We start from the raw sequence: 51,989 nt of genomic DNA on the forward strand, positions 1-51,989 counted from the left end.
AAGGCCGCAGAGTTTCCCCCACGGCCCGGTTCGGGCGCATATTGCCATTGCGGCGACACATGACGCCCACTTCAGGTTAGATATTGCAGAAATGACAGACTAACGCGACCACAATAGGTCCGATAATCGACGTCACAACCGCAATCACCAACGCTTCCCTGAACGTCATATAACCGCCTGTGTTGCAATGGCAACCGTACGCGGCTATTCTTGAACTGCTTAGGGTCAAGTTAGCCCCCGTTATGTTGCCAGATTTACTGAGCAACGTGCGGGGGTTTTCTCTTTCCTGCAGCCGATGCCGCCGGGGATAAAGCCCCCGCAACATTGCGCCTCTCCCGAGATTCGGGATTACCGCAATCCTATAGCAGCCCGTAAGGGCTCGCAATCAAGGAGTACTGTTTGCCTATCCAGTTATCCTGTTTTAGGAATTCTGCTCGATCTCGCGATAGACAGCTTCGGTAAGTCACAATTCGCCATAAATCCTTCATCCTCTATCCTTTCTTTTTTGCTTAACTGTCTATTCCTTACCTACGTATTGAGACGCGCCTATGCATCGTCGTCATTTTCTGTTGGGTTTTGCCGCCACGCTGTTCTCGGCGCGATATGGTTCAACGCTTGCCTACGCCACGTCATATCAACAGCAGACGATCCCGCTATGGCCCGCGATTCCCCCTGGCGGCGGCGGTCCCGTGGGGAAAATGCACGTGAGTGCGAAAGGGGCGCAAAGCCAGATAGCGGTTCCGTCGCTCACCGTACTGACGCCGTCATCGCCTAACGGCTGTGGCGTGCTGATTGCGCCAGGAGGCGGTTATCAGCGAATTGAGATGGCGATGGAAGGCTGGCCCGCCGCTCTGTGGCTGGTAAACCGCGGTTATACCGCGTACCTGCTGAGCTATCGCTTGCCCGGTGAAGGCTGGAATGATGGCAATCTGGTCGCGCTGCAGGACGCGCAACGGGCGCTGCGGATCGTGGCACAGCGCGAAAGGCGGGTAAGCGCTCTGGGCTTTTCAGCCGGTGGGCATCTGCTTGGCATGGCGGCGACGCGACCAGACTACCAAAGCTATCCCGCGGTAGACGCACTGGATAAGCATCCCGCAACCATGGACGGTGCGGCGCTCATTTACCCCATCATCACGCTTGAAAAACCGTACACTCATACTGCGACGCATAAAATTCTGCTCGGAAGAGAGGCTTCACAGGCGGCCAACGCTGCGTGGTCAGTTCAGCGCTATGTTACGCCAGAAACACCGCCGATGTTCCTGGTGCAGGCTGAAGACGATCCGGTGTCTGACCCTCACAATACGCTAATCATGCAAGCGGCCTGCCTGCACGATCAGGTGCCGGTCACTATGTTCCGTTATCCAACCGGTGGACATGGTTTTGCGATGGGGAAGCCGGGAACCGCAACCGTTGAATGGCCTGGGCACTATGCATCCTGGTTACGAGCCCTGAGCTAAAGATGTTCGTAGACGATGTCTTCTTCCGACATCCGCTCTTCAATTTGTCGCGTGACGCGCAGTAGCGCGGCCAGGTGTTTTTCCGCTGCCTGTTCTATGGTCATGGCTTTCGCAATATAAACCAGATTCAGGCAACCAATCACTCTCTCCTGGCTGCGCACGGGAACGGCGATAGAGGCAATTTTTTGCTCCATTTGCCAGCCCTGGAAATTTTCGCCATAGCCGTTCTTGCGCGTCCGCTCAAGAATGGCATGCAGCTTTTCTGGTTCACGCGCCAGTTGGTATTCCGCTTCGGGACGTGCCGCCAGCATCTCAATAATCGGCTGCCGCTCCTGTTCGGGAGAGAACGCCAGCCAGGTCAGACCCGAAGCCGTCAAGAGTAGCGGTAAACGGCGGCCGACCATGGCACGGTGAAAAGAGAGGCGGCTAAAACGGTGGGTTGTTTCGCGAACGACCATAGCATCAACGTCGAGAGTGGTTAAATCCGTCGGCCAAATAACCTCGCGCAATAATTCTCCAAGCAGCGGTGTTGCCAGCGCAGAAATCCAATGTTCGTCACGAAATCCCTCACTTAACTGCCTGACGTTGATGGTCAGGCGGAAACTATCATCTGACAGACTTCGCCTGACATAACCTTCTTCCTGAAGCGTCTCCAGCAGCCTTCTGACGGTGGTGCGATGCAGGCCGCTAAACTCAGCGAGCGCCGCGATTGACGCGCCTCCGTCGAATTTATTTAACAAATTTAGTAACAATAGCCCGCGCGTTAACCCCCGCACCGTTTTGTAATCAGTTGCATCGCTATTTTTCATTTTATCCGCTTTTTCTATATCTAAAACAACGGTGTGCACCAGGTGCACATTTCGGCTTGTTTTGATTGTAGCCCAGTTTTCCGGACATATACTCCGCTCATTACAAAAAATAATTTCACATTAAATTAACAAGCAACGCGGAGTGAGATCGTTCTGCATTGCCTGGTTCGAGCCGTGAGGTATTTAAGATGACAACGTCAAATCCGGATATTCAACCTGCTGTTCAGCACCGTGTTCAGGTCGCTATCGCTGGTGCGGGCCCAGTGGGACTGATGCTGGCGAACTATCTGGGGCAGATGGGCATTGACGTGCTGGTGGTCGAAAAGCTGGATAAATTAATAGATTATCCGCGTGCCATTGGTATCGATGATGAAGCGCTGCGCACCATGCAGTCGGTTGGCCTGGTCGACAAAGTGCTGCCACACACAACCCCCTGGCACGCGATGCGTTTCCTGACCCCGAAAGGCCGCTGCTTTGCGGATATTCAACCGATGACCGACGAGTTCGGATGGTCTCGCCGCAACGCCTTTATCCAGCCGCAGGTGGATGAGGTGATGTACCAGGGGTTAAGCCGTTTCCCGAACGTCCGCTGTCTGTTTTCCCGTGAGCTAGAGGCCTTCAATCAAAATAGTGACACTGTCACGATTAATCTGAAAGGGCCGGACGGGGAACGTGAAACGGTACAGGCTGACTGGCTGGTGGCATGTGACGGCGGGGCGAGCGTTATTCGCCGTACCCTGAATGTGCCGTTCGAAGGCAAAACCGCGCCTAATCAGTGGATTGTTATTGATATTGCCAACGATCCGCTGGCAACCCCGCACATCTATTTATGCTGCGACCCGGTGCGTCCGTATGTCTCAGCGGCATTGCCGCACGGCGTTCGTCGCTTTGAATTTATGGTGATGCCAGGCGAAACCGAAGCTCAACTGAGCGAGCCGGACAATATGCGTCGTCTACTGAGCCAGGTGCTGCCAGACCCTGACAACGTTGAACTTATCCGCCAGCGTGTTTATACCCACAACGCGCGCATTGCCGAACGTTTCCGCATTGACCGTGTACTGCTGGCGGGCGATGCCGCGCATATCATGCCGGTCTGGCAAGGCCAGGGCTACAACAGCGGCATGCGCGACGCCTTCAACCTGGCATGGAAGCTGGCGATGGTCGTGAAGGGCAAAGCCGGTGATTCATTACTCGATACCTATCAGCAGGAACGCCGCGACCATGCCAAAGCGATGATCGATCTCTCCGTCACCGCCGGTAACGTGCTGGCTCCCGCCAAACGCTGGCATGGCACGGTCCGTGATGGTCTCTCCTGGTTACTCAACTATATCCCGCCGGTGAAACGCTACTTCCTGGAAATGCGCTTTAAACCGATGCCGCAGTACCGCGAAGGCGTGCTGTTGATGAACGGTACGGCGAAACGGTCCCCGGTCGGCAAAATGTTTATACAGCCCAAAGTGACCCGTGAAAACGGCGAAGTAGTGCTGCTGGATGATGTGATTGGCGCGAAGTTTGCTGTGATTGCCTGGGGCTGTAACCCGCTGTGGGGCATGAGCGAGAGTCAAATTGCGCAGTGGCGCGCGCTGGGCACCTGCTTTATTCAGGTCGTGCCGGACGTCCAGATTCGTACGCCGCAGGACAATGTTGACGGCGTCATCCGCCTTGGCGATACCCAGAACCGCCTCAAAACCTGGTTTGCCGCCGAGGATGCCTCGATTGCTGTGGTGCGCCCGGACCGTTTCGTCGCCGCTCTCGCTATCCCGCAAACCTTGAGCAAAACCCTGAACAAGCTTGCTGACGTGATGGCGTTAACGAGTGCAGCTTCCGATCTTAACGTTGAAAAGGTGGCCTGAGATGAATGCTTATCTCCACTGTCTCTCCCACACGCCGCTGGTGGGCTATGTCGACCCGGCGCAGGAGGTGCTGGATGAAGTGAACGGCGTCATCGCCGAGGCCCGCGCGCGCATTGCCGCGTTTGCCCCTGAACTGGTGGTGTTGTACGCCCCTGACCACTACAACGGCTTTTTCTACGACGTGATGCCACCGTTCTGTTTAGGCATTGGTGCGACGTCCATCGGGGATTTCTCCAGCGCTGCTGGGGTACTACCGGTACCGACTGAACTCGCGGAAGCCTGCGCGCACTCGGTCATGAAAAGCGGCATCGATCTGGCCGTTTCCTACTGCATGCAGGTGGATCACGGCTTTGCTCAACCGCTGGAGCTGCTGTTGGGTGGGCTCGATAACGTCCCGGTATTACCGGTGTTTATCAACGGCGTCGCGACGCCGCTGCCGGGGTTCCAGCGCACCCGCACGCTGGGTGAAGCTATGGGCCGCTTCCTGTCCACCCTCAACAAACGCGTGCTGATTTTAGGCTCCGGCGGTTTATCGCATCAGCCGCCGGTGCCGGAACTGGCGAAAGTGGACGCGCATATGCGCGATCGCCTGCTGGGCAGCGGTAAGCAACTCCCGCCTGAGGAACGCGAACTGCGTCAGCGTCGGGTGATTGAAGCAGCCGAACGCTTTGTCGAAGACCAGAAAACGCTGCACCCGCTGAACCCTATCTGGGACAACCAGTTTATGACGTTACTGGAACAGGGCCGCCTGGCCGAGCTGGACGCTATCAGCAACGAAGAACTTTCCGCCATCGCCGGGAAATCGACCCACGAAGTCAAAACCTGGGCCGCCGCGTTCGCCACGCTTTCCGCGATGGGTGAATACCGTAGCGAAGGCCGCTATTACCGCCCGATCCCTGAGTGGATCGCCGGCTTTGGCTCCCTGAGCGCCACGACAACGAATTGATTAAGCAGGAGAGAATAATGACCTATCAACCACAAACCGAAGCGGCAACCAGCCGTTATCTCAACGTTGAAGAAGCCGGGCAGACGCTGCGTATCCACTATAACGACTGTGGGCAGGGCGATGAAACGGTTGTGCTGCTGCACGGCTCCGGCCCAGGTGCGACCGGCTGGGCGAACTTCAGCCGCAATATCGACCCGTTAGTGGAGGCGGGCTACCGCGTACTGCTGCTTGACTGCCCGGGCTGGGGGAAAAGCGATTCGATCGTCAATACCGGTTCTCGCTCTGATTTGAACGCCCGCATTCTGAAAAGCGTAGTCGATCAGTTAGATATTCAGAAAGTCCACCTGTTGGGTAACTCAATGGGCGGCCACTCGGCGGTGGCGTTCACCCTGACCTGGCCTGAACGGGTGGGCAAACTGGTGCTGATGGGCGGCGGTACCGGCGGTATGAGCCTGTTTACCCCAATGCCAACCGAAGGGATCAAACTGCTGAATGGCCTGTACCGCGAGCCCAATATCGACAATCTCAAAAAGATGATGAGCATTTTCGTTTATGACACCAGCGACCTGACCGAAGCGCTGTTTGAAGCACGCCTCAACAATATGCTGTCGCGCCGCGATCACCTTGAGAACTTTGTTAAAAGCCTGGAAGCGAATCCGAAGCAGTTCCCTGATTTTGGTCCACGTCTGGGCGAAATTAAAGCGCAGACGCTGGTGGTCTGGGGCCGTAACGACCGTTTTGTGCCGATGGATGCAGGTCTGCGCCTGCTCTCGGGCATTAACGGCTCTGAGCTGCATATCTACCGTGACTGCGGCCATTGGGCGCAGTGGGAACATGCCGACGCGTTCAACCAACTGGTGCTGAATTTCCTCGACCGCGCGTAAGGAGCCGAAATGTCGAATTACTCTCTGGAAACGCTGGCGCAGACTCTGCGCGAGGCGGAGAAAAATGGTCAGGCGATTGAGCCGTTGCGCGAGGTTATCGGCCTTGATAACGCCGAGGCGGCGTATGCCATCCAGCGCATTAACGTTGAGCACGCTGTGGCTCAGGGGCGCCGCGTTGTCGGTCGCAAAGTGGGGTTAACCCACCCAAAAGTGCAGCAGCAGTTGGGCGTCGACCAGCCGGACTTCGGCACGCTGTTTGCCGACATGTGCTATGGCGATAACGAAACCATTCCGTTCTCCCGCGTCCTGCAGCCGAAAATTGAGGCCGAGATTGCGCTGGTACTGAACCGCGACTTACCGCATGCCGACACCACGTTTAATGAACTGTACAACGCGATTGAGTGGGTGGTTCCGGCGCTGGAAGTGGTGGGAAGTCGCGTACGCGATTGGTCGATTAAGTTTGTTGATACCGTGGCCGACAACGCCTCCTGCGGCGTGTACGTGGTCGGCGGCCCGGCGCAGCGCCCGGCGGCGTTGGATCTCAAGAACTGCGCCATGAAAATGACCCGTAACCATGAAGAGGTCTCCAGCGGCCGTGGCAGTGAATGCTTGGGTCATCCGCTGAACGCCGCCGTCTGGCTGGCACGCAAAATGGCGAGCCTGGGCGAGCCCTTACGGGCGGGCGATATTGTGTTAACCGGTGCGCTGGGGCCGATGGTTGTCATCAATCCTGGCGACCGTTTTGACGCGGTTATCGAAGGTATCGGTTCAGTATCTGCGACGTTTTCAGCGCTAGAAGGAAGTCAGTCATGAGTAAATGTAAAGTCGCCATCATCGGTTCAGGCAATATCGGCACCGACCTGATGATAAAAATTCTTCGTCACGGTAAACATCTGGAAATGTCGGTGATGGTGGGGATTGACCCGAATTCCGATGGTCTGGCCCGCGCCAAACGCCTCGGCGTTGCCACTACTCACGAAGGGGTGAAAGGGCTGATGGCGATGCAAGAGTTTGCCGATATCGACATCGTCTTTGATGCCACCAGTGCGAGCGCGCATGTGAAAAATGACGCGGCGCTGCGTGCGGCGAAGCCCAACATCCGTCTGATTGACCTGACGCCAGCGGCCATTGGCCCGTACTGTGTGCCGGTGGTAAACCTCGACAAAAACCTGACCCAGGGCAACGTCAACATGGTGACCTGCGGCGGGCAGGCCACGATTCCGATGGTGGCCGCCGTTTCTCGCGTGGCAAAAGTGCACTACGCGGAGATTATCGCCTCTATCTCCAGTAAATCTGCTGGCCCCGGCACGCGCGCCAACATTGATGAATTCACCGAAACCACCTCGCAGGCGATTGAAGTAGTGGGCGGTGCGGCGAAAGGCAAAGCCATTATTATTCTGAACCCGGCCGAGCCACCGGTGATGATGCGCGACACGGTATACGTACTGAGCGAAGCGGCTTCACAAACCGAGATTGAAGTATCAATTGAAGAGATGGCCGCAGCGGTACAGGCGTATGTGCCGGGCTATCGCCTGAAGCAAAAAGTCCAGTTTGAAGTCATTCCGCAGGATAAACCGGTCAATATTCCGGGCGTCGGTCAGTTCTCCGGCCTGAAAACGGCCGTTTATCTGGAAGTGGAGGGGGCGGCGCACTACCTGCCAGCCTATGCTGGCAACCTCGACATTATGACCTCCGCGGCGATGTCGACCGCAGAAAAAATGGCCCAAACGCGGGTGAACGTGGCAGGAGAAGTCGCATGAACGGTAAAAAACTCTATATCTCTGATGTGACTTTACGTGACGGAATGCACGCGATCCGCCATCAGTATTCCCTTGATAACGTCCGCCAGATTGCCAAAGCGCTGGACGACGCCCGGGTGGATTCCATTGAAGTGGCGCACGGCGACGGCCTGCAAGGCTCCAGCTTTAACTACGGTTTTGGCGCGCACAGCGACGTGGAATGGATTGCGGCAGCGGCGGAAGTTGTGCAGCACGCCAAAATCGCCACGCTGTTGATTCCGGGTATCGGCACGCTGCATGACCTGAAAAACGCCTACCAGGCCGGTGCGCGCGTCGTGCGCGTGGCCACACATTGTACGGAAGCGGATGTTTCCGCACAGCACATTGCCTATGCCCGTGAGCTGGGGATGGACACCGTTGGCTTTCTGATGATGAGCCACATGACCACGCCGGAAAACCTCGCGAAGCAGGCGAAGCTGATGGAAGGCTACGGCGCAACTTGCATCTATGTGGTGGACTCGGGTGGTGCGATGAACATGAATGATATCCGTGACCGCTTCCGCGCACTGAAAGCGGTGCTGAACCCAGACACCCAGACCGGGATGCACGCGCACCACAACCTGAGTCTGGGCGTTGCCAACTCACTGGTGGCGGTGGAAGAGGGCTGCGATCGCATCGATGCCAGTCTGGCCGGAATGGGGGCGGGTGCCGGTAACGCCCCGCTGGAGGTCTTTATCGCCGCCGCAGATAAACAGGGCTGGAACCACGGCACCGACCTGTACTCGCTGATGGCGGCGGCAGACGAACTGGTGCGTCCGCTACAGGACCGCCCGGTACGCGTCGATCGTGAAACGCTGGCGCTGGGCTATGCGGGCGTCTACTCCAGCTTCCTGCGCCACAGTGAAGTTGCCGCCGCGCGTTATGGTCTCAGCGCGGTCGATATTCTGGTTGAACTCGGCAAGCGCCGCATGGTGGGCGGTCAGGAAGATATGATCGTTGACGTGGCGCTGGATCTGAAAGCCAAAGCATAAGCCTGATAACGATCCGGTCGGCAATGTACCGCCCGGACAACTGGTAAAGGAAAATAATGCGGCCGACCAGGTATCGGCCGCCTTTTCATCTGCACTCTACAAGAAGGTCGCACTATGTTGAATGTCACCAACGTGTCCTCCGTACCGAAAAACTCCCGCCTGATGTTAACCGTCGGGCTTTGCTTTTTAGTTGCCCTGATGGAAGGGCTGGATTTACAGGCCGCGGGCATTGCGGCAGTGGGTATCGCCCAGGCGTTTGGCCTGGATAAAATGCAGATGGGCTGGATTTTCAGCGCCGGAATCCTTGGGCTCTTGCCTGGCGCGCTTGGCGGTGGAATGCTGGCCGACCGTTATGGTCGCAAAAAAGTCCTGCTTGGTTCGATGGTGCTGTTTGGCCTGTTTTCAATTGTGACCGCGCTGGCATGGGATTTTCACTCGCTGGTATTTGCTCGTTTGATGACGGGTGCAGGGCTTGGTGCGGCGCTGCCAAACCTGATTGCCCTAACGTCTGAAGCCGCTGGCCCCCGTTTTCGCGGTACGGCGGTGAGCCTGATGTACTGCGGCGTACCGATTGGTGCGGCAATGGCCGCGGCGATGGGGTTTAGCGGCCTGACGCAAGCCTGGCAGACCATTTTTTGGGTCGGCGGCGTGGTGCCTTTGCTGTTGGTTCCGCTATTAATGTCCCGTTTGCCGGAGTCGCAGGCGTTCAGCAGCCAGCAGCAGAAATCACCCGCACCGCTGCGGGCTATCTTTGCTACCGGTACCTCTTCCGCCACGCTGCTCTTATGGCTGTGCTATTTCTTTACGCTGTTGGTGGTCTACATGTTGATCAACTGGTTGCCCATGCTATTGGTCGATCAGGGCTTTAGCCGTCCACAGGCTTCTGGCGTCATGTTTGCGCTGCAAATCGGCGCCGCTTTGGGCACCCTGATGTTGGGGGCGCTGATGGACAAACTCAGCCCTCTCAAAATGTCATTGCTGATTTATTGCGGCATGCTGGCGTCGTTGATTTCATTGGGGGCCGCGAGCTCTTTCGGTGCCATGATTGCCGCCGGATTCGTTGCAGGAATGTTCGCGACCGGCGGGCAGTGCGTGCTGTATGCGCTGGCACCATTGTTCTATCGCACCGAAATCCGTGCCACCGGCGTCGGTACTGCCGTCGCGGTAGGGCGTCTGGGGGCGATGAGCGGACCGCTGCTGGCGGGTAAAATGCTGGCGCTGGGTACGGGCACCGTCGGTGTTATGGCCGCTTCCGCACCGGGCATTGTGCTGGCGGGCGTGGCGGTGTTCTGGCTGATGAACCGGCATCAGCGCCGAGAGTCGGTAGCGCGGTAAACGGCATTTTTTTGTGTTTATGGCATAAAAAGCACAGTCATACCGGGAAAACCGTTCCTATACTGTCGGTCACATTCATCATGATGATACAGGCAGGACGTTATGACCCGTTACACTACGTTTTCCCTTGGTTCTCAATTTGTGAATCGCCTCGGTTACGGGGCGATGCAGCTGGCGGGGCCAGGCGTATTTGGTCCACCGAAAGACCGACATGCCGCCATCTCCGTGTTACGCGAAGCGCTGGCGCTCGGCGTCAACCATATCGACACCAGCGACTTCTACGGTCCACACGTTACTAACCAGATTATTCGTGAAGCGCTGCATCCTTATGCCGACGATCTGGTGATCGTGACCAAAATTGGTGCCCGTCGTGATGATAAAGGGGGCTGGCTGCCGGCGTTTTCCGCCGAGGAATTAAAGCAGGCGGTGCACGATAACCTGCGCAACCTCGGGCTTGATGCGCTGGATGTGGTGAATATGCGTGTGATGATTGGCGACGGTCATGCTCCGTGTGAAGGCTCTATTGAAGCCAGCGTTAGCGTACTCGCCGAGCTGCAACAGCAGGGGCTTATCAAGCATATTGGGGTCAGTAACGTTACGCCAACGCAGGTGGCCGAGGCACGCAAAATCGCCAATATTGTCTGCGTGCAAAATGAGTACAACATTGCCCACCGCCGCGATGATGAACTGATTGATACGCTGGCGCGCGACGGTATCGCCTATGTGCCTTACTTCCCGCTGGGCGGTTTCTCACCGCTACAATCCTCCGCGCTGAACGAGGTCGCTAGTTCGCTGAACGCCACGCCGATGCAGGTGGCGCTGGCCTGGCTGCTGCACCGTTCGCCCAATATTCTGCTGATCCCCGGTACTTCTTCAGTCACGCATCTGCAGGAGAATATGGCTGCGGGTCAGTTGACCTTACCTGAGGATGCGCTGGCGACGCTCGACGGCATTGCGGCTCGCGCATAACGGGAGGCTTAATGAGCGACAAACGTTCCGCCCAGTGCCACTGCGGTGCGGTGGCTTTCACCGTCGTGCTTAGCGATGGACTCAATACCGCCCGCCGCTGCAACTGCTCCTACTGCCGTATGCGCGGTGCGGTTGCGGTTTCTGCGCCGTTGTCCGGCATCGAGATTCTACGCGGGCAGGATAAATTGACGGAGTATCGCTTTAATACTGGCGAAGCCGTTCATTTTTTCTGTTCGGTGTGCGGGATTTATACCTTCCATCAGCGGCGCTCGAATCCTCAGCAATACGGGATTAACGTTGCCTGTCTCGAGGGCGTTTCGCCGTTTGACTTTGCCTGCGTGGAAGTTCATGACGGTATTCACCATCCGAAAGATGGCGGCGGTGGCATAGCGGGATATTTACGCTTCGACAAAAAGTAGCCCAGACGAGGCGGTACGGCGACTCTGGGGGGCTCGGAGCCAGTCCCGGCGGCGCTGCGCTTGGCCGGGCTACAAAAAAGAAAACCCTGCTTATGAGCAGGGTTTTTGTATTGCTGGGGGCGATTACGCTACCAGGCTGTCGATCGCGGCTTTTGCATCAGAGGTCGCTTTGGTGGCCACTTCTGGACCGTAAGCGATACCTTCGGCGAAGACCACGTTCACGTCGGTGATCCCGATGAAGCCCAGGAACACGTTCAGGTATGGGGTGATAAGGTCAGTTGGGCTATCTTTATGGATGCCGCCGCGGCTGCTCAGAACGATAGCGCGTTTGCCGGTGACCAGACCTTCTGGACCTTTTTCGGTGTAACGGAAGGTTACGCCAGCGCGGGCAATCAGGTCGAAGTAGTTTTTCAGCTGCGTTGGGATGTTGAAGTTATACATCGGCGCGGCGATAACAATGACGTCGTGGGCTTGCAGTTCAGCAATCAGCTCGTCAGAGAGCTTCAGCGCTTCCTGCTGACGTGGGGTCAGTGGGGAATCGCTTGGGCGCAGCGCGCCGACCAGTTCGCCATCCAGCACCGGGATTGGATTGGCAGCCAGATCGCGGACGGTGATTTCGTCAGCGGAGTGCTTTTCACGCCACTGTTCAACAAAATAGTCGGACAGCTGACCTGATTGAGAGTAGCCTGCCAGGATGCTGGATTTCAGAACTAATACTTTGCTCATAGGTAATTCCTTATATTTGATTGACGGGCGATGCCCTGTTGCTTGCTGACACTTTATTCACAATCCTGCCACAGAGATAGCGCAATATATCGAATCCTATATTCAGTTTTTTTGAACAAGGCTCGAAATGCGCAAGTGTGGTATGCTATGACGATTCTTTATGAGAGCTTTTCCCGGCAGTGCGCTGCCCAATAAGACTATGACAGAACAACAAAAAATCACCTTTGCGATGCTCAGTCAGCGCCTTGACGCGCTGACTCTGCGGGATAAACAGCGCTTTGCCCGCCGATTACACGGCGTTAAGAAGGTTAAAAATCCTGAAGCACAACAGGCCATTTACCAGGAGATGGCGCAGGAAATTGAACAGGCAGCCGGTAAGGTTGTGCTGCGTGAAGCGGCGCGTCCGGTGATTGAGTACCCGGAAAACCTGCCGGTTAGCCAGAAGAAACAAGACATCCTCAACGCCGTGCGTGACCACCAGGTGGTGATCGTCGCCGGGGAAACCGGGTCGGGTAAAACCACCCAGTTGCCGAAAATCTGCATGGAATTGGGGCGCGGCATAAAAGGGCTGATTGGCCATACCCAGCCGCGTCGTCTGGCGGCGCGCACCGTGGCTAACCGTATTGCTGAAGAGCTGAAAACCGAGCCGGGCGGCTGCATTGGCTACAAGGTTCGCTTTAGCGATCACGTCAGCGACAACACCATGGTCAAGTTGATGACCGACGGTATTCTACTGGCGGAAATCCAGCAGGACCGCCTGCTGATGCAGTACGACACCATCATTATCGATGAAGCGCACGAACGTAGCCTCAACATCGACTTCCTGCTCGGCTACCTGAAAGAACTGCTGCCGCGTCGCCCGGATCTCAAGGTGATCATCACCTCGGCGACCATCGACCCGGAACGTTTCTCGCGCCACTTTAATAATGCGCCGATTATCGAAGTGTCCGGCCGCACCTATCCGGTTGATGTGCGTTACCGTCCGATTGTTGAAGATGCGGACGACACCGAGCGCGACCAGCTACAGGCGATTTTCGACGCCGTCGATGAATTGGGGCAGGAAGGGCCAGGCGATATCTTAATCTTTATGAGCGGTGAGCGAGAAATCCGCGATACCGCCGATGCGCTAAGCAAACGCGACCTGCGCCATACCGAGATCCTGCCGCTCTACGCCCGCTTATCGAACAGCGAGCAGAATCGCGTCTTCCAGTCGCACAGCGGACGGCGCATCGTGCTCGCCACCAACGTGGCAGAAACCTCGCTGACGGTACCGGGCATCAAGTATGTGATTGACCCAGGCACGGCGCGTATCAGCCGCTATAGCTATCGCACCAAAGTGCAGCGTCTGCCGATCGAGCCGGTTTCTCAGGCTTCCGCGAACCAGCGTAAAGGCCGCTGTGGTCGCGTATCGGAAGGTATCTGTATTCGTCTGTATTCCGAAGATGACTTCCTGTCGCGCCCTGAGTTTACCGACCCGGAAATCCTGCGTACCAACCTGGCGTCCGTTATTCTGCAAATGACCGCGCTGGGCTTGGGCGATATCGCCGCGTTCCCATTCGTCGAAGCGCCGGATAAACGCAATATTCAGGACGGCGTGCGCCTGCTCGAAGAGCTGGGCGCTATCACCACCGATGAACAGGCAACTGCCTACAAGCTGACGCCACAGGGCCGCCAGCTCAGCCAGTTGCCGGTCGACCCGCGTCTGGCGCGCATGGTGCTGGAAGCGCAGAAACACGGCTGCGTGCGTGAAGCAATGATTATCACGTCGGCGCTCTCTATCCAGGACCCGCGTGAACGTCCGATGGACAAACAGCAGGCGTCCGATGAAAAGCATCGCCGCTTCCACGACAAAGAGTCAGATTTTATGGCCTTTGTGAACCTATGGAACTACCTCGGCGAGCAGCAAAAAGCGCTATCGTCAAACCAGTTCCGCCGCCAGTGCAAGCTCGATTTCCTTAACTACCTACGCGTGCGTGAGTGGCAGGACATCTACACCCAGCTTCGCCAGGTGGTGAAAGAACTGGGTATTCCGGTAAACAGCGAACCGGCGGAGTACCGTGAAATTCATATTTCACTGCTGACCGGTCTGCTGTCGCACATCGGGATGAAAGATACCGACAAGCAGGAATTCACCGGTGCGCGTAACGCGCGCTTCTCCATCTTCCCGGGCTCAGGGCTGTTTAAGAAGCCGCCTAAATGGACGATGGTTGCCGAACTGGTCGAAACCAGCCGCCTGTGGGGGCGCATTGCCGCGCGTATCGACCCGGAATGGGTAGAGCCGGTGGCGCAGCATCTGATCAAACGTTCCTACAGTGAACCGCACTGGGAACGGGCGCAGGGCGCGGTGATGGCGACCGAGAAAGTCACCGTCTACGGCCTGCCCATTGTGGCCGCGCGTAAGGTTAACTACAGCCAGATTGACCCGGCGCTGTGCCGCGAGCTGTTTATCCGCCACGCGCTGGTGGAAGGCGACTGGCAGACGCGTCACGCCTTCTTCCGCGACAACCTCAAGCTGCGCGCTGAAATTGAAGAGCTGGAAAATAAATCACGTCGCCGTGATATCCTGGTGGATGACGAGACGATGTTTGAGTTCTACGACCAGCGCATCAGCCACGAAGTGATTTCCGCGCGCCATTTTGATAAGTGGTGGAAGCAGGCGAGCCGTGAAACGCCGGATCTGCTCAATTTCGAAAAGAGCATGCTGATTAAAGAAGGGGCGGAGCAGGTCAGCAAGCTGGACTACCCGAACTTCTGGCATCAGGGCAACCTGAAGCTGCGTCTTACCTATCAGTTCGAGCCGGGAGCCGATGCCGATGGCGTAACGGTGCACATTCCGCTGCCGCTGTTAAACCAGGTGGAAGAGGCCGGTTTTGAGTGGCAGATCCCGGGGCTGCGCCGTGAGCTGATTATCGCGCTGATTAAATCGCTGCCGAAACCGGTGCGCCGTAACTTTGTGCCTGCGCCGAACTACGCCGAAGCCTTCTTAGGCCGCGCCACGCCGCTGGAACTGCCTCTGCTGGATTCGCTGGAGCGTGAACTGCGCCGGATGACCGGCGTTACCGTCGACCGCGAAGCCTGGCAGTGGGATCAGGTGCCCGATCACCTGAAAATCAGCTTCCGCGTGGTGGACGATAAAAACAAGAAGCTTCAGGAAGGGCGCTCACTTCAGGCGTTGAAAGATACGCTGAAGGGCAAAGTACAGGAGACGCTGTCGGCGGTCGCCGACGACGGTATCGAGCAAAACGGGCTGCATATCTGGAGCTTTGGTGACCTGCCTGATCGCTACGAGCAGAAGCGCGGCAATTACAAGGTGAAAGCCTGGCCGGCGCTGGTGGACGAGCGTGACAGCGTGGCCATCAAGCTGTTTGATAACCAACTGGAACAGCAGCAGGCAATGTGGCGCGGCTTGCGCCGTCTACTGTTGCTGAATATTCCGTCGCCGATTAAGTATCTGCACGAGAAGCTGCCGAACAAGGCAAAACTGGGGCTCTACTTCAACCCGTATGGCAAGGTGCTTGACCTGATTGACGACTGTATCTCCTGCGGCGTGGACAAGCTGATCGACGAGGCGGGCGGGCCGGTGTGGAGCGAAGCGGGCTTCGCTGCCCTGCATGAAAAGGTACGCGCTAATCTCAATGAAACGGTGGTGGAGATTGCCAAACAGGTTGAGCAAATTCTGACGGCAGTGTTTAACATCAACAAACGTCTGAAAGGCCGCGTGGACATGACCATGGCGCTGGGGCTATCGGACATTAAGGCGCAGATGAACGGCCTGGTATACCGTGGCTTCGTTACCGGCAACGGTTTCCGTCGCCTGGGCGATACGCTGCGTTATTTGCAGGCGATTGAAAAACGTCTGGAGAAAATGGCTGTTGACCCGCATCGCGACCGCGCGCAGATGCTGAAAGTGGACAGCGTCCAACAGGCCTGGCAGCAGTGGTTGAACAAGCTGCCACCATCGCGTCGTGAAGATGATGATGTGAAGGAAATCCGCTGGATGATTGAAGAGCTGCGCGTGAGCTTCTTTGCTCAACAGTTGGGTACGCCGTATCCGATTTCGGATAAACGTATCCTGCAAGCGATGGAGCAGATTGTCGCCTGATCCCGGCGGCAAATTAGCTGTAGCCCGGGCGAGGCGTATGCCGACCCCGGGGCTTCACCGCGCTCTACGCGTTCACCCACGCCAACGTAAATCCATCCCACCCCTTAATCCCGACCGTTTGCAGCGCCGTGACCGTCAGGCGCGGGTCGTTATGCATCATCTCTATAAACCGGCGCACGCCCTGCACGCGGGCGTCGGTGCTGTTGGGGTTGGTCACCTCACCATCGCGCACCACGTTATCGCCGATAATCAACGTCCCCGGGCGAGAATATTTCAACGCCCATTGCAGGTAATAAGGGTTATTCGGCTTATCCGCATCAATAAAAATCACGTCAAACGGCGCGGCATCTTCAAGCGTCGCCAGTGAATCCAGCGCCGGGCCTTCGCGCAGCGTCACCACCTTATCAAGCCCGGCGAGGGTGATATTCTCCCGCGCCACGCGGGCGTGCAGCGGGTCGGCTTCGAGGGTGATTAACCGCCCGCCCGGGGGCAGTTCGCGTGCCATCCAGATGGTGCTGTACGCGCCGAGCGTTCCTATTTCCAGAACTGACTTCGCGCCCACCATGCGCATAAACAGCGCCAGCAGTTGCCCTTGATTGGCCGCCACATCGTGCGCGGGTAGTCCGTTTCGCTGGTTGTTTTCCAGCACGAGAGACAGCACGGTATCGCCGGGAATCAGGTTCTCTATCAAATAATTATCAACATCTGACCACTGTTTTTGCATTGTGACACCCCTTAGGATTTGTCAGCCTGACAGCGAAGACCAGCCGCCTCCGAGCGACCGGTAAAGATCGATTTGCGCCAGTAGCAGATTGTTTTTCACCTGCACCACGCTGATTTGTGTTGAGAACAAGGTACGCTGCGCATCCAGCACATCAAGATAGGAAGAGTAACCGTTGTTATAGCGGTTCTGCGCAATACGCAGCGTCTCTTGCGCCACCTCTTCTTGTCCCTGGAGTTCGCTGAGCTGCTCGCCATAGCGGGTGATGGCATCGAGGCTATCGTTAACCTCTTTAAACGCGCTGCGCACCGTTTTTTCATAGCTGTACAGCGCCTGGTTGCGCTGCGCCATCGACACGTCCACCTGGGCATTCAGCGCCTGACGGTTGAGCAGTGGCGCCAGAATGCTGCCGCCGATGCTCCAGAGCCGCAGCGGGTTATCGAGCAGGTCTGGCAGAGTTCGGTCTTGTAAACTGCCGGTTGCCGTCAGATTTATCGAAGGCAGCAGTTGTGCCTTTGAGGATGCCAGAGTGGCATCGGCGGCGAGCAGCTGGCGCTGGGCCTGAGCAATATCGGGACGGCGATTAAGCAGCGTAGAAGGCAGTTGCGACGGTAGCGAAAGCGGAGTCAGTTTATCAAACGCGTTGCGTTTAACGTCGCCAGGATTATTGCCAAGCAGCACGCTCAGCGCGTTCTCCTGCTGGGTGATTTGATGGCGCAGCAGCGGCACCTGAGCGCGGGTTGCGCGCAGTTCAGAATCGGCCTGCATCAGCTCAAGGCGGGAGGTGTAACCCGTTTCAAACTGTCTTTTCGCCAGCGTAAACGCGGCTTCCCGGGATTTCAGCGTCTGTTCCGTGACCTGGAGCTGTTCGTCGAGCGATAGCAGGGTGATATAGCCGACGGATACCGAGGTGGCGACCGTTAAAACCGCGGCGGCGGCGGCCGCTTTTTGTGCTTCCAGGCTTGCTTCGGCGGCCTCGGCGGCGCTGCGATTTGCCCCCCAGAGATCAACATCGTAACTCGCGGTCAATCCGCCTTTATAGACCGTGCTGTGAATGGGCAAGCCCGTTGCGGCAGACTGGGCGCGAGCGCGCGTACCGCTCAGCCCGGCATCAAGAGTTGGGAACAGGCTGCTGTCGGCGGCGTAGGCGCGCGCCTGATATTCGTTTACCCGCTCGCGAGCGATCAGCACGTCGCTGTTGTAGCGCAGCGCCTGGTCAACGTACTGATTCAGCGCGCTGTCGTGAAAATTGCGCCACCATACGCCCTCAACCGGGCTCGTTGGGCCAATGTCGGCGCGCCAGGCAGCAGGAATGGTCAGCGTAGACTCGGCACGCTGCACGTCGGCGGACTGACAGCCAACCAGCGCGAGGGCCAGCGCAAGGGCGACGGGGCGGATCATGGCTTCGCCTCCGCGCGGGTATCTATGGTGACCTGTACCGACATCCCCGGACGCAGTCGCTGCAGGTTTTTCTGTCCTTCATCCACGGCAATACGTACCGGAATACGCTGGGCGATTTTAACGAAGTTGCCGGTGGCGTTATCCGGCGATATCGCGCTGAATTCCACGCCGGTTGCCGGTGAAATACTCTGTACGGTGCCGCTGAATTTTTCGCTGTTCAGCGCATCAACGGTAAAGGTTGCGGGTTGACCAATTCGCACCGTGGCAAGCTGAGTCTCTTTCAAGTTGGCGATAACCCAATGCTGCGGCGGCACCAGCGGCGTTAAGTGCGTTCCGGCGGTGACATACGCGCCAAGCCGCACGGCGATTTGCCCAAGCTGGCCGTCGGTAGGGGCGATAATGCGCGTGTTTTGCAGATCGATTTCCGCGAGCTCCAGCGAGGCTTTAGCGTTCGCCACGTCGGCCTCCAGAGAATCACGGTTGACGATGGTGGTTTGCAGATCCTGCTTCGACATCTCCAGCGTCGCCTTCGCCTGCTCGATATCCGCGGTGCCCTGGGCGGCGCTGGCACGCGCCGAGTCACGTTCGCGAATCGACAGCGAACCGTCGGCCGTCAGATCCTGCACGCGTTTTAAATCCGCCTGCGATTTCAGATTTTGTGCGCGGGCGTTTTGCAGCGCCGCTTCATTACGCGCAATCACCGCTTCGGCGCTTTTACGCTGCTGAAGATTATTGCGTAGCGCCGCTTCCTTCATCGCCAACTGCGCCTGCGCCTGATGCACGCGCTGCTTATAGATACGGTCATCAATCTGGAACAGCACCTGGCCCTTTTTGACCTGGTTAAAGTCCTGTACGTTAACGCCGGTCACGTAGCCGTTGACCTGCGGGCTGATAAAAGTGGTCAGGCCGCGCACGTAGGCGTTATCGGTAAACTGACTGTGGCGGGTAAACGGCGGTAGCTGCCAGGCGTACAGGACAACCAGTACGCCGACGAGACCGATGGCTGCGGCGGTAAAAATGGATACCACGCGGATATTGTTTCGGGTATTGGCCTGTTGCTTGGCCGCATCCTGCTGACTCATAACGATTCCAGATCTCTCTTGTTGTTATTTGCTGCCCGTCGCACGTTTCAGCGCGATGTGGGCGGTAATACGCAGTCTTAATAATCGCCAGAACACCCATAGCAGCGTGGCGGCAGAAATGGCTGCCGTCAGCAGATAAGTATCATTGTAGGCGAGAATATTGGCCTCCAGCGTGGAGAGGTTTTGCAGTACGGCGCTGGCCTGAACGTTCAATAGCGCGCTGTCGCCTAGCTGGCTTTGATACTGCTGGGCGTAAAGCTGTAGCCGCTCGTTAATGACCGGATTGAGGGTGGTTATCTGGTCGGCAAGCTGGCTCGAGTGAAACTTCTCTCGCCAGGTCTGAAAGGTGCCGAGGATAGCTGAACCGAGCAGGCCGCCAATGTTCTGGCTCATGCCAAACAGCACCGAGAAGCTCACCAGATTACGCTGGTCGGCAATAACGCCGCCGATGCCTGCCAACATGGCGGGCGCGAGGAAAAAGGCACTGCCGAAGCTGAGCAGGAACTGGCTGAACATCAGTTGGTCAGTGCGCGTCAGGCTGGTGGACTGGCTGTCCAGCAGCGAGGCTATCATGATGAGCGTCAGTGCCGTGGCGGTGGGCCAGTAAAGTCGCCGCGGGTTGAGCGTCAGGCAACTGGCGATAATCCCGCAGGTAATACCTGCAAAAATCGACCACGCCAGCGTCGTCATCTGTTCGTTTTGCAGCCCCACGTACTGAAGCCAGCCGATAACGCCGGTATTCTGCTCCGCCAGCACGATACGGATAAGCACCATAATCAGCCCCAGGCGCAGAATACTGCCGCTGGAGAGCCACCGAGTGTTTAATAGCGGGTTAGTACGGTTATGTTCAAAGATGATGGCAGAGACAATCAGCACAATCGCCGTGGCGAGCGACCAGCCAATCCACGGCGCTTCAAACCACCAGTCGAGACGCCCCAGGGACAGCACTGCGCATATCAGCGCCATACCGGGGGCCAGTAAAATAAAGGTGATGAAATCTTTCTTCTCGAACACCTTTTTACGGTCGCTCGGCGGTAGCTTAAGGGCAATAACGCAGGCGAGCGACACCAGCGCCAGGCCTAATTCAAAGAAGTAGAGTCCACGCCATTCGTCAATTTGTAACAGTTCGGTCGAGAACAGCCTTGCGATGGGAATAGCCAGCGACGAGCCGGTTATCCCAATGGTCAGCGCTTTCAGGCGGTGCTTAGCAGGCCAGGCCTGCACCTGATAATAGATCCCCAGCGAACTTAAGGCCGCCGCCACCATACCGTGGGCGGCGCGCACCATCAGCGCCGAGCTGAGGTCGTTGACGAACAGGTGAAAGAAGGTCACCAGCACATACAACACCAGAAAGCCTTCGGTAAACGCCCGCAGACCAAACTGCTGGCGAAATTTCACCAGCAGCAGGTTAATGGAAACGTTAGTCATGACGTAAACCGCAGGCAGCCAGGCGATTTCCGTAGACCAGGCGGCAAATGAACCCTGAAGGTTTTGCAGATTCGCGGTGACGACCGCATTGCCCAACGCGCCGGTGAGGCAAACCAGCAGGCCGACGATGCCGTAGGCGACACGTTTTGGTGCGCTGTGAATCGGCGTTGATGGAGAGCCGAGGATCGCCGGTTTTTCGTGGGGCGCCCAGTCGTGCGGGGCGTAGGGGTCGCGACGCGGTGGAGCCATTATTTTTTCTCCACTTCGTGCAGCAACCGGGTGAGCACCCGCTGGGTAATCTCTTGTTCTTCGGGAGTAATCACCGTCAGAATCTCTTCACGCAGTTCATCCGCCACGGCTTTTACCTGGTGATAAAGCTCAAGGCCTTTTGGCGTCGCGACCAGCAGCCGCTTACGTTTATCACGCTCGGTGAGGACTCGCTCGACCAGCCCAGCTTCTACCAGACGGTTAATAAGCGGCACCACGGTGGCGCTTTCTACTCCCAACTCCTGAGCAAGTTCAGACTGCGACAGTGGCTGTTCGTTGCGCGCAATGCTGGCCACGGCGACCCATGTGGCCTGGCTCATACCGAGATCTTTCAGCCGACGGTTTACCGCCAGCCGCCAGTGATGGGCGGTGAGATAGAGGAGATGAGAAAAACTAAGCTGACGGTTATCCATAGACGATGTATTCATGATCATTAGAGCTCTAATGATTCTACGTTCGCCGAAAACCATAATTCAAGTGAATGTGAAAAATAAATGTTATCGGAAGGTGACTATTTATTTGCTATGGGATGGGGGGTGTAGGCCGGATAAGGCGGAGCCACCATCCGGCACTAGGCTCAATGCTGCCCGATGGCGCTTCGCTTATCGGGCCTACAGATTAAATCTGACTGGTCTGCGCGTTCACCGACGCGGCTGGATTTTTACGGCGGCTGGCAAAGAAAATCGCCGTCAGAGAAATCGCCACCGTCGTTGCCAGATACCAGGCCACCGGTACCCAATCGCCGTTGTATTTTGCCAGCAGACCGGTTGCAATCAGCGGCGCGGTACCGCCTGCCAGTGCAGCGCCAATCTGATAGCCCAGCGTGATGCCGGTGTAGCGTACGTTGGCGCTAAAGATTTCCGAGCACAGCGTTCCCAGCACGGCGGTAATCGGTGACCATAAAATCCCGAAAGTGATAACCGTTGCGAGGGTGATCCCCCAGGTGGTGCCGGTGTTGAGCAACAGGAACCACGGCACGATGAACAGACCCAGCAGCACGACGCTAATGGCGTACATCCGCTGACGACCAATTTTATCCGAGAGCAGGCCCATCAGCGGGATCATCACCGTTGACACCAGCGCACCAAGCGTGACGGCTTCCAGCACCTGCGACTTCTGATAGGTCAGGGTTGTGGTGGCGTAACTCACCACGAAGGTGGAGAAGATATAGAACGGTGCGGTTTCCACCACCTTCAGGCCAGCGGCGATAATCACTTCACGCCAGTGATGGGTCAGGGTTTCGCGCAGCGGCGCTTTAGCCACTTTACCGGAGGATTTCACCTTCTTAAATTCCGGCGTTTCATCGATATCTTTACGGATCCACAGGCCAATCAGCACCAGCGCCGCGCTCATCAGGAACGGAATGCGCCAGCCCCAGGAGAGGAACTGCTCTTCGCTGAACAGCGTCATCAGCGAGACGATAAAAGTGGCCATCAGCATCCCAATCGTCACGCCCGCCTGTGGGATACTGCCGAAGAAGCCTTTACGCTTTTCCGGCGCGTATTCATAGGCCAGCAGCAGCGCGCCACCCCATTCACCGCCGATGCCAATCCCCTGAATAATACGCATCAGAATGAGTAGAATCGGTGCCCAGATACCAATCATGTCGTAGGTCGGCAGCAGACCAATCATCACGGTTGCACTTCCCATCAGCGACAGGGTTAACACCAGCGTCTTTTTACGACCGATGCGGTCGCCAATGTGAGCGAAAATAACGCCGCCAATCGGACGAATAAAGAACGTGAGCGAGAAGGAAAGGTAGGAGAGAATCAGGCCGATGACCGGGTCAACCATCGGGAAAAAGATCTTATTAAACACCAGTGCGGCGGCCGTTCCGTATAAAAAATAGTCAAACCATTCAATGGAACTGCCGGTTAGGCTAGCAATCAGGACCCTCTTATTCTTTTTCAGGATCGTGGTGCTACTTTCTTGTATTGTCATGAAGAATAACTCCCGCCACATTGGGTTAAAATCAGGTATCACCTTTTTTATGGAATGGTGCAACCTGGATTGTGAAAAAGGTTGTGTGTTTGTTAAGCAACTTAGATATGGGCGTTATCTTTGGCAAGCGCATCATTGAAATTTGTGAATAAAAACGAGCATCATTTTTGTTTTAACTGACTGTTTATCCTAATTATAACGGTAGTAAATTCTGGATTGTGTTATAAAAATAGCGTTTTATTCAGGTGCAACCGCGCTGTTTTTAGATGTTTCTGGTTATTTCATGATTGTTACAAAATGGTGTGATTAACGTGAGGCCGTGCCCGCCAATTTGCACGAATGAGGAGAGTAGAGAGGACCATGAACGTGTCATATTTACCGCAGGAAACGCTGATGGCGGCCAACTTACTGGGCCGCTGGCTGGCGCAAAATGATTTTGACAGCTCGCCAAAGGCTGAGGAAACGCAGTGGGTGGTGATGGCCGGAAATGCGGTGATGCCCACTATTGATGCCGCTTGTCGGTTGGTCAGTGAAAGCGGCGGTTCGCTGTTAATCAGCGGTGGTATTGGTCATTCGACCAACTTTCTCTATGAGGCGATGGCACAGCACCCGCGCTATCAAAGCATCGAAACGAACGGGGAGGCGGAGGCGACGCTGCTGGCGGAAATTGCGCACCGCTTCTGGCAGATCCCGCGAGACCGCATTGTGGTGGAAGACCAGTCGACGAACTGCGGTGAGAACGCCTGGTTTACCCGTCGGGTAATGGAAGCGCGTGGCATCCACGCCCCCAGGGTGACGGTGGTGCAGGACCCAACCATGCAGCGCCGCACTATGGCAACCTTTGCCCGCGTCTGGCAAGAGGTGGAAAACGCGCCGCGATGGTTAAGCTACCCGGGCTACATACCGGAACTGATCAACACTGAGGAAGGCGTTGGCTATCGCCAGCCTGAGGCGGGGCTATGGCCGGTGGCGCGCTATTTATCGCTGCTGCTCGGTGAAATTCCACGCCTTCGCGATGATGCGCAGGGTTATGGACCACGCGGTAAGGATTTCATTGCTCACGTCGATATTCCCGCTGAAGTAGAGGCCGCCTGGGCACAGCTTAGCGCTGACCCGCTACTTCAACAGGTATTAGCCAGTCGTACGCTGGGATAATAGCGACCGACCGCTGAAGCGGTCGGATTAACGAAAACTCCATTGCACGGTAATAACAAAAATCGACGGTAAAATAATGCCGCTTTCGATGCCGAAATAGTCGGTGAAGTTATATTGCAGCCCGTGGTAGATATACGGCGAGAAGCCCACACCGGTGATTTTTTTCGCCGTATGATAGGTCCCGGAATCCCCACAGTGGCTGAAGGCATCGAAAAAGAATTCTCCCGTATAGGCATAAACGCCTTTAAACGTCCAACCCTCGGTGGGGCCACTGCCTTTCAACCAGTCACGGCGTACGCCTATCGAAAAACAGCGGTCATCAAAGCTGTTTTTCATCGTCCCGACCAGCAGGCTATATTTCGAATCTTCAGAAAATTTACGTTCGACGGAGAAGTAGTTGTTGTCGAATTCTTCAGTATATTGCCCGTGGTTACCCGTCAGGTGGTAGACAAACGAACCGGTATTAACGGAGTAGAGATTAATCTCATCAGCAAAGCTGAAAGTGGCCGGCAGCAGGGCCGACGTAAATGCCAGAACGCCTGGGATTTTATGCATGATTGAACTCGGTAAAACCGAAATAAGAAGACAATATATTCAATGATAGTGCTTGTGCGATAAACCGTAGTTCAATCAGCACCGGGGATAAGAAAAAATTAGCGAACTATCTTTTCGTGTTGCTTCACAGAAACGGACATGACCAGTTGGAAAAGTTGCCAAAGTGTATATGTATTTAACAATATCTTTACTTGTTAACTACCTAACGCAGACAGGAGCAGGACATGACGTCACCCGTGCAACATCCGATGTATATTGATGGTCAGTTCGTCAGCTGGCAGGGCGATAGCTGGATTGATGTGATTAACCCGTCGACCGAAGAGTGCCTTTCCCGAATTCCTGATGGTGATGCCGAGCATGCGAAGCGGGCGATTGATGCCGCCGAGCGCGCGCAGCCAGCATGGGAAGCGCTGCCTGCTATCGAACGCGCCGGATGGTTGCGTAAAATTGCTGCCGGTATTCGCGCACGCGCGGCAGAAATCAGCCAGATGATTGTGGCTGAGGGTGGCAAAATTCAACAGCTGGCGGAAGTCGAGGTGGGGTTTACCGCGGACTACATCGAATACATGGCGGAATGGGCGCGCCGTTATGAAGGGGAAATACTGCAAAGCGACCGTCCTGGTGAGAACATCTTTGTCTTTAAACGTGCGCTGGGGGTTACCACCGGTATTCTACCGTGGAACTTCCCATTCTTTCTGATAGCGCGCAAGCTCGCGCCTGCGCTTATCACCGGTAACACCATCGTGATTAAGCCGAGTGAGTTTACGCCGAATAACGCTATCGCTTTTGCTGAAATCGTCCACGAGATTGGCTTGCCTAAAGGGGTCTTCAACCTGGTGCTGGGGCGTGGTGAAACCGTCGGTCAGGAGCTGGCAGGCAACCCGAAAGTGGCCATGGTCAGCATGACCGGCAGCGTCGGGGCGGGCGAGAAAATTATGGCCGCCGCGGCGAAAAATATCACCAAAGTCTGCCTTGAACTTGGCGGTAAAGCACCGGCGATTGTGCTGGACGACGCCGACCTTGAGCTGGCGGTTAAAGCGATTGTCGACTCCCGCGTCATCAACACCGGACAGGTCTGTAACTGCGCTGAGCGCGTATACGTGCAGAAAGGTATCTACGACCGCTTTGTCAATAAATTAGGTGAAGCGATGAAAGGGGTGGCATTCGGCGACCCGGCAAAACGCAACGATATTGCGATGGGGCCGCTGATTAATGCCTCCGCGTTGGAGCGCGTTGAGCAAAAAGCCGCGAAAGCCGTTTCTCAGGGGGCGCGAGTGGTACTTGGTGGCAAAGCCGTCGATGGCGCGGGCTATTTCTATCCGCCGACGCTGCTGCTGGACGTTCGTCAGGAGATGAGCATCATGCACGAAGAGACCTTTGGTCCGGTGCTGCCGGTGGTGATGTTCGATACGCTGGATGACGCTTTGAAGATGGCCAACGACAGCGATTATGGACTGACATCTTCTGTTTATACCCGGGATCTCAACCAGGCGATGAAAGCCGTACGCGGTCTGAAGTTTGGTGAAACCTATATTAACCGCGAAAACTTTGAAGCGATGCAGGGCTTCCATGCTGGCTGGCGTAAGTCCGGCATCGGCGGCGCTGACGGTAAGCATGGGCTGAATGAATATCTGCAAACCCAGATGGTCTATTTGCAAACTCAGGGTTAAGCGCTAATCCCCAGCGTATAGGTTTTGTAGGCCTGATAAGCGCAGCGCCATCAGGCGATTCAGGCGCTGATTGCCGGATGGCGGCATTGCCTTATCCTGCCTACAAGACCCGTAGCCCGGCAGAGCTTCGCGACGCCGGGAACTCACCGAGCCACGATCTTTTTCTCATGCTCCAGCAACCAGCGCTTACGGGCCACGCCACCGCCATAGCCGGTCATGCTACCGTCTTTGCCGATCACCCGATGGCAGGGAATGACGATAGCAATGCGGTTGGCACCGTTAGCGGCCGCCACGGCGCGAGCGGCAGTGGGTTTATTGAGCGTTTCCGCCAGCGCCTGATAATGGGTGCTTTCCCCACAGGGAATCTCGGCTAGCGCCTGCCAGACACGGCGCTGGAACTCACTGCCTGGCGTATCCAGCGCCAGCGTAAACCTCAGACGTTTGCCGGCGAAATACTCGGCAATCTCGTTTTCTGCCTGGCGGATATGCTCGTTTTGACCGGCAATAATGCGGGCGTTCAGCAGGCGCTGGAGGTCGCTAAATTCGGTCTCGAGCATCCGGCGGTCAACAAACTCCAACAGACACACCCCGCGCTCGCTGGCGCAAACGAACATCGGCCCAATCGGCGTGGTAAAACGGTGAATGAGCAGCGTTTGCTGCGCCATCGTGGGCGAATGGCCGGTGAGTTTTTTGTAGGTGTAGCCGAAGCCGCTAAGCGACTCGTAGCCGCTATCAAAGGCGACATCCGTGGCGCTACGGCCACCCTTTAGCTCCTGCAATGCGACGTTAACTCGCTGCATACGCTGGAAAGCCTGAAAGGTAATGCCATGATGCTGTAAGAACCAGCGACGCACGCGCTCCGGGCTGATGTTGCTGTCACGCAGTCTGGCATCGCTGATGCGTACTTTAGGCGTCTGACGAACCAGCGCCAACGCCTGTTCAATATAATCAGGCGCGCTACAGGCGTTTTCCGTTGGCCGACAGACTTTGCAGGGACGATAGCCTGCGTCCAGCGCCGATTTAAAATCACGGTAAAACTCGACGTTTTCACGTTTGGGCTTGCGCGCCCGGCAAACCGCAATACAGGACACACCGGTGGTTTTCACCCCGACGTAAAAGACGCCGGTGTACTCCGGCGCGCGCGCCAGCAGCGCCTGGTACCAGGTATCGCATTGGGCGCTATCGGTGACTTTCATCGTCAAAGACTCCTGCAAAGGACTGCTGATGGCGAAGCGATAACAGTAGACGGTTTAGTTGAGTTTGTAATGCGCTATGCATGGCATTGCCCATGGAAATTCGACGCACGCCAAGTTCCGAAAGCGTCGAGAAATCAGCAAGACCGGGAACCGCCATCACGTTCAGCGGCAGCGCGGTTTGCCTGACTAACGCCGCAATATCCTCGGGACGGTGAACGCAGGGGACAAACAGACCATCAGCGCCATGGCTGGCATACAACGATGCTCGTGACAGTGTCACGCTTAACGCCTCTGGCATACCGAGTAAAAAGGGGTCGGTACGCACGTTGAGAAAGAGCGAAACGCGGTGCGTCGCTAATCCCTCCCGAATGGATTGCAGGCGTTCGGCAAAATGTTCAGCATCAAGGAGTTCGCGGCGGCCGTCGCGTACGTGGCTGTCTTCCAGATTGATTCCCGCTACGCCAAGCGCAGACAGTTGCAGCATATTATCCACGATACCGTCCACGGATTCGGCATAGCCAGATTCAATATCAACGCTCAGCGGCAGGATCGTTGCGGCACGGATGCGGCCCACAATATAGCGCAGCTCCGTAAACGATATCCCTTCGCCGTCGGGGTATCCCAACATGTCGGCAATGGCGGCGCTGGAGGTTCCCAGCGCCTGATAACCGGCACGCTGTGCGGCCAGGGCGCTCGGGACATCCCAGACATTCGCGATGAGCAGTGGGGCACTTTGATGGTGCAGTTGAGTGAAGTTCATGTGATTCTCCGGTTGTGTGTGCAATCGGAGTGTGTCGCAGAGCGCAAAAGGGCAGCAACCGAAAATCAGACGACCATTTTTTGCGTGGAAACGGCGGGGGCGTGATGCCGCCCGCCGGCGTGTTTACATTTTGGCGAATTTTTCCAGTACGCGAATCAACTGGGTCACAAAGCCATATTCGTTATCGTACCAGGAGACCGTTTTGACAAGCTGCAGGCCGCCCGCTTCGGTCACTTCAGTTTGGGTCGCATCGAAGACGGAGCCGAAATGCGTGCCGATAATATCGGAAGAGACAATCTCCTCTTCGGTATAGCCAAATGACTCATTGTTGTGCGCGGCGTTTTTCATCACCTGGTTCACTTCATCTACGGTGACTTTTTTACTGAGAATCGAGACCAGCTCGGTCACTGACCCTGTTTTCGTTGGCACGCGCTGAGCGTGGCCCTTCAGTTTGCCGCTTAGCGCCGGGATCACCAGACCAATCGCTTTTGCCGCCCCGGTGGTGTGCGGAATGATATTCTCCGCCGCGGCGCGAGACGCGCGCAGGTCTTTGCCTCGTGGACCATCAACCAGCGACTGCGTGCCGGTATAGGCATGGATGGTGGTCATGGTGCCTACTTCAATGCCGAACGAGTCGTGGAGGGCTTTAGCCATTGGCGCCAGACAGTTGGTGGTGCAGGACGCAACGGAGATAATCTTATCGCTGGCGTTCAGCGTATCGTCGTTGACGTTAAAGACCAGGGTTTTCATATCGCCAGCAGGCGCGGAGACCAGCACTTTTTTTGCCCCGGCATCAATATGCGCCTGCGATTTTTCCGTCGAGGTATAGAAGCCTGTACATTCGACAATCAGCTCTGCACCCTGGGCGGTCCACGGAATATTTTTCGCCTCTTTTTCAGCGTAAACGGTAATGGTTTTACCATTCACAATCAGCGCATTATCGTTGTAATCAACGCTCCACGGGAACGGGCCGTAGTTGGAGTCATGCTTCAATAAGTAGGCCAGAACTTTGGGGGAGGTCAGATCGTTAATTGCGACCACTTCATGACTGCTGGAAACTTCCAGTAAACGGCGCAGAACCAGACGACCAATACGCCCAAACCCGTTAATGCCAATTTTACTCATGGTGCTCTCCTGTCAGTGATGGGTATCAGCCCAATACGCGTACGTCAGATTGACTCAATTAATAAGTGTGGATTATGTATTTCATCTGTCCAGGCTTAGTTCAGCGAGCCGGGAAGGGCAACGTTGTCGCGAAAATTTAATTTGTATCGATTTGAAAAAGTTAATGAAATTTTAATGAATCGCGGCTATTTTGCTTTTTTATGTTACTTCTCAGAGTATTTTGGCGATGAACGATAAATATTCCCGCTTACAAATTGCCATCCATTGGCTGGTATTTTTGCTGGTGCTGGTAGCCTATGCGGCGATGGAATTGCGCGGATTTTTCCCCCGTAGCGACCGCCCGGTCATCAACATGATCCATGTCTCCTGCGGGATCAGCGTGCTGGTGCTGATGGTGGCGCGTCTTCTCATTCGCCTGAAGCGCCCGGCGCCGCCTATTGTGCCGAAGCCAAAGCCGATGATGACCGGGATGGCGCATCTGGGACACCTGGCAATCTACCTGCTGTTTATTGCACTGCCGCTGATTGGTCTGGTGATGATGTACAACCGCGGTAATCCGTGGCTGGCATTTGGCCTCACCATGCCGCATGCCGCAGAGGGGAATTTTGACCTTGTGGATACGCTGAAACATTATCATGTGTTCCTCGCGAACCTCGGCTACTGGCTGATTGGCCTGCACGCGCTTGCGGCGCTGGCGCACCACTATATCTGGAAGGACAACACGCTGCTGCGCATGATGCCACGCAAGCGTTAACCTGCTTTCAACTCCCTGTTCTCTGCGCTACCATAAGTCATATATTTGACGTATGAATGGAGAGAACAGGGTGTTCGCAGATTTTGGTGTGCTTAATTACTGGACCTATTTGCTCGGGGCCATCTTTATTATTCTGGTGCCGGGGCCAAATACCTTCTTCGTACTGAAGACCGGCGTGTCGCACGGTATCCGCAAAGGATATATGGCGGCGCTTGCGGTCTTTATTGGCGATGCCGTTCTGATGTCTCTCTCGTTTGCGGGCGTCGCCACGCTGATTAAAACCACCCCGGTGCTGTTTAATATTGTGCGCTATCTTGGGGCGATTTATCTGCTCTATCTCGGCGGCAAGATGCTGTACAGCACGCTTAAGCGTAAAAATGTCGAACATGACGAAGCTGCGGAGCCGGGCCACGCCATCTTTAAGCGTGCGTTAACGTTGAGCCTGACCAACCCGAAAGCGATTTTGTTCTACGTCTCGTTCTTCGTGCAGTTTATTGATGTCCACGCGAAAACCCCTGGCCTGGCGTTCTTTATTCTGGCGCTGACGCTGGAACTGGTGAGCTTTACCTACCTGAGCTTCCTTATTGTCTCCGGCTCGCTGGTGACGCGCTACGTGAAAACGCGTAAAAAACTGGCAAAAATTGGCAACAGCCTGATTGGCTTGGTGTTTGTTGGCTTTGCCGCCCGCCTGGCGACCCTCCAGTCCTGATAGTTCTCCCGGCCCGATATTCTTATCGGGCCAGTCTGTTTTTACTCCCATCCAAATTGCTATAACGGCATAGGCCTGTCCTACGGTCACCTCATAAACGTCTAAACTAAGAGCTCTGGGGGAGTAAACCCGTTTGGGGCTGTCTATGCGCTTGAGCAAGTAAAAATTTAAAACATTTATTTTACATCAAAGCAATGAACTTGATAGTATACCCCCCTATACTATCGGAGGGCCTATGCCGCATTCACTCGAAGACAAAAAACGGGCTTTAAGCCGGGTACGTCGTATCAAAGGGCAGGTTGAAGCCCTGGAGCGTGCGCTGGAATCGGGTGACTCCTGCCTGACCATTCTGCAGCAGATTGCCTCTATCCGTGGGGCCTCTAACGGCCTGATGGGTGAAATGGTTGAGATGCACCTTAAAGATGAACTGGTGAGCGGCGAAACCACGCCGGATCAGCGCGCGGTGCGCATGGCTGAGGTAGGTCTCCTGCTTCGATCCTATTTAAAATAATCCCCTAATGGAAAAGACAGTTATGAAATCACGTGCTGCAGTTGCGTTTGGCCCTGGTCAGCCGCTGAAAATTGTTGAAATTGACGTGGCACCGCCGAAAAAGGGCGAAGTGCTGGTCAAAATCACCCATACCGGCGTTTGCCATACCGATGCGTTCACGCTGTCTGGTGATGATCCGGAAGGCGTATTCCCGGCGGTGCTTGGCCATGAAGGCGGCGGTGTGGTGGTTGAAGTCGGTGAAGGCGTTACCAGCCTTAAGCCCGGCGACCATGTGATCCCGCTTTATACCGCCGAATGCGGCGAGTGTAAGTTCTGTAAATCGGGCAAAACCAACCTCTGTCAGGCCGTACGTGCCACTCAGGGTAAAGGCCTGATGCCGGACGGCACCACCCGTTTTTCCTATAACGGTGAACCGATTTATCACTACATGGGCACCAGTACCTTCAGTGAGTACACCGTCTGTGCAGAAATTTCACTGGCGAAGGTGAACCCACAGGCACCGCTGGATAAAGTCTGCCTGCTGGGCTGCGGTGTTACTACCGGGATCGGCGCGGTCCATAACACGGCGAAAGTGAAAGAAGGCGACACCGTGGCCGTCTTCGGGCTCGGCGGCATTGGATTAGCGGTTATCCAGGGGGCGGTGCAGGCGAAGGCTGGACGCATTCTGGCCGTGGATACCAATCCGGAAAAATTCACCTTAGCGCGTGAAATGGGTGCCACCGACTTTATCAACCCGAAAGACTACGATAAACCGATTCAGGACGTGATCGTTGAACTGACCGACGGTGGCGTCGACTTCAGCTTTGAATGTATTGGCAACGTTAACGTCATGCGTTCGGCGCTGGAATGCTGCCACAAAGGCTGGGGCGAAAGCATTATCATCGGCGTGGCCGGTGCGGGTCAGGAAATTAAAACCCGTCCGTTCCAGCTGGTGACAGGCCGCGTATGGCGCGGTTCTGCGTTCGGCGGCGTGAAGGGCCGTACCCAACTGCCGGGGATGGTGGAAGAGGCGATGTCGGGCAAAATTCAGCTCGATCCGTTTATCACCCACCGTCTGCCGTTAGACCAGATCAACGAAGCGTTTGATCTGATGCACGAAGGGAAATCTATCCGTACCGTGATTCATTTCGGCGATAAATAATTCCCCCTCAACCAGCGGGATCTTCCCGCTGGTTTTCTGAAGTGTGACCCGCCTTACGTTTTGCACCTTTCCTGATAAGAATTCAGCGTCTATAGCCGATGACTCTATTACTTACCTCAAGTACAAGAGAGTTACTCATGGAAAAAAAATCCGCGCAGCCGAATCGCTCGCAAAAGGTCAGCTTTCTGCATCATATCCGCCTGGTGCCGTTCTTCGGTTTTGTGCTGGGCGGTATTCTGGTGCTGTTTGCCTTGAGTTCAGGGCTGGCAGGCTATTTCATGTGGAAAGCCGATAACGACCAGCGCGATGTGACGCAGGAACTGCAGGTCCGCGTTGGGCTTTCTGACAGCGCCAACTACCTGCGTGAAGCCCGTATTATGATGATTCATGCCGGGGCGGACAGCCGTATCGCCGAGATGGAGAGCATGAAGAAGAACCTGGCAGCGGCAGAAAACCGAATTAAACGCTCTCAGGACGGGTTCAAACTCTACACCAATCGCAGCGTGAAAACGGCGGCCGATGAAGCGCTGGATGCCGAAATGAATCAGCGCTATAGCGCCTATTTAGACGGCATGACGCCGATGCTGAAATATGCAAAAAACGGCATGTTTGAAGCCATCATCAACTATGAAAGCGAACAGGCTCGCGCGCTCGACGATGCCTATAACGACGTGCGCTTGAAGGTCATTGATATTCGTACCGCACGAGCTAACCAGCTTGCGGCATTAGCGCATGACCGTACCCGACTGGGCGGGTTGTTTATGGTCGGTGCTTTTATTCTCGCCGTAGTGATGACCATTATTACCTTTACCACCCTCCGTAGCGTGGTGATCCTGCCGCTGCAGCGAGCGGGCGCACGTATTGCCCAGATTGCGAGCGGCAATCTAACCATGGCAGATGAACCCGTAGGACGCAGTGAAATTGGTCAGCTCAACGGCAACCTGCAAAAAATGCAGCATGCGCTGGTGCAGACTGTGGGTACCGTGCGTCAGGGCGCGGAAGAGATCTATCGCGGAACCAGCGAAATTTCCGTTGGTAATACCGATCTCTCTTCGCGTACCGAACAGCAGGCGGCGGCCATTGAACAGACGGCGGCCAGCATGGAACAGCTCGCGGCGACGGTGAAACAGAACGCCGAGAATGCACACCATGCCAGCAAGCTGGCGGAAGATGCTTCCGGCAAGGCCTCCCGCGGCGGGCAACTGGTATCGGGTGTGGTATCGACGATGGGCAGTATCTCGACCAGCTCGAAGAAAATCTCGGAAATCACCTCGGTGATTAACAGCATTGCATTCCAGACTAATATTCTGGCGCTGAACGCCGCAGTAGAAGCGGCGCGTGCGGGCGAGCAGGGGCGCGGGTTTGCGGTGGTCGCCAGTGAAGTTCGCACGCTGGCAAGCCGCAGCGCCCAGGCCGCAAAAGAGATTGAAGGGCTTATCAGCGAATCGGTAACGTTAATTGAACGTGGGTCTGATGAAGTGGTGCGCGCGGGGACCACGATGACCGATATTGTTGATGCGGTGAAACGCGTGACCGACATTATGCTGGAGATCGCAGCGGCTTCTGATGAGCAGAATCGCGGGATTCAGCAGGTAAGCCAGGCGGTGACCGAAATGGATAACGTCACCCAGCAGAACGCCTCGCTGGTGGAAGAAGCCTCTGCGGCGGCAGCGTCACTGGAAGAGCAGGCAGCGCGCTTAACCGAAGCGGTCGGCACTTTCCGCTTACAGGCAAGTGAACGTGTTGAAACGGTCAAAGCCACAGCAAAAGCCGCGTTTAACCCGGCTAGTCCGACTGCGGCAACCGCCGGCGCGGATAACTGGGAAACGTTTTAAGCGAGGGTCTATCAATAAAAAAGCCTCGTCACCATAAAGGTGGCGAGGCAGTGAAGGCCTGATAAGCGAAGCGCCATCAGGCACAATACGCGCACGATAGTTCGACTATCAGTGGCTATCCGGCAGCGCGTAGGCAATGATGTAATCACCGCGATCCGGCGACTGACGTGCGCCACCTGCGTTAATCACGATGTACTGTTTGCCGGTCTTCGGCGAAACGTAAGTCATTGGGCCTGACTGGCTGCCGACCGGCAGACGGTCTTTCCAGATCTCTTTCCCGGTTGCGGTATCAAACGCGCGCAGGTAGAAATCCTGAGTGCCAGCGAAGAACAGCAGACCAGACTGGGTAGACAGAGAAGCGCCCAGGGTTGGCATACCGATAGGGATTGGCATGTGCATGCGGATCCCCAGCGGACCGGTGTCTTCAACGGTACCTACCGGCACCTGCCAGACAATCTTACCGGACTTCAGGTCCACGGCGGACATCGTGCCAAACGGTGGCTTCTGGCACGGAATACCCAGCGGAGACAGGAAACGCTCGCGCATTGCGCCATACGGCGTACCGTCCATCGGTACAATACCCATCTCGATGCCGCTGGCATTTTTCGCCACATTGGCGCGCGGCACCATGTAGTTTGCCAGGCCCAGACGCATATCGTTGACGAACATCAGGCTGTTGTTCGGGTCAACGGATACGCTGCCCCAGTTCATCCCACCCAGTGAGCCAGGATACTGCAGGGAACGGTCTTCGCCCGGTGGGGTGAAGATGCCCTGATGACGCATCTCTTTAAACTGGATGCGGCACAGCAGCAGGTCAACCGGCGTGGCGCCCCACATATCGGATTCTTTCAACTGCTCGTTGCCGATCATCGGCATGCCGACGGAGTAAGGCTGAGTCGGAGAGTAGCGCTCGCCAGGAACGTTGCCCGCCGGAACCGGACGTTCTTCGACTTTGGCTACCGGCTCGCCGGTTTCACGGTTGAGCATAAAGATCATGCCCTGTTTACTGGTTTGTACCAGCACCGGCGTGGTGCCGCCTTTACCATCTGGCAGGTCATACAGCAGCGGCTGAGAAGGCAGGTCGAAGTCCCACAGGTCGTGGTGGGTTGTCTGATAGTGCCAGCGTACTTTACCGGTGGTAGCGTCAACCGCCACGATAGAGGAGCTGTATTTATCGTCGAGCGCGGTACGTTCACCGGCCCAGAAGTCTGGGGTGGCATTACCGGTTGGCAGATAAATCAGATTCAGCTTCGCGTCGTAAGACATGGCGGACCAGACGTTCGGCGTACCGCGCGTGTAGGTCATGCCTTCTGGTGGCAAACCGGTCAGGTTCGGGTTGCCCGGATCCCATGCCCAGGCAAGTTTGCCGGTATGGACATCATATGCGCGAACTACGCCCGGGGGTTCACCGGTAGAGAAGTTATCGGCAACGCGACCGCCGACCACCACCACGTTACCCGCCACTAATGGCGTAGAGGTCTGCTGGTAGTAACCCGGTTTGATATCGCCCATACCAACGCTCAGATCAACCACACCGTGGTCGCCAAAGTCGTCGCACACTTTGCCGTTATCGGCATTGATGGCAATCAGGCGGGCATCCGTGGTAGGCAGGAACAGACGACGCGGGCAGGCGGCGGGTTGTGTTGCCGTGGCTGGCGTGGTCAGGGCCTGGGTGTCCTCAAAATAACCGAGACCACGGCAGCGCTGCCAGTTTGGCGCGGTGGCTTTGGAATCGTAACGCCATTTCTCTTTGCCTGAATCGACATCCAGCGCCAGCACTTTGCTGTACGGCGTACAGACGAACAGCGTGTCGCCAATCTGCAGCGGGGTGTTCTGATCTTCGGCACCGGAGCCGTTGCTCTGTGGAATATCACCGGTATGAGCAACCCATGCGACCTGCAGCTTATCGATATTCTGCTTGTTGATTTGATCTAACGCGGCAAAACGGTCGCCGTGGGTGGTGTTACCCCAATGCTCCCAGTTTTTCTGTGCTTCGCCTGGTGCGACCGGTTTAACCGGCACCGGTTCCGTCGCGGAGACCAGCGTTTGCGGCTTGAACATGCCACCAACGCTCACCAGCAGGATAACGGCGATAATCCCGGCGAGGCTAAATGCCGGGCCTTTTTTCGCAGGCTGCGCGTGGGACATAAATGGCCATACCAGCGCACAAAGAAAGGCCAGTACGCCAAAGGTAAATAGGCGCGAGAAGAGCGGCCAGAAATCCCAGCCCGCATCGCTGATAGACCAGACGATCGCCACAATAAACGCCAGTGCGTACAGCACAATCCCGGCACGACGTTGACGTGCGATCAGAATGGCGCTGACCACCATCACGATACCCATCAGCGTAAAGAACCAGGTGCCACCAACGCTGGCGAGCTTAGCCCCCAGCGCGCCGATAGCCAGGCCGACGATCAACATCAGCGCGATAAGAAGCCACTGCAGGATTCGTGGGAATCCTCGTGGCACGTTGCCAGTTGCCATACCGTTCTCCTTAAAACAGCAAAATGTGCACAGTTGAACCATGTGGTGTGTTTTGTTCTGTGCTTTTGTTTTGAATGAAATGCTAACGTGCTTCTAAATGAGGTATTTGGTTTATCAATGCAATTATGCATGAACCATTTGGTTAAATTATGGGTATGATAGATCTGTTAAATTGCATTGCGCAATTGTTAATAAATAATTTCGCATTAATTGCGTAGAGGAAAAGTAAAAGGGCGCGGAAAAACGAAGGAACTTAGCCCGCCAGGCGACGGGCCCGTGTGATTTTTCAGGAAGGCATTGACTTGCGAACGGCGCTCAATAGCGTCTGCGCGCCGGAAGAAAGCGGGGTATCCACTCGCGTCAGGATACCAATGGGTTCACCCTGACCCTGCGTCGCAATCGGCAGGGCGGTCAGCACGCCGCGGCGCAAATCGTCCTTCACCGCGCCGGAAGGGACGAACCAGATATAGTTGAAATCGACCGTCAACTGGCGAGAAAGTGACGCGGAAAGCGTCTCGATGCAGCCTGCGGGCATTTTGCAGCCCTGGCTTTGGAGCAGCGTTTCCGCATTCTGGCGGGGAACGGTACCCTTCGGTGAAACCACTACCGGCCACTCCAGCACGCGGCTCAGAGTGATATTTTCATGCAGCAGCGGGTGGTCGGGACGGACGACCAGCTTCAATGATTCCAGGAACAACAGCTCATAGTTCAACCCGGTCATCAGTTCCGGGTCGGACATGCGACCAATGCCCAGATCGATATCACCGGACTTCAGCGCCGCCAGCAGCATCGTATTGTTCATGGTGGCGACCTGAAGCGTCACGTCTTTTTGCTGCTGATGAAATTGTCCGATAACGGCAGGGAGCACGCCGAGCGCTGCGGTGGGTAGGGCACCGATGCGCACAACATCATTATTAACACCTTCTTTACGTATCAGCGCCTGACCCGCGGTATTTAGCGCATCAAGCACCTTCACGGCATGGGTTAAAAATTGTTCACCCACGAGGGTGAGTTGAGCCCCCAGACGGCCACGTTCGAAGAGACGTGTACCGGTTAGCTGTTCAAGTTCATTGAGCGTCTTGGAGAGCGCTGGCTGGCTTAAATTAAGGGTTTCAGCCGCTCGCCCCAAAGTTCCTTGCTGGGCGACGGCTACGAATGTGTGCAGATGGCGCAGGCGAATGCGCTGGCTAAAGAGTGCGTTTTTTTCCATAAGCGATGTTAAAAACAGAGCGGCATGAGTGACAAGTAATGTTGTTTAAATTTGATAACTTGCTAGCAAATTATTATTAACATTTGTGCGGTTTAACAGACAAGCGATTTGTTGGATTAGAGACGTTCCCGGCGTCGCGTTTGTACGGCCGGGCTACTTTGCGATAGGTAACCTGGCCGTACAAACGCGACGCCGGGTCAAAGCGCACTAACCTTACAGATCAAAAAACACCGTTTCGTTCTCGCCCTGCAAATAAATATCGAACCGATACACCGTCTCGTTGCCGCGCGTCTCTTTATGCGCAATCAGCGTCTTGCGACGCACTTCCCACTCAATCAGGTTCAGCACAGGATCTTTGCTGTTTGCCTCTTGCTCGTCCGGGAAGTACATCCGCGTATTCAGACCGATGTTGATCCCGCGCGCCACGATCCACAGATTGACGTGCGGTGCCATCATGCGCCCATCGCGGCCGACCGCTTGTCCCGGCTTAACGGTATCAAAACGCCAGACGCCGCTATCGAAGTTGGAGCAGGCGCGACCCCAGCCGCGAAAATCTTCATCCAGCGTTTTTTCGTGCTGTTGGTCCGCGACATGGTTATAGCGCCCGGCGGCGTTGGCTTGCCATATTTCAATCAGCACATCGCGCACCGGTGTGCCGGAGCCGTCGAACACGCGCCCCTCGATGGCAATATGCTCTCCGGGCGTGTGGCTGTTGGTCAGGGTTGAACCAAAATTCTTCTCAAAAATATGGAAGCCTGCGGCATCCGGCGCCAGGCCAATATGCACATAAGGGCCGGCGGTTTGTGACGCCGTTTCCGGTAAATAGTCTTTCATCGTGCAGCCCCCTGAGTACGATTTTCAAACAACGTGGCGCGCTGGCCGCGCAGCACCAGATCGAAACGATAGGCCAGACAGTCGAGCGGTACGGCAGCATGGGTATCCAGCTCGGCGATAAGCGTACGTACGGCATCATCGTTATTGATGGTTTTGACGATAGGGCACTGCTTGATAAGCGGATCACCCTCAAAATACATCTGGGTGATCAGGCGCTGGGCGAAGGCTTCGCCAAAAATAGAGAAGTGAATATGCGAAGGACGCCAGTCGCTCACCTGGTTACGCCACGGATATGGGCCGGGCTTGATGGTGCGGAAGAAGTAATAGCCATTTTCATCAGTGAGAACGCGCCCACAGCCGCCAAAGTTGGGGTCAATCGGAGCCAGATACTGGTCCTTCTTATGGCGATATCGGCCCCCGGCGTTGGCCTGCCACACTTCAACCAGCGTATTTTTCAGCGGGCGGCCGAAGCCATCGCGCACGTAGCCATGAACGATGATGCGTTCGCCAATAGGCAAACCGTCTTTGGCGTAGTTGAGGATCAGGTCGTTATCCAGCGGGCCGAGATCCTGCTGGGAGAAGACCGGGCCGGTGATTTCTGACAGCGAATTTTGCAGCGAGATAAGGGCATTGCGCGGCGAGCGCAGCACGCTGGTTTTATAGCCCGGCGCGTGGGCTGGGGGATGATTGTTGTAATCCCGGTGAATCACTTCTTGCGGTGACCATTTTGTGCTCATAGGTGGCTCCGTGTAGGGTATTTTATTATTGCCACAGACAGTGTGTGTAAATACTTTGTTAATTTAAAGTGAATTTAAGGTATATTTTTAATAACCCTGGGTTATGTAATCAGAACCATTCACTCAATAAGTTCAGTCAGTTGCCGCGATCACAGTTTGTAAATTCTTACCGCATAGCGTCATGGCCTTTCCTACACTGCAAATATATTCACAGGAGGCAAGGCATCATGGCGCACACCCTTTCGGCGGATGATATTCGTGAGGAATTTTCACAAGCAATGTCGGCAATGTATCAGCAAGAAGTTCCGCAATATGGAACCCTGCTGGCATTAGTGGCTGACGTAAACCTGGCCGTGCTGGAAAATAACACGCGTCTGCATGAACAGCTGGCCAATGCGGATGAGCTCGCGCGACTTAATGTTGAACGTCATGGCGCGATCCGAGTGGGTACGGCAGAGGAACTTTCCACGCTGTGCCGGATGTTCGCCATAATGGGAATGGAGCCGGTGGGCTATTACGATCTGTCGGTGGCGAACGTTCCGGTACACTCGACCGCCTTTCGGCCGGTGGACGATGCGGCGTTACAGCGTAATCCGTTTCGTATTTTTACCTCTTTATTGCGTCTTGAGCTTATCGACGACCCGAATCTGCGCCAGAAAGCGGCGAAGATCTTAGCCGATCGGGATATCTTCACGCCGCGCTGCCGGGCGCTGATGAATCTGCATGATGAGCAGGGCGGATTCACCGCTCAGCAGGCGCAGGAGTTCGTGCGGGAAGCGCTGGAAACCTTCCGCTGGCATCGGCATACCACCGTTGACCAGGAGACCTATCAGGCGCTGAACCAACAGCATCGCTTGATTGCCGATGTGGTCTGTTTCCCCGGCTGCCACATTAACCATCTCACGCCGCGGACGCTGGATATCGATCGCGTGCAGGAACTGATGTCCGATTACGGTATTGAGCCCAAAGCAGTAATTGAAGGGCCGCCGCGCCGGGCGGTGCCGTTACTACTCCGCCAGACCAGCTTTAAAGCGCTGGAAGAGCCTGTGCAGTTTGCCGGGGAGTCGAACGGCACGCACACCGCGCGCTTTGGCGAAATTGAACAGCGTGGGGTGGCGTTAACGCCTAAGGGCCGTGCGCTGTATGACAAACTGCTCAGCGAGGCGGGGGTTGGCAAAGATAACCTGACTCATCAGCAGCATCTGCAAGAGGTATTCAAAGCGTTCCCGGATAGCGAGTTCTTACTGCGCCAGCAGGGGCTTGCCTGGTTCCGCTATCGCCTAACGCCGACAGGTGACGCCCACCGCCTGGCGATTCACCCAGGCGATGATCCTCAGCCGTTTATCGAACGCGGCTGGATTATCGCCCAGCCCATCACCTATGAAGATTTTCTGCCGGTGAGCGCCGCCGGGATTTTCCAGTCGAACCTGGGCGGCGACGGGCAAACACGCACGCAGGGCAATGCTAGTCGTGATGCCTTTGAAACGGCACTTGGCCGACAGGTACTGGACGAATTCAGTTTGTATGAGGAGGCTTCGCTACGCAGCAAACGGCGTTGCGGTCTGCTCTGAAACGGGTACTCTGCACAGGAGTGAAAAGAAAAAGGATGAGAATCAATGCAGAGTGCCGCAATTCAGGTGGAAACCAGACAAGGGACGTTAACGGGCGTAGTCGAAGGTGATACCCATCTGTGGTGCGGTATCCCTTATGCTGCACCGCCGGTGGGCCCGCTTCGTTGGCGTGCGCCGCAGCCGGTGACGCCCTGGCAGGGCGTGCGTCAGGCGAATGCCTTTTCTGCTGCCAGTTGGCAGAGCGCGGAGTACTGCCAGGAACTTGGCGGCGGTGACCCCGGCCGCTTTTCTGAAGACTGCCTCTACCTTAACGTCTGGTCCCCTGCTAAACGTCAGGGGCCGCTGCCTGTGATGGTCTGGCTGCACGGCGGTGGCTTTACCATTGGTGCAGGTGCGCTACCGCCTTACGACGGTAAAGCGCTGGCCCGACGCGACGTGATTGTCGTTACGCTCAACTATCGTTTGGGCCACCTCGGCTTCTTTGCCCATCCGGCTCTTGATGGGGAAGACGGCGAACGGCTCTACAATTTTGGTCTGATGGACCAGGTTGCCGCGCTACGTTGGGTGCAGGAAAACATTGAAGCCTTCGGCGGCGATCGTGACAACGTCACGTTATTCGGTGAATCGGCAGGCGCGCGCAGCGTGCTGTCATTGATGACCTCCCCGAAAGCCGTGGGGCTGTTCCATAAAGCTATCATTCAAAGCGGCTATACCTTGCCCGACCAACCGCGCGACGTGGCGCTGGCGCGCGGTGAGCGACTGGCCGAACATTTCAATCTGCCGAATGCGTCAGCACAAGATCTGCGTGATATTCCCGCCGAGGCATTCTGGCCGCTTACCGCACCCCATAATATTGGCCCCGCGCCCATCGTCGGCGACGCCGTGCTGCCGCAGCCGATGCTCGACGTTTTCTTCGCCGGGAAACAGCACGTCATGCCGGTGATGGTGGGTTCCAACAGCGATGAAGCCAGCGTGATGGCGGTATTTGGCGTGGACCTGGCGGGCGAAATTAAAAAACTTCGCCGCGAGCGCCGTCTGGGTCTGGGGCTTATCAAGCTGCTCTATCCCGGGGTAAAAGGTGATGAAGAACTGGGCCGTCAGGTCTGCCGTGATATGGCGTTCACTACCCTGGGCTATGTGGTGATGCAGGCGCAACAGCGAGTGAATCAACCCTGCTGGCGTTACTGGTTTGATTACGTCGCTGAAGCCGAACACGACACCTATTATCACGGCGCGTGGCACGGCAATGAGGTGCCCTATGTCTTCGACACGCTGGGGCAAATCATGCCCTCGCGCGAGTACGCTACGCCGCGCGATCTCAAGGTGGCGTCTCAAGTGGCGGACTACTGGGTCAGCTTCGCCCGTGATGCCAACGCGCGCCATACCGTGCTGCCGGGACCGGTGCGCTGGCCCGCCTGCGTGCGCGGTCGCGACCGGCTTTTGCGCATTGGTTTACGCAAGCACGCCGGGTTCCACGTGGAAAATCGCTTTATGCGTGCGCGGCTGGCGCTGTTCAAACGCGTCATGAAGCATCATGTGAGTCTGGATTGACAGATTTTGTTGCGCTAGCAATTGGATTATCAATCAATTTTGTCTAGAGTGGGCGGCAATAACGCCGTTTTTATTTTGCAGCATTCCGACTTTAAAAGGACGCTTTGCCAGGCATGAACCGCAGACACTTTCTTAAATCTTCAATGGCTGTTGCCGCCGTGTGCGGAACTTCCGGTTTCGCATCGCTATTCTCCCAGGCCGCGATGGCAGAGGACTCCGGCATTGCCGACGGCCAGACGCGTCGCTTTGATTTCGGCGTACTGCAATCTATGGCGCACGATCTCTCCCGCCAGCCGTGGAGCGGCGCGCCACGCCCGCTGCCGGATACCCTGGCTAACCTGACGCCGCAGGCCTACAACAGCATTCAGTATGACGCCGAACATTCGCTGTGGAACAACGTCAAAGAGCGCCAGCTGGACGTGCAGTTTTTCCATGTCGGGATGGGCTTCCGCCGTCGCGTACGGATGTTCTCGCTGGACCCGTCAAGTCACCAGGCGCGTGAAATTCACTTTCGCCCGGAACTGTTCCAGTACAACAATGCTGGCGTAGACACCAAACAGCTGGAAGGGCAGACCGACCTCGGTTTCGCCGGTTTCCGCGTGTTTAAAGCGCCGGAACTGGCGCGCCGCGATATCGTGGCGTTCCTTGGCGCGAGCTACTTCCGTGCGGTAGACAGCACCTATCAGTACGGCCTGTCCGCGCGCGGCCTGGCGATTGATACCTATACCGACTCGCTGGAAGAGTTCCCGGACTTCACCTCTTTCTGGTTCGAAACCGCGAAGCCGGGCGACACCTCCTTTACCGTGTACGCGCTGCTGGATAGTGCCAGCGTCACCGGAGCGTACAAATTCGTCGTGCACTGCGAAAAAGCGCAGGTGATCATGGATGTGGAGAACCATATCTATGCGCGTAAAGACATCAAGCAGCTCGGCATTGCACCGATGACCAGTATGTTCAGCTGCGGCAACAACGAGCGCCGGGTCTGCGACACCATCCACCCGCAAATCCACGACTCCGATCGTCTGGCGATGTGGCTTGGCAACGGTGAGTGGGTGTGTCGTCCGCTGAACAACCCGCAGAAGCTACAGTTCAACGCCTACCAGGACAAAAACCCGAAAGGCTTCGGGCTGTTGCAGCTCGACCGCGATTTCACCCACTATCAGGACGTCATGGGTTGGTACAATAAACGTCCAAGCCTGTGGGTGGAGCCGCGTAATCAGTGGGGGAAAGGGGCCGTCAGCCTGATGGAAATCCCAACCACCGGCGAAACGCTCGATAACATCGTCTGCTTCTGGCAGCCGGAAAAACCGATGAAGGCGGGCGATACGCTGAACTTCAGCTACCGCTTATACTGGAGCGCAATGCCGCCGGTACGTTCCCCACTGGCGCGCGTGCTGGCAACCCGTACCGGTATGGGCAGCTTCCCGGAAGGCTGGGCACCGGGCGAGCATTACCCGGAAAAATGGTCCCGTCGCTTCGCTATCGATTTTGTTGGTGGCGACCTCAAAGCCGCTGCACCGAAAGGGATCGAACCGGTCATTACGCTCTCCAGCGGGGAGGCTAAGCAGATTGAGATCCTCTACGTTGAACCGTTCGACGGCTATCGCATTCTCTTCGACTGGTATCCAACCTCTGATTCCACCGACCCGGTAGATATGCGCCTGTTCCTGCGCTGTCGTGGCGATGCCATCAGTGAAACCTGGTTGTATCAGTATTTCCCGCCAGCGCCGGATAAACGTCAGTATGTTGATGACCGCGTAATGAAATAATTTGCCTGTCATCGTGTAGGCCGGATAAGGCATAGCCGCCATCCGGCACTCTGCGCCGTTATGCCTGATGACGCTGCGCTTATCAGGCCTACTCGACTTCCGCCAATTGAGGCACCAGAATGACTACCGCTGAAATTATCACCGTCAATGACACCGTTACCCTTCATGCGGTGAATGAAAGCCACGTTACCGGTCTCTTTGAACTGGTGATGCGTAATAAAGTCTGGCTACAGCAAACGCTGAATTGGCCGCAGTTCGTCAACAGTGAACAGGATTCTCGCCAGAACGTGCAGGGTAATATGATGCTGCACCAGCGCGGTATCGCCAAAATGTTCCTGATTTTTGTCGATGATACGATGGCTGGCGTCCTGTCTTTTAACCAGATTGAACCCTCGAACAAAACGGGCTATATCGGCTACTGGCTGGATGAAGACGTGCAGGGAAAAGGGATTTTGTCGGCGTCATTACAGGCGTTTGTTCGCTACTATGCCGAACGCGGCGAGATTCGCCGCTTCGTCATTAAGTGCCGGGTCGATAACCTGCGCAGTAATCAAGTCGCGCTGCGCAACGGGTTTGCGCTGGAAGGGTGCTTGCGCCAGGCCGAGTTTCTCAACGGTGTTTATTACGACCAGAACATTTATGCCCTGATTGTTGACGACGCGGCGCTATAGCGCGCCAAACAGCGGGGTGCGGGTAATATGCTGCGCCCCGGTCAGTGCTTTACGCCCGCGCAGATGGATCGCCTCTCCAGGCAAAGCCTCCACCACCACGCTATCGGTGATATCAATGTGATACTCGATCAGCACATCGCCAATCACCCGCGCATCGCCCTGAATAAGCACGTGATCGTCGAGTAATATCGGCCCGCCCTGTAAGCGCGCGTTGCCGCCAACCATCACGTGGTGCTTCAGCACGCAATTACCTTCTACTACCGCATGTTCAGCCACCTGCGAGCTGTAACGAATCGTTGGGATCTCATCTTCGCCGCGCCCGGCGATAATGCGCGCATTGCCGTAAACTTTAGCGCAGTCGCACACCCAAATGTTGTTCTCCTCATTCCCATCCAGACGAGCGCTATCGAAGATTTCTGCACGGTGTTCAACAAAGGCATGAATCAGCATGGCTTTGCCGAAGATTTGCGCCTGATGCACTACCCGGCAGTGGCGAAGCTGCGCGGCGTCGTAGATTTGCAGGAGTTGCTCGCTATCGGCGGTTAACCCTCTGGCCCCGACAATTTGCGACTGTTCCGCAATGTAGGCATAGCCGAACAGATGGCAGTGGCCATGAACCTGGGAATCATGTACGGCCGCATCGCCGTTGACTCTAGCGTAATGGCTGATGCGGCTGGCTTGCACCCATGCGTTACCGCCAACTTCTGCCTGATGGCTAATTTCGCAGGGTTGCGTAATTCTGGCGTTTTCGGTGACCCGGGCCCCGGCGTACACCAGGCTGTTTTGATCGTAGATCCAGCATTCACCATCGTGGCTGAGCGACAGCTCGTTTTCTACCCAGCCTCCGAGGCTGCCAGCGCTGACATCGGCAAAATCCTGTAGGGCAATAATCTGGCGTACCACCACGCTCTCTCTGGCGCCGGGTTCGCCAATTTGAACGCTGCGCGTTTCATCGCTGAGACGGTATTTTTTCATGATGGCCTCACAGGTATGCAGATAGAGTAAATGTAGCAAACCATTGTGAATCGCGAGCGAACCGGTGTATAACCCACAGTTAAACGAATAGTATTATTTAATACAAAGTGTATTGAGGTGATGAAATGAGTGAACAAAAGCTCCCTGATTACGGCGACGTAGTGGCCGCGGCAGAACGCATTGCGGGCTACGCGAACCGAACGCCGGTGATGACCTCACGGACGGTTAATGAGGCGTTCGGTGCTGAAGTCTTTTTCAAATGTGAGAACTTTCAGCGTATGGGGGCGTTCAAATTTCGCGGAGCGATGAATGCGCTGCTGCAGTTTACGCCTGCCCAGCGTACGGCAGGGGTCGTAGCGTTTTCATCCGGCAACCACGCGCAGGCAATTGCCCTGTCGGCGAAGTTGCTAGGCATTCCGGCCACCATCGTGATGCCGCTGGATGCTCCTGCAGTTAAGGTGACCGCGACGAAGGGCTATGGCGCTAAGGTTGTCACTTACGATCGCTATACCGAAGACCGAGAGCAAATTGGCCGTGACCTGGCGCAAAAATACGGCCTGACGCTGATCCCGCCGTATGACCATCCACACGTGATTGCCGGTCAGGGGACAGCGGCTAAAGAGCTGATTGAAGAAGTCGGCCCACTGGATGCGCTGTTTGTCTGCCTTGGCGGCGGTGGGCTGCTTTCGGGTTCTGCGCTGGCGGCTCGTCATTTGTCGCCGGAATGCGCCATTTACGGCGTTGAGCCAGAGGCGGGGAATGACGGTCAGCAATCGTTTCGCAGCGGGAAGATTGTTCATATCGACACCCCTAAAACCATCGCCGACGGCGCACAGACCCAGCATCTTGGGGCGATCACCTTCCCGTTAATTCAGCAGAATGTTGATGACATTCTGACGGCCAGCGATGATGAACTGATCGCGGCGATGACCTTCTTCGCTGAGCGCATGAAAATGGTGGTTGAGCCAACCGGGTGCCTGGGATTTGCCGCCGCGCGGGCGCGAAAAGCTACGTTACAGGGTAAGAAGGTGGGCATTATCATCAGCGGTGGTAATGTGGATATCAGCCGCTATGCCGCCTTGCTGGCGGGCTAGCATCGAGTCGCCTGTCCTGACAGGCGGCATCATCTTATGGAAGACAAGGCGCAACAGATGGCAAATCATGATGACCACTCCCTGCTAAAGCAGATTGAGACCATTGCAAAAGGGCTCAGCGACACCTTTGCGCCGTTTTGTGAAGTGGTGGTGCATGACCTGACGCACCCGGAACACTCGATACTGGCGATCCACAATAATTTATCCGGTCGTAAGGTGGGCGAACCCACGACGGAAATGGGGCTTGCGCGTATCTCCTCACCGGACTTCCCGGCGCTGGTTGCCAACTACGCGAATCAGTTTGCTGACGGTCGCCCGGTGAAAAGCACCTCTATTGGTATTAAAGATACCTCGGGACAGTACGTTGCGGCGCTGTGTCTGAACGTCGACATGACGCTGTTTCGCGGAATGCAAAGCGCATTGGCGCAGTTTACCTCGGTGGAGAACGCCCCGGTAGAAGAGCATCTTGAGCCGTCGGGGCTTGAGACCATCCGCCTGCGGATTGACCGTTTCGCCGCGAAGCGGGCCACGACCGCACGAGCGCTGAGCCCTGATGACCGAAAATCGGTGATTCAGGCGCTGCGAGCGGAAGGATTGCTTGAGCTACGTAAGTCTATGGAGACAGTGGCGCAGCATCTGGGAATATCCCGAGCCACGGCTTATCTCTATGCGCGGCAGAAGTGAAATATGAGCGGGGATTTCACAGACTGAAGTTCGTCTATACTTCCTTTTCGCGCTAGCGCGGCATAAAAGAATCATTTAAAATGCAACTTAACTAAATTTGATTAATTAAACTAAATGCATAATAACGATAATGAAGCACGGGTCCTTAATCTGCCCGTAGGCTACTTTGGGATGGTACTGGGCACCATTGGTATGGGCTTTGCCTGGCGTTATGCCAGCACGATTATGCCGGTAAGTCATTCTATTGGTGATGCGCTGGTGGTGCTCGCCATCATGATGTGGGGCTTGCTGACGCTGGCCTTCCTGACACGGGCGGTGCGCTTTCCGTACAGCGTCTGGCAGGAGATGAATCATCCCATTGCCAGCAGCTTTGTCAGCCTGTTTCCGGCCACTACCATGCTGGTGTCGATTGGCGTAACGCCGTGGGTAAGACCGCTGGCGCTGGCATTGTTTTGTATCGGGGTGACGTTGCAGCTCGGTTACGCTGCCTGGCAAACCGCCGGACTGTGGCGAGGGGAGCATCCTGCGGATGCGACAACGCCGGGGCTCTATCTCCCTACCGTTGCTAACAACTTTATTAGCGCAATGGCCTGCGGCGCGCTGGGCTTTAACGATGCCGGGCTGGTGTTTCTTGGTGCTGGGGTTATCTCGTGGATTACCCTCGAGCCAGCCATCGTCCAGCGTTTGCGCAGCGGCGGCGTGCTCTCCGTACCGCTACGAACCTCACTTGGCATTCAATTGGCCCCGGCGCTGGTGGCCTGTAATGCGTGGCTGAGCATCAACGGCGGTCATGCGGATGTGTTCGCCAAAATGCTGTTCGGCTACGGGCTATTGCAGCTACTGTTTATGCTGCGCCTGATGCCCTGGTATCTGCGCCAGGCGTTTAACGCCTCGTTCTGGAGCTTCTCGTTCGGTATTTCCGCACTGGCCTCCACCGGGCTGCATCTTGGGCACGCCAGCGGTTCTGGTTTTTTCCATAACCTGGCGCTGCCGCTGTTTATATTCACCAATATCGTGATCGGCCTGCTGCTGATTAAAACGCTGCTATTGCTGCTTCAGGGTAAACTTTTGACCCGTGTTGCGCGGTCAACACTGATGAAACCGAAGGATGAACAATGACAACTCGTGACGAAAACTACTTCACCGAAAAATATGGCCTGACCCGCACCCATTCCGATGTGCTTCACGCGGCATCGCTGATTAAACCAGGTAAAACGTTAGATCTTGGCTGTGGCAACGGGCGTAACAGCCTCTATCTGGCAGCAAACGGCTATGACGTCACGGCGTGGGACAAGAATCCGATGAGCATTCAGAATCTGCTCTCGATTCGTGAGTCTGAAGGGCTGGAAAATCTACAGGCGGCGGTGAAGGACCTGAATACGCTGACCTTTGACGGTGAGTACGATTTTATTCTGTCGACGGTGGTGATGATGTTCCTTGATGCGAACACCATTCCGCGCTTGATCCCGAATATGCAGCGCTGCACCAAACCGGGCGGCTACAACCTGATCGTTGCCGCGATGGATACCGATGATTTCCCTTGCACGGTCGGTTTCCCGTTTGCGTTTAAAGCCGGTGAGCTGAAAAACTATTATGAGGGGTGGGATTTGCTGAAATATAACGAGGATGTCGGCGAACTTCATCGTACCGACGAAAACGGCAATCGTATTAAATTACGCTTCGCTACGATGCTGGCACGTAAGAATTCATAATTAATATTTATATAACGGGCGCAAGCCCGTTATGCTGTGAATGTTATTTTTGAATAATGCGAGCACTCTCTATTTTTGCCGCGACAAACTCCTGATTCATTTGCTATAACTTACTGGCATTTGTGCATTTATCAGGGATTATTCTCATGCGTACTCAAGCGTTTTTCAAAGCGGCGGCCCTCGTGGGCGTTCTGGCATTAGCAGGCTGTGCATCAAAGACCACAACTCCTCAGCAATACTCAGGATTTTAAAAGACTATTCTGGCCTGAAGGAAGCAACAACGGCGTCAGGAAAAACGGAACTGCGTTGGATCTCTCCGGACTACAACCCGGCTAACTACGCGAACGTCGTCTACAACCCGGTAACGTATTATCCGGTACCGAAGCCGACGACCCAGGTTGGGCAGAAAGCGCTGACCGACATTCTGAACTACACCAACACCGAACTGAAAAAAGCCATCAGCGAGCGTAAGCCGCTGGCAACCACAGCTGGCCCACATAGCCTGATCTTCCGTGGCGCGATTACCGCCGTTGACTCCAGCAAAGAAGGCCTGCAGTTCTATGAAGTGATTCCAATCGCGATGGTGGTTGCGGGTACTGAAGCCGCCACTGGCCACCGCACTATGAATACCAACCTCTACTTTGAAGGTGAGCTGATTGACGCGGCGACCAACAAGCCGGTCATTAAAGTGGTGCGTAAAGGCGAAGGTAAAGACCTGTCTAACTCCAACGCTCAGCTGACGCTGGATACGTTGAAACAGGTGATTGATGATATGGCGATTGATGCGGTTAAATTCGATCCATCGCAGAAATAATTTTACTTTGGCGTGATGAATAATAGAGGGCGACACTCAGGTGCCGCCCTTATTTTATTTATTCAGATTTTTGCTTCTTTTAAAAGCGCGGCAATCGCCGCATCTTGCTCCGCATAATTTCCCTCACCGAAGAAGGTATATCGTAACTGACCTCGCGCGTCGAAAAGATAGTGCGCTGGCCAGTATTGATTCCCAAAAGCGCTCCAGATTTGGTAATTATTGTCGGTGACGACGGGATAGGTGATGTGCCATTTTTTTACCGCGTCTTGCACCGCGTTGACGTTTTTCTCATGTGGATATTCCGGCGTATGTACGCCAATGACCTCCAGACCCTGCGGCCGATATTTTTCTGCCCATTCACGCACGTGTGGCAGCGTGTGCTGGCAGTTTATACAGTCGAAGGTCCAGAAATCTATCAGCACCACTTTGCCTTTGAGCGACTCGCTGGAGAGAGGGGCGCTGTTGATCCAACCGGTACCGCCGTCCAGCGGCGGCAGGGCGCTATCGGCTACCGGCTGAAGCTTCACCGGGGTGACAGGAAGCCAACTGACCAGATGCTGCTCAAGCTGCGCCGAGAGACCCGTCGCGCCTTGCAGTACGCTGGTGGTGCCGGATGCAATCAGCACCACCGACGCCAGCATCGTCATTCCGGCCAACTGTTTTAGGCGCTCGATCACGGCTGTCCTGTTGCGTAACCAATGCAGCACGCGCTGCCCGCCAAGCCAAAGCAGCCCCAGCATGGCGGCACAGCCGCTCCCGTAGGCGGCGAGGAGCACGCCGCTGGAGGCGCTACTGCCCTGAACAACGCCAAGACTCAGGATAGCGCCCAGCACCGGGCCTGCACATGGCGCCCATAAAAGCCCGGTAGCAATGCCCGCCAACAATGCAGCCATCTCGCCGCGACGGCTCAGACTTTTGTCGTTTACCCGGTTTCCTAATCGCACCACCGGAGCCATCAGGCGCTGGGCGATGCGCGGGGAGATAAGCGACAGGGCCACCGCGCCAAGAAACACGAGCGCCAGCCAGCGGCCTGCCTGCGCCACGTGTACGACCCAGGCGCTGGCAACCGTCACCAGCAGCGACAGTGCGGTAAACATCACAACCATACCCGCGAGCATGGCGAAAAGATGTCGCTTCTGGCCTTTCACGCTGGCAAACAGGAAGGGGATCACCGGCAGCGTGCAGGGGCTTAGCAGCGTTAACATCCCGCCGAGAAACGCGATAATAATAGCCATCAGACACCTCCGTGCGCGTTACGAACACGAGCCGGTTGGTCGGCGGTTTGTACCGCATACGTGGGGGAGCTGCTGCCTGTGAGTACCGTGCGTAGCGTCTGGCTATCGGCGGCGGCGCAGGCAACCG

At 55.9% G+C, this 51,989-nt stretch carries 44 protein-coding genes and 1 pseudogene; 27 read left to right on the plus strand and 18 right to left on the minus strand.

What is annotated here, in order from left to right; genetic code table 11:
- Window positions 1-548 precede the first annotated feature (548 nt).
- The gene (locus GKAS_RS07735) at window positions 549-1,457 is read left to right on the plus strand and encodes an alpha/beta hydrolase (protein ID WP_035893157.1); all 909 of its coding nucleotides are present in this window, start codon (window positions 549-551) and stop codon (window positions 1,455-1,457) included.
- On the opposite strand, the gene GKAS_RS07740 is transcribed toward GKAS_RS07735, so the two are convergent.
- Entirely contained in the window at window positions 1,454-2,266 is an 813-nt protein-coding gene (locus tag GKAS_RS07740; RefSeq protein ID WP_035893229.1) for a DNA-binding transcriptional regulator, read from the minus strand. The genes GKAS_RS07735 and GKAS_RS07740 overlap by 4 nt on opposite strands.
- Before the next feature lie 188 nt (window positions 2,267-2,454).
- Between GKAS_RS07740 and GKAS_RS07745 the strand changes: the two genes are divergently transcribed.
- From GKAS_RS07745 to GKAS_RS07785, 9 genes are all read left to right on the plus strand, one after another.
- The gene (locus GKAS_RS07745) at window positions 2,455-4,119 is read left to right on the plus strand and encodes a bifunctional 3-(3-hydroxy-phenyl)propionate/3-hydroxycinnamic acid hydroxylase (RefSeq protein WP_035893158.1); all 1,665 of its coding nucleotides are present in this window, start codon (window positions 2,455-2,457) and stop codon (window positions 4,117-4,119) included.
- A 1-nt stretch (window position 4,120) separates the two neighbouring features.
- Window positions 4,121-5,065, plus strand: coding sequence for a 2,3-dihydroxyphenylpropionate/2,3-dihydroxicinnamic acid 1,2-dioxygenase (mhpB, locus tag GKAS_RS07750; protein WP_035893161.1), 945 nt, complete (start codon window positions 4,121-4,123; stop codon window positions 5,063-5,065).
- Window positions 5,066-5,082: 17 nt separating this feature from the next.
- Window positions 5,083-5,949: a 2-hydroxy-6-oxonona-2,4-dienedioate hydrolase gene (mhpC, locus tag GKAS_RS07755; protein WP_035893162.1), complete on the plus strand. Its 867-nt coding sequence runs from the start codon at window positions 5,083-5,085 to the stop codon at window positions 5,947-5,949.
- Between the two features lie 9 nt (window positions 5,950-5,958).
- A complete protein-coding gene (mhpD, locus tag GKAS_RS07760) occupies window positions 5,959-6,762 on the plus strand; it encodes a 2-keto-4-pentenoate hydratase (protein WP_035893163.1) in 804 nt (267 codons plus the stop codon).
- The gene (gene mhpF, locus GKAS_RS07765; RefSeq protein ID WP_035893164.1) at window positions 6,759-7,709 is read left to right on the plus strand and encodes an acetaldehyde dehydrogenase; all 951 of its coding nucleotides are present in this window, start codon (window positions 6,759-6,761) and stop codon (window positions 7,707-7,709) included. Before mhpD ends, mhpF begins: the two co-directional genes overlap by 4 nt.
- Window positions 7,706-8,719, plus strand: coding sequence for a 4-hydroxy-2-oxovalerate aldolase (gene mhpE, locus GKAS_RS07770; RefSeq protein ID WP_035893165.1), 1,014 nt, complete (start codon window positions 7,706-7,708; stop codon window positions 8,717-8,719). The genes mhpF and mhpE overlap by 4 nt, the downstream gene beginning before the upstream one ends.
- A 114-nt stretch (window positions 8,720-8,833) precedes the next feature.
- Complete coding sequence (gene mhpT, locus GKAS_RS07775; protein ID WP_035893167.1) at window positions 8,834-10,054, plus strand: 3-(3-hydroxy-phenyl)propionate transporter MhpT; 1,221 nt, start codon at window positions 8,834-8,836, stop codon at window positions 10,052-10,054.
- 102 nt (window positions 10,055-10,156) lie between these two features.
- Window positions 10,157-11,023 carry an aldo/keto reductase family oxidoreductase gene (locus GKAS_RS07780; protein WP_035893168.1) on the plus strand — a complete coding sequence of 289 codons (867 nt, stop codon included), beginning with the start codon at window positions 10,157-10,159 and terminating at the stop codon, window positions 11,021-11,023.
- An 11-nt stretch (window positions 11,024-11,034) separates the two neighbouring features.
- Complete coding sequence (locus GKAS_RS07785; RefSeq protein WP_035893170.1) at window positions 11,035-11,442, plus strand: GFA family protein; 408 nt, start codon at window positions 11,035-11,037, stop codon at window positions 11,440-11,442.
- A gap of 123 nt (window positions 11,443-11,565) precedes the next feature.
- Here GKAS_RS07785 and azoR read toward each other — a convergent pair whose 3' ends face one another.
- Window positions 11,566-12,168: an FMN-dependent NADH-azoreductase gene (gene azoR / locus GKAS_RS07790; RefSeq protein ID WP_035893172.1), complete on the minus strand. Its 603-nt coding sequence runs from the start codon at window positions 12,166-12,168 to the stop codon at window positions 11,566-11,568.
- Between the two features lie 199 nt (window positions 12,169-12,367).
- Here azoR and hrpA point away from each other — a divergent pair, with 199 nt between their 5' ends.
- Window positions 12,368-16,270, plus strand: coding sequence for an ATP-dependent RNA helicase HrpA (gene hrpA, locus GKAS_RS07795; RefSeq protein WP_035893173.1), 3,903 nt, complete (start codon window positions 12,368-12,370; stop codon window positions 16,268-16,270).
- Window positions 16,271-16,334: 64 nt separating this feature from the next.
- Here the strand turns inward: hrpA and GKAS_RS07800 are convergent, their stop codons facing one another.
- The 6 genes from GKAS_RS07800 to GKAS_RS07825 all read right to left on the minus strand — a co-directional run bounded on the left by GKAS_RS07800 (window position 16,335) and on the right by GKAS_RS07825 (window position 23,110).
- On the minus strand, window positions 16,335-16,994 hold the full coding sequence (locus tag GKAS_RS07800) for an O-methyltransferase (RefSeq protein ID WP_035893175.1): 660 nt from the start codon (window positions 16,992-16,994) through the stop codon (window positions 16,335-16,337).
- Window positions 16,995-17,015: 21 nt separating this feature from the next.
- On the minus strand, window positions 17,016-18,392 hold the full coding sequence (locus tag GKAS_RS07805) for an efflux transporter outer membrane subunit (RefSeq protein ID WP_035893176.1): 1,377 nt from the start codon (window positions 18,390-18,392) through the stop codon (window positions 17,016-17,018).
- The gene (locus tag GKAS_RS07810; protein ID WP_035893177.1) at window positions 18,389-19,474 is read right to left on the minus strand and encodes an HlyD family secretion protein; all 1,086 of its coding nucleotides are present in this window, start codon (window positions 19,472-19,474) and stop codon (window positions 18,389-18,391) included. The genes GKAS_RS07805 and GKAS_RS07810 overlap by 4 nt, the downstream gene beginning before the upstream one ends.
- A gap of 24 nt (window positions 19,475-19,498) precedes the next feature.
- Window positions 19,499-21,151, minus strand: coding sequence for an MFS transporter (locus GKAS_RS07815; protein WP_035893178.1), 1,653 nt, complete (start codon window positions 21,149-21,151; stop codon window positions 19,499-19,501).
- Window positions 21,151-21,582, minus strand: coding sequence for a MarR family winged helix-turn-helix transcriptional regulator (locus tag GKAS_RS07820; protein WP_035893180.1), 432 nt, complete (start codon window positions 21,580-21,582; stop codon window positions 21,151-21,153). The genes GKAS_RS07815 and GKAS_RS07820 overlap by 1 nt, the downstream gene beginning before the upstream one ends.
- A 205-nt stretch (window positions 21,583-21,787) precedes the next feature.
- Window positions 21,788-23,110 carry an MFS transporter gene (locus GKAS_RS07825; RefSeq protein ID WP_035893182.1) on the minus strand — a complete coding sequence of 441 codons (1,323 nt, stop codon included), beginning with the start codon at window positions 23,108-23,110 and terminating at the stop codon, window positions 21,788-21,790.
- A gap of 360 nt (window positions 23,111-23,470) precedes the next feature.
- Between GKAS_RS07825 and GKAS_RS07830 the strand changes: the two genes are divergently transcribed.
- Window positions 23,471-24,265 (plus strand): YdcF family protein, encoded by a 795-nt coding sequence (locus tag GKAS_RS07830; protein ID WP_035893184.1) that lies wholly within the window; start codon window positions 23,471-23,473, stop codon window positions 24,263-24,265.
- 27 nt (window positions 24,266-24,292) lie between these two features.
- Here GKAS_RS07830 and GKAS_RS07835 read toward each other — a convergent pair whose 3' ends face one another.
- On the minus strand, window positions 24,293-24,820 hold the full coding sequence (locus GKAS_RS07835) for a hypothetical protein (RefSeq protein WP_051910734.1): 528 nt from the start codon (window positions 24,818-24,820) through the stop codon (window positions 24,293-24,295).
- A 224-nt stretch (window positions 24,821-25,044) separates the two neighbouring features.
- Here GKAS_RS07835 and aldA point away from each other — a divergent pair, with 224 nt between their 5' ends.
- Window positions 25,045-26,490, plus strand: a complete 1,446-nt coding sequence (aldA, locus tag GKAS_RS07840; RefSeq protein WP_035893186.1) for an aldehyde dehydrogenase — start codon at window positions 25,045-25,047, stop codon at window positions 26,488-26,490.
- Between the two features lie 143 nt (window positions 26,491-26,633).
- On the opposite strand, the gene GKAS_RS07845 is transcribed toward aldA, so the two are convergent.
- From GKAS_RS07845 to gap, 3 genes are all read right to left on the minus strand, one after another.
- Complete coding sequence (locus GKAS_RS07845; protein WP_035893188.1) at window positions 26,634-27,686, minus strand: bifunctional transcriptional activator/DNA repair enzyme AdaA; 1,053 nt, start codon at window positions 27,684-27,686, stop codon at window positions 26,634-26,636.
- Window positions 27,670-28,446, minus strand: a complete 777-nt coding sequence (locus GKAS_RS07850) for an isocitrate lyase/PEP mutase family protein (protein ID WP_035893191.1) — start codon at window positions 28,444-28,446, stop codon at window positions 27,670-27,672. Before GKAS_RS07850 ends, GKAS_RS07845 begins: the two co-directional genes overlap by 17 nt.
- A gap of 123 nt (window positions 28,447-28,569) precedes the next feature.
- Window positions 28,570-29,571, minus strand: coding sequence for a type I glyceraldehyde-3-phosphate dehydrogenase (gene gap, locus GKAS_RS07855; RefSeq protein WP_035893194.1), 1,002 nt, complete (start codon window positions 29,569-29,571; stop codon window positions 28,570-28,572).
- Between the two features lie 226 nt (window positions 29,572-29,797).
- On the opposite strand from gap, the gene cybB reads away from it, so the two are divergent.
- From cybB to GKAS_RS07880, 5 genes are all read left to right on the plus strand, one after another.
- Complete coding sequence (cybB, locus tag GKAS_RS07860; protein ID WP_035893196.1) at window positions 29,798-30,325, plus strand: cytochrome b561; 528 nt, start codon at window positions 29,798-29,800, stop codon at window positions 30,323-30,325.
- Window positions 30,326-30,395: 70 nt separating this feature from the next.
- Complete coding sequence (leuE, locus tag GKAS_RS07865; RefSeq protein ID WP_035893198.1) at window positions 30,396-31,034, plus strand: leucine efflux protein LeuE; 639 nt, start codon at window positions 30,396-30,398, stop codon at window positions 31,032-31,034.
- 235 nt (window positions 31,035-31,269) lie between these two features.
- Window positions 31,270-31,545, plus strand: a complete 276-nt coding sequence (locus tag GKAS_RS07870; RefSeq protein ID WP_035893201.1) for a metal/formaldehyde-sensitive transcriptional repressor — start codon at window positions 31,270-31,272, stop codon at window positions 31,543-31,545.
- A gap of 22 nt (window positions 31,546-31,567) precedes the next feature.
- Window positions 31,568-32,686 (plus strand): S-(hydroxymethyl)glutathione dehydrogenase/class III alcohol dehydrogenase, encoded by a 1,119-nt coding sequence (locus tag GKAS_RS07875; protein WP_035893203.1) that lies wholly within the window; start codon window positions 31,568-31,570, stop codon window positions 32,684-32,686.
- Window positions 32,687-32,823: 137 nt separating this feature from the next.
- The gene (locus GKAS_RS07880) at window positions 32,824-34,521 is read left to right on the plus strand and encodes a methyl-accepting chemotaxis protein (RefSeq protein WP_035893205.1); all 1,698 of its coding nucleotides are present in this window, start codon (window positions 32,824-32,826) and stop codon (window positions 34,519-34,521) included.
- A gap of 108 nt (window positions 34,522-34,629) precedes the next feature.
- Here GKAS_RS07880 and GKAS_RS07885 read toward each other — a convergent pair whose 3' ends face one another.
- The 4 genes from GKAS_RS07885 to pcaH all read right to left on the minus strand — a co-directional run bounded on the left by GKAS_RS07885 (window position 34,630) and on the right by pcaH (window position 39,786).
- Entirely contained in the window at window positions 34,630-37,005 is a 2,376-nt protein-coding gene (locus tag GKAS_RS07885) for a glucose/quinate/shikimate family membrane-bound PQQ-dependent dehydrogenase (RefSeq protein ID WP_035893207.1), read from the minus strand.
- 286 nt (window positions 37,006-37,291) lie between these two features.
- On the minus strand, window positions 37,292-38,215 hold the full coding sequence (locus tag GKAS_RS07890) for a LysR substrate-binding domain-containing protein (RefSeq protein WP_035893208.1): 924 nt from the start codon (window positions 38,213-38,215) through the stop codon (window positions 37,292-37,294).
- 213 nt (window positions 38,216-38,428) lie between these two features.
- Window positions 38,429-39,049 (minus strand): protocatechuate 3,4-dioxygenase subunit alpha, encoded by a 621-nt coding sequence (pcaG, locus tag GKAS_RS07895; RefSeq protein ID WP_035893209.1) that lies wholly within the window; start codon window positions 39,047-39,049, stop codon window positions 38,429-38,431.
- Entirely contained in the window at window positions 39,046-39,786 is a 741-nt protein-coding gene (pcaH, locus tag GKAS_RS07900) for a protocatechuate 3,4-dioxygenase subunit beta (RefSeq protein WP_035893211.1), read from the minus strand. The genes pcaG and pcaH overlap by 4 nt, the downstream gene beginning before the upstream one ends.
- 227 nt (window positions 39,787-40,013) lie before the next feature.
- On the opposite strand from pcaH, the gene hglS reads away from it, so the two are divergent.
- The 4 genes from hglS to rimL all read left to right on the plus strand — a co-directional run bounded on the left by hglS (window position 40,014) and on the right by rimL (window position 45,348).
- The gene (gene hglS / locus GKAS_RS07905) at window positions 40,014-41,357 is read left to right on the plus strand and encodes a 2-oxoadipate dioxygenase/decarboxylase HglS (protein ID WP_035893212.1); all 1,344 of its coding nucleotides are present in this window, start codon (window positions 40,014-40,016) and stop codon (window positions 41,355-41,357) included.
- Window positions 41,358-41,402: 45 nt separating this feature from the next.
- Complete coding sequence (locus GKAS_RS07910) at window positions 41,403-42,908, plus strand: carboxylesterase/lipase family protein (RefSeq protein WP_035893214.1); 1,506 nt, start codon at window positions 41,403-41,405, stop codon at window positions 42,906-42,908.
- Between the two features lie 113 nt (window positions 42,909-43,021).
- Window positions 43,022-44,677 carry a glucan biosynthesis protein D gene (locus GKAS_RS07915; RefSeq protein WP_035893216.1) on the plus strand — a complete coding sequence of 552 codons (1,656 nt, stop codon included), beginning with the start codon at window positions 43,022-43,024 and terminating at the stop codon, window positions 44,675-44,677.
- Between the two features lie 119 nt (window positions 44,678-44,796).
- A complete protein-coding gene (rimL, locus tag GKAS_RS07920; RefSeq protein WP_035893218.1) occupies window positions 44,797-45,348 on the plus strand; it encodes a 50S ribosomal protein L7/L12-serine acetyltransferase in 552 nt (183 codons plus the stop codon).
- Here rimL and ydcK read toward each other — a convergent pair.
- Window positions 45,343-46,323: a YdcK family protein gene (gene ydcK, locus GKAS_RS07925; RefSeq protein ID WP_035893219.1), complete on the minus strand. Its 981-nt coding sequence runs from the start codon at window positions 46,321-46,323 to the stop codon at window positions 45,343-45,345. The genes rimL and ydcK overlap by 6 nt on opposite strands.
- Before the next feature lie 125 nt (window positions 46,324-46,448).
- On the opposite strand from ydcK, the gene GKAS_RS07930 reads away from it, so the two are divergent.
- From GKAS_RS07930 to GKAS_RS07950, 5 genes and pseudogenes are all read left to right on the plus strand, one after another.
- Window positions 46,449-47,417 carry a threo-3-hydroxy-L-aspartate ammonia-lyase gene (locus GKAS_RS07930; protein WP_035893221.1) on the plus strand — a complete coding sequence of 323 codons (969 nt, stop codon included), beginning with the start codon at window positions 46,449-46,451 and terminating at the stop codon, window positions 47,415-47,417.
- Window positions 47,418-47,474: 57 nt separating this feature from the next.
- A complete protein-coding gene (locus GKAS_RS07935; RefSeq protein ID WP_035893232.1) occupies window positions 47,475-48,101 on the plus strand; it encodes a helix-turn-helix transcriptional regulator in 627 nt (208 codons plus the stop codon).
- 114 nt (window positions 48,102-48,215) lie between these two features.
- Window positions 48,216-49,220: a dicarboxylate transporter/tellurite-resistance protein TehA gene (gene tehA, locus GKAS_RS07940; RefSeq protein WP_035893223.1), complete on the plus strand. Its 1,005-nt coding sequence runs from the start codon at window positions 48,216-48,218 to the stop codon at window positions 49,218-49,220.
- Entirely contained in the window at window positions 49,217-49,813 is a 597-nt protein-coding gene (gene tehB / locus GKAS_RS07945; RefSeq protein ID WP_035893225.1) for a tellurite resistance methyltransferase TehB, read from the plus strand. Before tehA ends, tehB begins: the two co-directional genes overlap by 4 nt.
- Before the next feature lie 146 nt (window positions 49,814-49,959).
- Window positions 49,960-50,627, plus strand: a pseudogene (locus GKAS_RS07950) (DUF3313 domain-containing protein).
- A gap of 62 nt (window positions 50,628-50,689) precedes the next feature.
- On the opposite strand, the gene GKAS_RS07955 reads toward GKAS_RS07950, so the two are convergent.
- Window positions 50,690-51,862 (minus strand): cytochrome c biogenesis protein DipZ, encoded by a 1,173-nt coding sequence (locus GKAS_RS07955; RefSeq protein ID WP_035893227.1) that lies wholly within the window; start codon window positions 51,860-51,862, stop codon window positions 50,690-50,692.
- Between the last annotated feature and the right edge of the window lie 127 nt (window positions 51,863-51,989).

The organism is Kluyvera ascorbata ATCC 33433, from assembly GCF_000735365.1.
Lineage (GTDB): Bacteria > Pseudomonadota > Gammaproteobacteria > Enterobacterales > Enterobacteriaceae > Kluyvera > Kluyvera ascorbata.

Coding starts and splice junctions, on each gene's coding strand:
- mhpE (WP_035893165.1), top strand. CDS start 7,706: ATGAACGGTAAAAAACTCTATATCTCTGATGTGACTTTACGTGACGGA.
- GKAS_RS07820 (WP_035893180.1), bottom strand. CDS start 21,582: ATGGATAACCGTCAGCTTAGTTTTTCTCATCTCCTCTATCTCACCGCC.
- aldA (WP_035893186.1), top strand. CDS start 25,045: ATGACGTCACCCGTGCAACATCCGATGTATATTGATGGTCAGTTCGTC.
- GKAS_RS07850 (WP_035893191.1), bottom strand. CDS start 28,446: ATGAACTTCACTCAACTGCACCATCAAAGTGCCCCACTGCTCATCGCG.
- GKAS_RS07915 (WP_035893216.1), top strand. CDS start 43,022: ATGAACCGCAGACACTTTCTTAAATCTTCAATGGCTGTTGCCGCCGTG.
- GKAS_RS07890 (WP_035893208.1), bottom strand. CDS start 38,215: ATGGAAAAAAACGCACTCTTTAGCCAGCGCATTCGCCTGCGCCATCTG.
- GKAS_RS07955 (WP_035893227.1), bottom strand. CDS start 51,862: ATGGCTATTATTATCGCGTTTCTCGGCGGGATGTTAACGCTGCTAAGC.
- GKAS_RS07815 (WP_035893178.1), bottom strand. CDS start 21,151: ATGGCTCCACCGCGTCGCGACCCCTACGCCCCGCACGACTGGGCGCCC.
- GKAS_RS07825 (WP_035893182.1), bottom strand. CDS start 23,110: ATGACAATACAAGAAAGTAGCACCACGATCCTGAAAAAGAATAAGAGG.
- GKAS_RS07845 (WP_035893188.1), bottom strand. CDS start 27,686: ATGAAAGTCACCGATAGCGCCCAATGCGATACCTGGTACCAGGCGCTG.
- tehB (WP_035893225.1), top strand. CDS start 49,217: ATGACAACTCGTGACGAAAACTACTTCACCGAAAAATATGGCCTGACC.
- GKAS_RS07885 (WP_035893207.1), bottom strand. CDS start 37,005: ATGGCAACTGGCAACGTGCCACGAGGATTCCCACGAATCCTGCAGTGG.
- GKAS_RS07870 (WP_035893201.1), top strand. CDS start 31,270: ATGCCGCATTCACTCGAAGACAAAAAACGGGCTTTAAGCCGGGTACGT.
- mhpB (WP_035893161.1), top strand. CDS start 4,121: ATGAATGCTTATCTCCACTGTCTCTCCCACACGCCGCTGGTGGGCTAT.
- GKAS_RS07875 (WP_035893203.1), top strand. CDS start 31,568: ATGAAATCACGTGCTGCAGTTGCGTTTGGCCCTGGTCAGCCGCTGAAA.
- GKAS_RS07810 (WP_035893177.1), bottom strand. CDS start 19,474: ATGAGTCAGCAGGATGCGGCCAAGCAACAGGCCAATACCCGAAACAAT.
- gap (WP_035893194.1), bottom strand. CDS start 29,571: ATGAGTAAAATTGGCATTAACGGGTTTGGGCGTATTGGTCGTCTGGTT.
- pcaH (WP_035893211.1), bottom strand. CDS start 39,786: ATGAGCACAAAATGGTCACCGCAAGAAGTGATTCACCGGGATTACAAC.
- GKAS_RS07735 (WP_035893157.1), top strand. CDS start 549: ATGCATCGTCGTCATTTTCTGTTGGGTTTTGCCGCCACGCTGTTCTCG.
- mhpD (WP_035893163.1), top strand. CDS start 5,959: ATGTCGAATTACTCTCTGGAAACGCTGGCGCAGACTCTGCGCGAGGCG.
- GKAS_RS07800 (WP_035893175.1), bottom strand. CDS start 16,994: ATGCAAAAACAGTGGTCAGATGTTGATAATTATTTGATAGAGAACCTG.
- tehA (WP_035893223.1), top strand. CDS start 48,216: ATGCATAATAACGATAATGAAGCACGGGTCCTTAATCTGCCCGTAGGC.
- GKAS_RS07785 (WP_035893170.1), top strand. CDS start 11,035: ATGAGCGACAAACGTTCCGCCCAGTGCCACTGCGGTGCGGTGGCTTTC.
- GKAS_RS07930 (WP_035893221.1), top strand. CDS start 46,449: ATGAGTGAACAAAAGCTCCCTGATTACGGCGACGTAGTGGCCGCGGCA.
- mhpF (WP_035893164.1), top strand. CDS start 6,759: ATGAGTAAATGTAAAGTCGCCATCATCGGTTCAGGCAATATCGGCACC.
- GKAS_RS07740 (WP_035893229.1), bottom strand. CDS start 2,266: ATGAAAAATAGCGATGCAACTGATTACAAAACGGTGCGGGGGTTAACG.
- GKAS_RS07835 (WP_051910734.1), bottom strand. CDS start 24,820: ATGCATAAAATCCCAGGCGTTCTGGCATTTACGTCGGCCCTGCTGCCG.
- azoR (WP_035893172.1), bottom strand. CDS start 12,168: ATGAGCAAAGTATTAGTTCTGAAATCCAGCATCCTGGCAGGCTACTCT.
- GKAS_RS07830 (WP_035893184.1), top strand. CDS start 23,471: ATGAACGTGTCATATTTACCGCAGGAAACGCTGATGGCGGCCAACTTA.
- pcaG (WP_035893209.1), bottom strand. CDS start 39,049: ATGAAAGACTATTTACCGGAAACGGCGTCACAAACCGCCGGCCCTTAT.
- GKAS_RS07880 (WP_035893205.1), top strand. CDS start 32,824: ATGGAAAAAAAATCCGCGCAGCCGAATCGCTCGCAAAAGGTCAGCTTT.
- GKAS_RS07745 (WP_035893158.1), top strand. CDS start 2,455: ATGACAACGTCAAATCCGGATATTCAACCTGCTGTTCAGCACCGTGTT.
- GKAS_RS07780 (WP_035893168.1), top strand. CDS start 10,157: ATGACCCGTTACACTACGTTTTCCCTTGGTTCTCAATTTGTGAATCGC.
- cybB (WP_035893196.1), top strand. CDS start 29,798: ATGAACGATAAATATTCCCGCTTACAAATTGCCATCCATTGGCTGGTA.
- rimL (WP_035893218.1), top strand. CDS start 44,797: ATGACTACCGCTGAAATTATCACCGTCAATGACACCGTTACCCTTCAT.
- GKAS_RS07910 (WP_035893214.1), top strand. CDS start 41,403: ATGCAGAGTGCCGCAATTCAGGTGGAAACCAGACAAGGGACGTTAACG.
- hglS (WP_035893212.1), top strand. CDS start 40,014: ATGGCGCACACCCTTTCGGCGGATGATATTCGTGAGGAATTTTCACAA.
- mhpT (WP_035893167.1), top strand. CDS start 8,834: ATGTTGAATGTCACCAACGTGTCCTCCGTACCGAAAAACTCCCGCCTG.
- ydcK (WP_035893219.1), bottom strand. CDS start 46,323: ATGAAAAAATACCGTCTCAGCGATGAAACGCGCAGCGTTCAAATTGGC.
- mhpC (WP_035893162.1), top strand. CDS start 5,083: ATGACCTATCAACCACAAACCGAAGCGGCAACCAGCCGTTATCTCAAC.
- hrpA (WP_035893173.1), top strand. CDS start 12,368: ATGACAGAACAACAAAAAATCACCTTTGCGATGCTCAGTCAGCGCCTT.
- GKAS_RS07935 (WP_035893232.1), top strand. CDS start 47,475: ATGGCAAATCATGATGACCACTCCCTGCTAAAGCAGATTGAGACCATT.
- GKAS_RS07805 (WP_035893176.1), bottom strand. CDS start 18,392: ATGATCCGCCCCGTCGCCCTTGCGCTGGCCCTCGCGCTGGTTGGCTGT.